This is a genomic window from Pantoea sp. BAV 3049, from assembly GCF_009765445.1.
Classification (GTDB): domain Bacteria; phylum Pseudomonadota; class Gammaproteobacteria; order Enterobacterales; family Enterobacteriaceae; genus Erwinia.
The window spans coordinates 5029231-5086901 of sequence record NZ_WHOY01000031.1 but is presented as its reverse complement, the minus strand read 5'-3'; the positions used below and the strand labels follow the sequence as shown (position 1 = coordinate 5086901).

General features: G+C 54.6%; 47 protein-coding genes and 3 pseudogenes. 19 read left to right on the top strand and 31 right to left on the bottom strand.

The features are described from left to right. Positions 1–184: 184 nt before the first annotated feature. Positions 185–1039 carry an SDR family oxidoreductase gene (locus GSQ70_RS25190; RefSeq protein ID WP_158785078.1) on the bottom strand — a complete coding sequence of 285 codons (855 nt, stop codon included), beginning with the start codon at positions 1037–1039 and terminating at the stop codon, positions 185–187. 117 nt (positions 1040–1156) lie between these two features. Between GSQ70_RS25190 and GSQ70_RS25185 the strand changes: the two genes are divergently transcribed. Next, positions 1157–1573: a helix-turn-helix domain-containing protein gene (locus GSQ70_RS25185; protein ID WP_158785077.1), complete on the top strand. Its 417-nt coding sequence runs from the start codon at positions 1157–1159 to the stop codon at positions 1571–1573. Positions 1574–1596: 23 nt separating this feature from the next. Here the strand turns inward: GSQ70_RS25185 and GSQ70_RS26215 are convergent. Continuing rightward, positions 1597–1737 (bottom strand): annotated as a pseudogene (locus GSQ70_RS26215) (sugar dehydrogenase complex small subunit); the annotation flags it as partial. A gap of 46 nt (positions 1738–1783) precedes the next feature. Here GSQ70_RS26215 and GSQ70_RS25175 point away from each other — a divergent pair. Next, entirely contained in the window at positions 1784–2221 is a 438-nt protein-coding gene (locus GSQ70_RS25175) for an NUDIX hydrolase (RefSeq protein ID WP_158785076.1), read from the top strand. Here GSQ70_RS25175 and GSQ70_RS25170 read toward each other — a convergent pair. Both GSQ70_RS25170 and GSQ70_RS25165 read right to left on the bottom strand, forming a co-directional pair. After that, positions 2184–2465 carry a Gfo/Idh/MocA family oxidoreductase gene (locus tag GSQ70_RS25170; RefSeq protein ID WP_233268514.1) on the bottom strand — a complete coding sequence of 94 codons (282 nt, stop codon included), beginning with the start codon at positions 2463–2465 and terminating at the stop codon, positions 2184–2186. The genes GSQ70_RS25175 and GSQ70_RS25170 overlap by 38 nt on opposite strands. Before the next feature lie 154 nt (positions 2466–2619). Further along, entirely contained in the window at positions 2620–4266 is a 1647-nt protein-coding gene (locus GSQ70_RS25165) for an alpha,alpha-trehalase (RefSeq protein WP_158785462.1), read from the bottom strand. A gap of 534 nt (positions 4267–4800) precedes the next feature. Between GSQ70_RS25165 and GSQ70_RS25160 the strand changes: the two genes are divergently transcribed. Continuing rightward, positions 4801–6099: an MFS transporter gene (locus tag GSQ70_RS25160; protein WP_158785075.1), complete on the top strand. Its 1299-nt coding sequence runs from the start codon at positions 4801–4803 to the stop codon at positions 6097–6099. Positions 6100–6272: 173 nt separating this feature from the next. Continuing rightward, a complete protein-coding gene (locus GSQ70_RS25155) occupies positions 6273–7169 on the top strand; it encodes a LysR family transcriptional regulator (RefSeq protein ID WP_158785074.1) in 897 nt (298 codons plus the stop codon). A gap of 32 nt (positions 7170–7201) precedes the next feature. Here the strand turns inward: GSQ70_RS25155 and GSQ70_RS25150 are convergent, their stop codons facing one another. Next, positions 7202–7981, bottom strand: coding sequence for an L-threonylcarbamoyladenylate synthase (locus GSQ70_RS25150; protein ID WP_158785073.1), 780 nt, complete (start codon positions 7979–7981; stop codon positions 7202–7204). A 257-nt stretch (positions 7982–8238) separates the two neighbouring features. Between GSQ70_RS25150 and GSQ70_RS25145 the strand changes: the two genes are divergently transcribed. Beyond that, positions 8239–8760: a GNAT family N-acetyltransferase gene (locus tag GSQ70_RS25145; protein ID WP_158785072.1), complete on the top strand. Its 522-nt coding sequence runs from the start codon at positions 8239–8241 to the stop codon at positions 8758–8760. Between the two features lie 79 nt (positions 8761–8839). Here GSQ70_RS25145 and GSQ70_RS25140 read toward each other — a convergent pair whose 3' ends face one another. Next, the gene (locus GSQ70_RS25140; protein ID WP_158785071.1) at positions 8840–9907 is read right to left on the bottom strand and encodes an SDR family oxidoreductase; all 1068 of its coding nucleotides are present in this window, start codon (positions 9905–9907) and stop codon (positions 8840–8842) included. A gap of 97 nt (positions 9908–10004) precedes the next feature. Here GSQ70_RS25140 and GSQ70_RS25135 point away from each other — a divergent pair, with 97 nt between their 5' ends. Continuing rightward, complete coding sequence (locus tag GSQ70_RS25135; RefSeq protein ID WP_158785070.1) at positions 10005–10913, top strand: LysR family transcriptional regulator; 909 nt, start codon at positions 10005–10007, stop codon at positions 10911–10913. A 198-nt stretch (positions 10914–11111) separates the two neighbouring features. Here GSQ70_RS25135 and GSQ70_RS25130 read toward each other — a convergent pair whose 3' ends face one another. The 4 genes from GSQ70_RS25130 to GSQ70_RS25115 form a co-directional block, all read right to left on the bottom strand. Beyond that, positions 11112–11303, bottom strand: a complete 192-nt coding sequence (locus GSQ70_RS25130) for a hypothetical protein (RefSeq protein WP_158785069.1) — start codon at positions 11301–11303, stop codon at positions 11112–11114. 169 nt (positions 11304–11472) lie between these two features. Next, the gene (locus GSQ70_RS25125; protein WP_370521099.1) at positions 11473–12786 is read right to left on the bottom strand and encodes a cytochrome c; all 1314 of its coding nucleotides are present in this window, start codon (positions 12784–12786) and stop codon (positions 11473–11475) included. Positions 12787–12797: 11 nt separating this feature from the next. Beyond that, complete coding sequence (locus GSQ70_RS25120; RefSeq protein ID WP_158785067.1) at positions 12798–14579, bottom strand: GMC family oxidoreductase; 1782 nt, start codon at positions 14577–14579, stop codon at positions 12798–12800. 2 nt (positions 14580–14581) lie between these two features. Then, entirely contained in the window at positions 14582–15319 is a 738-nt protein-coding gene (locus tag GSQ70_RS25115) for a gluconate 2-dehydrogenase subunit 3 family protein (protein WP_158785066.1), read from the bottom strand. 374 nt (positions 15320–15693) lie between these two features. On the opposite strand from GSQ70_RS25115, the gene GSQ70_RS25110 reads away from it, so the two are divergent. Then, positions 15694–17085 carry an MFS transporter gene (locus GSQ70_RS25110; protein ID WP_233268621.1) on the top strand — a complete coding sequence of 464 codons (1392 nt, stop codon included), beginning with the start codon at positions 15694–15696 and terminating at the stop codon, positions 17083–17085. A gap of 41 nt (positions 17086–17126) precedes the next feature. Here the strand turns inward: GSQ70_RS25110 and GSQ70_RS25105 are convergent, their stop codons facing one another. After that, a complete protein-coding gene (locus tag GSQ70_RS25105) occupies positions 17127–20084 on the bottom strand; it encodes a bifunctional diguanylate cyclase/phosphodiesterase (RefSeq protein WP_158785064.1) in 2958 nt (985 codons plus the stop codon). A 344-nt stretch (positions 20085–20428) separates the two neighbouring features. Here GSQ70_RS25105 and sbmA point away from each other — a divergent pair, with 344 nt between their 5' ends. Then, the gene (sbmA, locus tag GSQ70_RS25100) at positions 20429–21655 is read left to right on the top strand and encodes a peptide antibiotic transporter SbmA (RefSeq protein ID WP_158785063.1); all 1227 of its coding nucleotides are present in this window, start codon (positions 20429–20431) and stop codon (positions 21653–21655) included. Positions 21656–21890: 235 nt separating this feature from the next. Here sbmA and GSQ70_RS25095 read toward each other — a convergent pair whose 3' ends face one another. Further along, positions 21891–23534 (bottom strand): dihydroxyacetone kinase subunit DhaK, encoded by a 1644-nt coding sequence (locus tag GSQ70_RS25095; RefSeq protein WP_158785062.1) that lies wholly within the window; start codon positions 23532–23534, stop codon positions 21891–21893. A 683-nt stretch (positions 23535–24217) separates the two neighbouring features. On the opposite strand from GSQ70_RS25095, the pseudogene GSQ70_RS25090 reads away from it, so the two are divergent. Continuing rightward, positions 24218–24817: pseudogene (locus GSQ70_RS25090) on the top strand (2-isopropylmalate synthase); the annotation flags it as partial. Here GSQ70_RS25090 and GSQ70_RS25085 read toward each other — a convergent pair. The 3 genes from GSQ70_RS25085 to gltP all read right to left on the bottom strand — a co-directional run bounded on the left by GSQ70_RS25085 (position 24740) and on the right by gltP (position 28838). Then, positions 24740–25453: a cupin domain-containing protein gene (locus GSQ70_RS25085; protein WP_158785061.1), complete on the bottom strand. Its 714-nt coding sequence runs from the start codon at positions 25451–25453 to the stop codon at positions 24740–24742. The pseudogene GSQ70_RS25090 and the gene GSQ70_RS25085 overlap by 78 nt on opposite strands. A 98-nt stretch (positions 25454–25551) precedes the next feature. Then, positions 25552–27096: a PAS domain-containing methyl-accepting chemotaxis protein gene (locus GSQ70_RS25080; protein ID WP_158785060.1), complete on the bottom strand. Its 1545-nt coding sequence runs from the start codon at positions 27094–27096 to the stop codon at positions 25552–25554. 437 nt (positions 27097–27533) lie between these two features. Further along, positions 27534–28838: a glutamate/aspartate:proton symporter GltP gene (gene gltP, locus GSQ70_RS25075; RefSeq protein ID WP_158785059.1), complete on the bottom strand. Its 1305-nt coding sequence runs from the start codon at positions 28836–28838 to the stop codon at positions 27534–27536. Positions 28839–29367: 529 nt separating this feature from the next. Here gltP and acs point away from each other — a divergent pair. The 3 genes from acs to GSQ70_RS25060 all read left to right on the top strand — a co-directional run bounded on the left by acs (position 29368) and on the right by GSQ70_RS25060 (position 33570). Beyond that, entirely contained in the window at positions 29368–31323 is a 1956-nt protein-coding gene (gene acs, locus GSQ70_RS25070) for an acetate--CoA ligase (RefSeq protein WP_158785058.1), read from the top strand. Positions 31324–31603: 280 nt separating this feature from the next. Then, on the top strand, positions 31604–31915 hold the full coding sequence (locus GSQ70_RS25065) for a DUF485 domain-containing protein (protein ID WP_158785057.1): 312 nt from the start codon (positions 31604–31606) through the stop codon (positions 31913–31915). Further along, positions 31912–33570 (top strand): cation acetate symporter, encoded by a 1659-nt coding sequence (locus GSQ70_RS25060; protein WP_158785056.1) that lies wholly within the window; start codon positions 31912–31914, stop codon positions 33568–33570. The genes GSQ70_RS25065 and GSQ70_RS25060 overlap by 4 nt, the downstream gene beginning before the upstream one ends. A 54-nt stretch (positions 33571–33624) precedes the next feature. Here GSQ70_RS25060 and GSQ70_RS25055 read toward each other — a convergent pair whose 3' ends face one another. The 3 genes from GSQ70_RS25055 to GSQ70_RS25045 form a co-directional block, all read right to left on the bottom strand. After that, the gene (locus GSQ70_RS25055) at positions 33625–34170 is read right to left on the bottom strand and encodes a YfaZ family outer membrane protein (RefSeq protein WP_158785055.1); all 546 of its coding nucleotides are present in this window, start codon (positions 34168–34170) and stop codon (positions 33625–33627) included. A 142-nt stretch (positions 34171–34312) separates the two neighbouring features. Continuing rightward, positions 34313–35011, bottom strand: coding sequence for an LrgB family protein (locus tag GSQ70_RS25050; RefSeq protein ID WP_158785054.1), 699 nt, complete (start codon positions 35009–35011; stop codon positions 34313–34315). Beyond that, positions 35004–35432 carry a CidA/LrgA family protein gene (locus tag GSQ70_RS25045; protein WP_158785053.1) on the bottom strand — a complete coding sequence of 143 codons (429 nt, stop codon included), beginning with the start codon at positions 35430–35432 and terminating at the stop codon, positions 35004–35006. The genes GSQ70_RS25050 and GSQ70_RS25045 overlap by 8 nt, the downstream gene beginning before the upstream one ends. A 103-nt stretch (positions 35433–35535) precedes the next feature. Between GSQ70_RS25045 and GSQ70_RS25040 the strand changes: the two genes are divergently transcribed. After that, positions 35536–36438, top strand: coding sequence for a LysR family transcriptional regulator (locus GSQ70_RS25040; protein WP_158785052.1), 903 nt, complete (start codon positions 35536–35538; stop codon positions 36436–36438). Between the two features lie 317 nt (positions 36439–36755). Here the strand turns inward: GSQ70_RS25040 and GSQ70_RS25035 are convergent, their stop codons facing one another. From GSQ70_RS25035 to soxR, 4 genes are all read right to left on the bottom strand, one after another. Then, on the bottom strand, positions 36756–38405 hold the full coding sequence (locus tag GSQ70_RS25035) for a Na+/H+ antiporter (RefSeq protein WP_158785051.1): 1650 nt from the start codon (positions 38403–38405) through the stop codon (positions 36756–36758). Between the two features lie 172 nt (positions 38406–38577). Then, entirely contained in the window at positions 38578–39927 is a 1350-nt protein-coding gene (locus tag GSQ70_RS25030) for an NCS2 family permease (RefSeq protein WP_158785050.1), read from the bottom strand. 252 nt (positions 39928–40179) lie between these two features. Further along, complete coding sequence (locus tag GSQ70_RS25025) at positions 40180–40842, bottom strand: glutathione S-transferase family protein (RefSeq protein ID WP_158785049.1); 663 nt, start codon at positions 40840–40842, stop codon at positions 40180–40182. 44 nt (positions 40843–40886) lie between these two features. Then, a complete protein-coding gene (gene soxR / locus GSQ70_RS25020) occupies positions 40887–41354 on the bottom strand; it encodes a redox-sensitive transcriptional activator SoxR (protein ID WP_158785048.1) in 468 nt (155 codons plus the stop codon). Between the two features lie 121 nt (positions 41355–41475). Between soxR and soxS the strand changes: the two genes are divergently transcribed. Further along, on the top strand, positions 41476–41904 hold the full coding sequence (gene soxS / locus GSQ70_RS25015; protein WP_158785047.1) for a superoxide response transcriptional regulator SoxS: 429 nt from the start codon (positions 41476–41478) through the stop codon (positions 41902–41904). A 48-nt stretch (positions 41905–41952) separates the two neighbouring features. On the opposite strand, the gene GSQ70_RS25010 is transcribed toward soxS, so the two are convergent. From GSQ70_RS25010 to GSQ70_RS26210, 3 genes are read right to left on the bottom strand one after another with little or no spacing between them, the layout of a single operon-like run. Then, a complete protein-coding gene (locus tag GSQ70_RS25010) occupies positions 41953–43239 on the bottom strand; it encodes a diguanylate cyclase domain-containing protein (protein ID WP_233268512.1) in 1287 nt (428 codons plus the stop codon). Next, positions 43226–43648: a poly-beta-1,6-N-acetyl-D-glucosamine biosynthesis protein PgaD gene (pgaD, locus tag GSQ70_RS25005; protein ID WP_158785045.1), complete on the bottom strand. Its 423-nt coding sequence runs from the start codon at positions 43646–43648 to the stop codon at positions 43226–43228. Before pgaD ends, GSQ70_RS25010 begins: the two co-directional genes overlap by 14 nt. 4 nt (positions 43649–43652) lie before the next feature. After that, positions 43653–44759, bottom strand: coding sequence for a hypothetical protein (locus GSQ70_RS26210; RefSeq protein ID WP_158785044.1), 1107 nt, complete (start codon positions 44757–44759; stop codon positions 43653–43655). A 766-nt stretch (positions 44760–45525) separates the two neighbouring features. Here GSQ70_RS26210 and GSQ70_RS24995 point away from each other — a divergent pair. Then, positions 45526–45807, top strand: coding sequence for a YjcB family protein (locus GSQ70_RS24995; protein ID WP_158785043.1), 282 nt, complete (start codon positions 45526–45528; stop codon positions 45805–45807). 56 nt (positions 45808–45863) lie between these two features. Here GSQ70_RS24995 and GSQ70_RS24990 read toward each other — a convergent pair whose 3' ends face one another. Both GSQ70_RS24990 and GSQ70_RS24985 read right to left on the bottom strand, forming a co-directional pair. Continuing rightward, positions 45864–46817, bottom strand: a complete 954-nt coding sequence (locus tag GSQ70_RS24990; protein ID WP_158785042.1) for an ATP-grasp fold amidoligase family protein — start codon at positions 46815–46817, stop codon at positions 45864–45866. Positions 46818–46825: 8 nt separating this feature from the next. Continuing rightward, positions 46826–48082 (bottom strand): polysaccharide biosynthesis C-terminal domain-containing protein, encoded by a 1257-nt coding sequence (locus tag GSQ70_RS24985; protein ID WP_158785041.1) that lies wholly within the window; start codon positions 48080–48082, stop codon positions 46826–46828. A 541-nt stretch (positions 48083–48623) separates the two neighbouring features. Here GSQ70_RS24985 and GSQ70_RS24980 point away from each other — a divergent pair. Then, positions 48624–49019: a transposase gene (locus GSQ70_RS24980; RefSeq protein WP_158785040.1), complete on the top strand. Its 396-nt coding sequence runs from the start codon at positions 48624–48626 to the stop codon at positions 49017–49019. A gap of 843 nt (positions 49020–49862) precedes the next feature. On the opposite strand, the gene GSQ70_RS24975 is transcribed toward GSQ70_RS24980, so the two are convergent. Together GSQ70_RS24975 and GSQ70_RS24970 are read right to left on the bottom strand one after the other, a co-directional pair. After that, complete coding sequence (locus GSQ70_RS24975; RefSeq protein ID WP_158785039.1) at positions 49863–50828, bottom strand: DMT family transporter; 966 nt, start codon at positions 50826–50828, stop codon at positions 49863–49865. Between the two features lie 75 nt (positions 50829–50903). Then, positions 50904–51734, bottom strand: coding sequence for an AraC family transcriptional regulator (locus tag GSQ70_RS24970; RefSeq protein WP_158785461.1), 831 nt, complete (start codon positions 51732–51734; stop codon positions 50904–50906). 260 nt (positions 51735–51994) lie between these two features. On the opposite strand from GSQ70_RS24970, the gene GSQ70_RS24965 reads away from it, so the two are divergent. Then, positions 51995–52927, top strand: coding sequence for a VirK/YbjX family protein (locus GSQ70_RS24965; RefSeq protein ID WP_158785038.1), 933 nt, complete (start codon positions 51995–51997; stop codon positions 52925–52927). 31 nt (positions 52928–52958) lie between these two features. Here GSQ70_RS24965 and GSQ70_RS24960 read toward each other — a convergent pair whose 3' ends face one another. Beyond that, the gene (locus tag GSQ70_RS24960; protein WP_158785037.1) at positions 52959–53396 is read right to left on the bottom strand and encodes a DUF3828 domain-containing protein; all 438 of its coding nucleotides are present in this window, start codon (positions 53394–53396) and stop codon (positions 52959–52961) included. A gap of 135 nt (positions 53397–53531) precedes the next feature. Next, positions 53532–54233, bottom strand: a complete 702-nt coding sequence (locus tag GSQ70_RS24955) for an alpha/beta fold hydrolase (protein ID WP_158785036.1) — start codon at positions 54231–54233, stop codon at positions 53532–53534. Between the two features lie 319 nt (positions 54234–54552). On the opposite strand from GSQ70_RS24955, the pseudogene GSQ70_RS24950 reads away from it, so the two are divergent. Both GSQ70_RS24950 and GSQ70_RS24945 read left to right on the top strand, forming a co-directional pair. Further along, positions 54553–56630: pseudogene (locus GSQ70_RS24950) on the top strand (TonB-dependent receptor). A gap of 42 nt (positions 56631–56672) precedes the next feature. After that, positions 56673–57665, top strand: coding sequence for an ABC transporter substrate-binding protein (locus GSQ70_RS24945; RefSeq protein ID WP_158785035.1), 993 nt, complete (start codon positions 56673–56675; stop codon positions 57663–57665). The last annotated feature ends 6 nt before the right edge of the window (positions 57666–57671 follow it).

Below are 57671 nucleotides of genomic sequence, written 5' to 3'. Positions count from 1 at the left end.
GCGGGCGTTGCCCGTCGCCATATATGTTATGTTATAACATAACATCGCACCCAGCCAGCCCTGCTTTTTTTCCGGGATGTCGGGAAGGAGAAGCCGGGCGGTATTGGCCCTGGCGATAGCACTCATTTTGTGGGGATGGCAGAGAGGGACCAAAAAACGGGAGAGCCAGACTCTCCCGTAACGCTTATGCTTTCGCCACAAAGGCTTTGACCACATCCTGCCACGGCGTGGTCGGGCGGCCGGTCAGCTTGCTCAGCGTATGGCTGTCATCAAACAGCGAGCCCTGCGCCGCATTGGCATCCGAGTCGGCCAGCATCTCTGCCAGGCCATCCGGCAGACCGGCACCTTTCAGCGCTCCGGCGAATTCTGCCTGCGGCAGATTGATGTAGCCAATCTCTTTGCCACTCTGCTTTCCAATCTCCGCAGTGAATTGTGCCAGGGTATAGGCCGTATCACCCGCCAGCTCGTAAATTTTGTTTGACTCGCTGCCGGTCAGCACCGCAGCGGCGGCATCGGCATAGTCCTGACGGCTGGCAGAGGCAATTTTGCCCTCTCCTGCCGCGCCAATAAAGGCACCGTGAGTTACGGCAGGCGCAATGCTGGCCGCATAGTTTTCGGTATACCAGCCGTTGCGCAGGATGGCGTAAGGCACGCCGGAAGCAATCAGCGCCTGCTCGGTGCCACGATGCTCACCGCCCAGCCCCATTTTAGTGGTGTCTGCACGCAGCAGGCTGGTGTAAGCCAGCAGCTTCACGCCCGCTTGTTTTGCAGCAGCAATCACCGCTTTATGCTGCACTTCACGCTGACCAATTTCATTGGAGGAGATCAGCAGGACTTTATCCACCCCAGTAAAGGCACTGAGCAGGCTCTCAGGGCTGCTGTAATCTGCCTGCCTGAGCTGCACGCCCAGCACAGCCAGATCGGCCGCTTTCTCCGGTGAACGTACGGCAGCGACGATCTCAGCCGCAGGGACTTTTTTCAGTAAAGCGTTAATCACTAAGCGGCCAAGTTGGCCAGTTGCGCCGGTTACTGCAATCATAATGCTCTCCTTGAGTTTTAAGAGCGAGATACCAGCCTGCAGGCTGGCTAAATCGCTTTGACCCAATCAGCCTATGCCACATACTAATAAAAAGTAAGTACGCACAGGAATGTTAGTATGAAATTAACCACAGAAACTGCCTTTTCTCCCCTCAGCGAAAAGCTCCGTCGTGGGGAACTGCTGGACGCGAACTGCCCGTCACGCGAGGTTTTGAAACGCCTGACCAGCCGCTGGAGCCTGTTAGTGCTGGTGGCCCTTGAAGAAGAGACGCTACGCTTCGGCGAGCTTCGACGCAAAATCGGCGGCGTCAGTGAAAGAATGCTGGCGCAGACGCTGCGCTATATGGAAGAGGACGGCTTTGTGGAGCGAATCGCTTATGAAGTGGTCCCTCCGCACGTGGAGTATCGTTTGTCTCCGCTGGGTCAGCAGGTACGTGGTCAGGTGGCAGGCCTTGCTGACTGGATTGAAATGAACCTGCATCAGATTATGGACCACCGCCGGGATTTTGCTTCTGCGCCGGAAAGAGAAAACTAATCGTTTTTCAGGGTCGCTGGTGGCTACGTCCAGTAATTGGTATGGCCCCGGGAATAAGTTGGGACCACCGTGGCATCGAGGGTAGGTGCGTACATCAGCGCCTCGGTGTAGGTGACGAATCGGGTATTATCTACAGCGCGAAGCGAGACTGGCGTGCCGGTAAAACCGAGATAAAATCAGACCGGTGAACACCGGGTGAAGGAGAGAAAGATGCAAAGACCGTTGATCGGAGTCGGCGTGTTGATTGTGCGGGAAGGCAGGCTGCTACTGGGCCGCCGCAAAGGCAGCCATGGCGCTGGCTACTGGGCAACCCCTGGCGGACACCTGGAATTTGCTGAAACGCCAGAGGAGTGTGCCCGGCGGGAAGTGCTGGAAGAAACGGCACTGAAAGTAGGCGATCTGACTCAGTATGGCTTCACAAACGACTTTTTTAGCGCCGAACAGAAGCACTACGTTACCCTTTTTATGCTCACCAGTGACATCAGCGGCATGCCTGAAGTGCTGGAACCGGAGAAATGCGAGGGCTGGCAGTGGTTTTCTCCTGACCAACTACCAGCTCCCCTTTTCGCCCCGCTGGAGACGCTGCGCCAGCAAGGCGGGCTGGATTTACTCAGCCCAGCGTCACCCTTCGCCCCTCTTCAGCACTGAGCAGCGCGGCATCCAGCACTTCAAGCGTGCGAATAGCCTGCTCCGCTGTGACAGGAGGTTCGGTGCCATTCCTCACTGCGGCGGCAAAGGCTTCGTAATAAGCGTGATAGCTTTCCTGAGCCGAAGGGATGCGCTCCTCACCTTCCGCCGTGCGCAGCGTGCCCAACGGCTCGGGTTGCTCATAGCCCCAGCCTGACGGATCGTCGGCCGGGCGCTTACCGGCAAAAATCGCCTGCGCCTGCACGTCTGAGCCGCAACGATAAAAGGCGCGTGAAAATTTTTGCCGCCGGTACCGTATCCTACTAATCCAATACGCATTTATACTCCTGGCCGACGTTGATGGCAGATACATTCCATTTATAGCGTAGTTGATAGATTAATTTCACTCCGGCGGACAATTAACGCTGCGGTGCCACGTCAGGATACATCGCCAGCAACCGGCGCGTGACGCCATTGGTCCAGCCAAATCCATCCTGCAGCGGATACTCACCACCGCCTGCCAGCACGGGCGCACGTCCGGCAACGTTGTATTTCTCGACCATCTTGTGATGGCGATGGTAGGTCGCTCCCACAACCTGCAACCAGCGCGTGGCGATCTCTTTCGCCAGCAGCTCCTCACCGTAGTTGTTAAGGCCCTTTATTGCCATCCACTGCATAGGTGCCCAGCCGTTCGGCTTGTCCCATTGTTCACCTGTCTCTTCCACCGTGGAGAGCAGGCCGCCCGGAGCCAGCAGGTGCGAACGGATTGCCGCCGCGGTGTGGGTAGCCTGTTCAAGGCTGGACATGCCGACATACAGAGGTGTGACCGAAGCAGCCGAGAACGCGCCTTTCTCACGCTCACGCCAGTTGTAATCGCGATACAGACCGGCCTCGTTGTCCCACAAATATTTGTCGACAACTTCACGACGACGCACCGCTTTTTGCTGGAACAGATCGGCAGTAGCCGCATCATTCCTGCTGGCAGCCAGCCGCGCGATGGTCGTCTCCAGCTTGTAGAGGAAAGCATTCAGGTCAATCGGCACGATACTGGTGGTCTGAATACTCTCCAGACGACCCGGTTCGCTCAGCCAGCGGGAAGAGAAGTCCCAACCTGAAGCCGCACCGGCACGCAGATCGCGATATACCTCGCTGGAAGGTCGCGCAGAGTTCCTCGCGGTTTCCACATCCTCAATCCACGACTCATCGCGCGGCGTATCACGGTCATCCCAGTAACGGTTCAGCACCGAACCATCCGACAGCATCACCACATGGCGATAAGCCTCGTTCGGCGTCAGTGATTCCGCGCCGTCCATCCAGAACTCATACTCACGCTTCAGCTGCTTCAGGTAACGATGCGCCTCGTTCACACCATCTTTCTCAAACAGCTCAACCATCAGGGCAAACACCGGCGGCTGCGAACGGCTCAGGTAGTAGGTCCGGTTACCGTTTGGGATGTGCCCATAGGTATCGATCATCCAGGCGAAGTTATCCGCCATGCTCTTCAGCAGATCTGTCTGCCCACCAGCCGCAAAACCAAGCATGCTGAAATAGGAATCCCAGTAGTAGGTTTCCCCAAAGCGACCGCCCGGCACCACATAAGGTTCCGGCAGCGGCAGTAATGATGAGAATTCCGAATGCTTTTCCGGCTTACGGGTTAATACCGGCCACAGCGAATCAATATGTTCACCCATATTTTTATTTGGATCAGAAACATAGCGGCTGTCATGCACTCTTGGCAGGTCGAAATTCTCCAGCACAAACGTCAGCAGATTAAAATCCTGCCGTTCACGCTGCATGAAATAGCGATAGAGAATTCTTTCGGGTTCAATTTTGGGAGCGCAATCGGCGAACGTTTTACTGTCAGTAAATATCCGCGAAGATTGTACCGCCTCGAACAGCTCCTGATAGCGATCGGACGGCGTCAGGATATCCGATGCAGGCAGGCCGCGGATCGTCTCCGGTTGCGGCTCCACCACGGCGTCAAGACCAGCCTCATAATCGTGATAGTAGGCTTCATAATCCGTCTGGTTATTGTCTGTGATTAGGTCATTTTGATTAAAAGTGATAAGAACCTCCTGATGCCAATGACGCTCGACAATGATGCTTAGGTGAATTTCGAAAGAAGCGATCAGTATAGTACTCTCGTCTCACAGCGCAACCTGATGATTTTATTACTGCCAATGAGATAATATTTCAGGAAATGACTGTGAGCGGAATTTTTCCCTGACAGTCATAATATTAAGTCTCTGCCGACATAAATTGACGTTGATAATCAATTACTGAAAAAAATAGCAATAACGAAACGATAAAAAGGCGAAATATCCGGCGATCTTCTCCGTCTTCGCCCTACCAGCCGGTGGATAAATCACCACCTCAGACAATTAAGCCAAATTGAGAAACGACTTAACTTTGTTCAGGAACAAAATTAATCGCAAACGGCAGAAGTCTCTGTAAAAAAATAATTGGCTTTACCATTTACATTATATTTAAACAGTCCAATACTGACGCAGCCAGAACGTCGCGCAGCCCTTGCCATGCCTGGCATCAATAAGTTTATCTGATAGCAAACCAGACCGTTTAATGACAACCAAGGAACTCTTGTGGCACCCGTAGTAAATAAATCCGCAGCGTTGCACTCGGAAAGTCTCTCTGATGAAGACGACAGTTTAATTTCCCCCGTTGATAATACCTCCATAAACAAAACCTATATTACCCGTGGCACCCGCAGGTTTACCCATGCCACGCTGGCGCTGTTTTGTGCCGGGCTCTCCACCTTCGCCGTCCTCTATTGTGTTCAGCCGATCCTGCCGGTGTTTTCGGAAAGTTTCCATCTCACCCCGGCGCAGAGCAGTTTGTCCCTCTCGGTGACCACAGCCATGATGGCGCTCGGATTGCTGATCACCGGGCCGCTGTCGGATGCGATTGGTCGTAAGTCGGTGATGTCCATTTCGCTACTGCTGGCGGCCTTCTTCACGCTGGTGTGTGCCACCATGAGCAGTTGGGAAGGCGTGCTGGCGATGCGTGCCCTGACCGGACTGGCTTTGAGCGGCGTGGCAGCGGTGGCGATGACCTGGCTGAGTGAAGAGCTCCACCCCGTGTTCCTCTCCTTCTCAATGGGGCTGTATATCAGCGGCAACTCGATTGGTGGGCTGGTCGGACGGCTCTCCACCGGGATGCTGGCGGATCACTTCTCCTGGCACATTTCGCTGTTTGTAGTCGGTTTGTTTGCGCTGGCCGCCGCCGGGCTGTTTTTCCGGCTGCTGCCCCCTTCCCAACATTTCCGTCCCAGCTCCCTGCGCCCGCGCAAGCTGCTGGTGAACTTTATGTTCCAGTGGCGGGATATCGGGCTGCCGATGCTGTTCGTGGTTGGTTTTATCCTGATGGGCAGCTTTGTCACTCTGTTTAACTATGTCAGCTATCGCTTCCTGTCAGCGCCCTTTTCGCTCAGCCAGACGGTGGTTGGCCTGCTATCAGTGGTCTATCTGACCGGCACTTACAGCTCGCCGCGCGCCGGGATGATGACCGCACGCCATGGCCGTGGCGTGGTACTGATGGGATCGTTGGGGCTGATGCTGACCGGACTGATTGCCACCCAGTTTGCCACGCTGTTTCTGGTGCTGCCGGGACTGATGCTTTTTGCCGCCGGTTTCTTTGCCGCGCATTCGGTTGCCAGCAGCTGGGTTGGTCATCGCGCAAGGCGGGCCAGAGGCCAGGCTTCCTCCCTGTATCTGTTCTTCTACTATCTGGGATCGAGCGTGGCGGGCACGCTGGGTGGCGTGTTCTGGAATGGCTACGGCTGGATGGGCGTTTCAGGCTTTATCGCCGTAATGCTGATCGGCGGTCTGATCCTCGCCAACAAGCTGCGTAAAATTCCCGTACTGGTGAAAAAAGTCCGTTGACCGGACAGCTGAACTGCCTGCAAAAAGCCGGACGCTTCCTGGCTTTTTGTGGTGCAGTTCAGCCGCATCCGTGCTGAGTAAAGCCTGTCTCAAGATTTACTTCCCCCTGCTCAGCCATTACTCTGTCGCCACATTAGTCACCTGACCGCAAACTCCCCCGGCCTGGAGCCACCATGAGCGATGTTGAAAACCTGCAGGGGATGATTATCTTCGCTAAAGTCGTCGAGACGCTGAGCTATACCGAGGCGGCGAAACTGCTGGGGCTGTCGAAATCGTCAGTGAGCAAAGAGATCTCCGCTCTGGAAGTCCGCCTCGGCACTAAGCTGCTGCAGCGCACCACCCGCAAGATTGCCGTAACCGATGTCGGCATGACCTGGTATCACTACTGCGCCCGCATCCTCAGCGAGGTGAAAAGCGCCGATCTGTTTATCCGCCAGTTTCACGAAGAGCCGACCGGCAGCCTGCGCGTGGTGGCCCCGGTCACCTTCGGCTGCCAGTGTATCGTGCCGGTGCTGAACCAGTTTGTTGCCAGTAATTTGCACGTCAGCGTCGATCTGGATCTGACTGACCGCCCGGTGAACCTGGTGGATGACAATATCGACCTGGCGATTGTGGTCCGTCGCGACCGGCCGGAGCATGCTCATTGCCAGCCGCTGATCGATATCAGCTGGGGGCTGTATGCTTCGCCGGACTATCTGCGGCGCTTCCCGGCGATCGGCAAACCCGACGATCTGCCGCGTCACGATTTCATTCTGTTTCGTGGTCCGGCGCACACCATTTCGCTGCCGTTCCGTAAAGAAAAGCAAAAGCTGGATATCGAAGTCCGCAGCCGCTTTCGTGCCAACAACAGTACCGCGCTGGTGAATTCCGCCATCGCCTGCACCGGCATCGCTTATCTGCCAGACTACAGTGCACAGGAAGCCGTCAAAGCCGGCAAGCTGATCAGGGTGCTGCCAGAGTGGGAAATGGACGTGTATACATCGTGGATCCTGAGCAAAGGTGACAGTTTTGTTTCACCGCGCGTCAGGCTGTTTATTGAAGAGTTGCAGAAGGCATTGCAGCAGAAATAATAAGGGCGGAAACCGGTTCCGCCCTTCAAATCTTAGTAGTAGTTACCGTGACGGTAATCCCACGTGGTGAAGATATCAGACATCATCGACATGATTTTATCCACGTCCAACCCCTTACGGATCAGGATTGGGCAAGGTGTGATGCTGCGCTCGCCTTTCTGCTCAGGGACCAGCTTGCCACTCTCGTCCACCATCGCCACCATCACACCCTGCTCGTAGCGGGTCTTCTCGGACTCATTCGGCTGGATAGATTTCACATAGGCGTTCGCTTCAATAATCAGGTCAGCCTGCGATTCAATACGCTCGCCGATCCCTTCGACCAGGCCACGGTTGCCCTTGCCTGACGGGTTAGCGGAGCTGGCGAAGGAGAATTTACCGTGGTTTTCCCACAGCTCTTTCGCCAGTTTTTCGCCAGGAATACCGAATTTGATCACGAAGCAACTGGTCTGACGGCGGTCCATCATCAGCTCTTTCGAGCCATCTTCCGGAATACGTGCCACGGCTTCTTCTTTCCACGGCAGGATGCAGCCCAGCAGAATGTCTTTGTCCCAGTGCTGCTGATACAGCTCTTCGATTTCCGGGTTCAGCTGCGCCAGTTCTTTCAACTGCTCCAGGGAACCACACAACACCACACCCGGCTTGTTGCGGTTGCGCTGCTTGGCATCAAATTTACGCTCCAGGCCTTTGGCATCGGAGGTCATAATGATGTAGCCCACTTTGGTCGGGCAAACGATCATGCCGCCATCGGCAGACAGGATTTTTACCGCTTCCGGCTGTAAGCCGCCGTTCCACTGGATAGTCTTATTGCTCATGGTCACACCTGCATATCATAGAGGGTTAAATTCGTTGGTGAGCGTTTCATCCTGGCGCAGCATCGTCAATTTCGCTGGCGGCGGAAGCCACTAATAACCTGTTGAAACCATCCTAACCTGGCCACTCTTTTACGCAACAATAAATGCATTCAATCGCTCATTGTTTCCCTCAGGAAACAAATGTTGCGTTTGCTGACCGGAGCGAACTTTCCTCAGCCTGAAGCCACTTAATCCTTTAGCTGACAGCGAGCAATGCAATGCAGATAACCTTTTTCCGGGCGGAAGATCAGGCCACGTTGGGCAGTTGGTTTACTTCCCAACTGGCGGTGACACAGTGGGCCGGTCCGGGCGTGAGCTGGCCGCTGAGCGCGGAGTTCCTTACAACCCTGCTGAATTCAGACCAGCAGCAACCGGCCTCACTGCTGACTTTTTCCGGATGCGTGGAGGGCGAACTGGCCGTAGTGGCACAGTTGGGTTTCGACTGGGATAACCATCTGGCCTGCCTGTGCAGGGTGGTGGTTAATCCACAGATGCGGGGACAGAAACTGGCTGAAAAGATGCTGCAAACCTTGATCGTTAATGCCTTCAGGCAGGAAGCCATCGAACGTGTGGAACTGCACGTTTACCCGTTCAATATTGCTGCGGTGCGGACATATGAAAAGCTGGGTTTTGTGCGGGAAGGCGTGCGCAGACATTGCGTGGTGGTGGGGGAAGAACGCTGGGACTGCGCCCTGTATGGCATGCTGCGCACGGAATATACCGCGCACAGCACCGGCTGACTGGACCGGCAAGGAATGCTCAGACTTGATCCTGAGGTCGGCCTGTGATCATCTGCCCGGTCCGAAACCTGCCCTGAGATCAGCCGGGGATCAGCCGTTCAGCCTTCAGCTTATCGAACAGCGCCACAAACGCATCGCGGGTGCACTGGTAGCCGGTAAAGCCCGCCTTACGGCTCTTGCTGATGTCGGTGAAGACTTCCATCGGGCGGCCGAGATCGGCATCGGTATGCCACCAGGAAACCAGTTTGCCGATGTCGGCTTCTTTCAGGCCGTACTTCTGCGCCATCGCCTGCCATTCGGCCGGAGCAGCGTCCATGCGGCCTTCCAGCGGCTTGATCGCGCCCGGATAAGGCGCGGCTTCAATAGCAAAGTAATCGGCAATCTGGCCCCACATCCATTTCCAGCGGAACACGTCGCCGTTGACCACGTTGTAGTCCTGGTCCTGCGCGGATGGCGTGGTGGCGGCCCATTCCAGCTGCTGTGCCAGCACGTGCACATCGGTCATGTCGGTAACGCCTTCCCACTGCGCTTCAGAACCGGGGAAGATAAATGGCTGGCCGGTTTCTTTGCACAGACTGGCATACACCGCCAGAGTCTGGCCCATGTTCATCGCATTGCCCAGCGCAAAGCCGATGATGGTGTGCGGGCGGTGAACGCTCCAGCTGAAGCCGTATTTCTCCGCTCCGGCAAAGACTTCATCTTCCTGAGCGTAATAGAAGTTATCGACCGGCTGACGGCCCTGCTCTTCACGGAACGGCGTCACCGGCACTTCGCCTTTACCGTAGGCATCAAACGGACCGAGGTAATGCTTCAGTCCGGTGACCAGCGCCACGTGGCCGCCTTTCAGGCTGTCACCCAGCGCTTCAATTACGTTACGCACCATCGCGCCATTAACGCGGATGTTCTCTTTTTCGTTGGCCTGACGGGCCCAGGCGCTGAAGAAGACTTTATCCACCTTCACGTCTTTCAGAGACTGGCGAACAGAGTCGCTGTCGGTCAAATCCGCCGTCAGCGCCGTACAGCCGGCAGGCACCGCAGTGCGGCCACGGGACAATCCCCATACCTGCCAGCCGTCACCGGTCAGCTGTTGGGCCAGTGCGGTACCAATGACTCCGCTGATACCGACGATCAATGCGCGTTGTTGCATAGCTTGTCTCCTTAATGAGTGCAGAAGAAAAGCTTAATAGAGAATTAAAGTCTTATCTCAGGTATAAATTCATATCATTCGGGAATCAGAGTCACAAATGATGATCAACCAGGATCGTTTGAAAGGCATCACACCTTTTGTTGCCAGCGTTGAGCACGGCAGTTTTACCGCCGCTGCTGAAAATCTGCATCTGACCAGCTCGGCAGTCAGCAAGAGTGTCGCGCGGCTGGAAGCGCGGCTTGGTTCGCGGCTGTTTGAACGCACCACCCGCCGCCTGGCGCTGACCGATGCCGGGCAGGCATTTTATGAAACCTGCACCCGCGTGCTGGGAGAGCTGGCCGAGGCAGAATCGGTGCTGGCGGCACAACGCAGCATCCCGGTCGGCAGGCTGCGCATTGCGGTGCCCAATACTTTTGGCCGGATGCATGTGATGCCGCTGCTGAACCAGTTCTGCCAGCAGAATCCGGAAATGCAGATCAACCTGGCGTTCTCGGATCGCTTTGTCGATCTGTTCGAAGAAGGGGTGGATATCGCCATCAGGATCGGCGGCCCTGCCGAATATCCACCTTCGCTGGGCTTCCGTTTTCTGGGGAATGAAAAGCTGATCTTCTGTGCCTCACCGGAGTATCTTGCCCGTCAGGGAATGCCGGGATCGCTGCAGGATCTGGCCAACCACCGGGCGATCGTTTATGACCGGGTGGATGGCAGCACCAGCCCGTGGCACCTGGCCTCGCCGGATGGCCGCACGGCAATGCGAACGGTGCCGCACCGGATGGCGCTGGGAGATGGCGAAGCGCAGGTCGCAGCAGTCGTGGCCGGGCTGGGCGTCGCGCAGATGGCAACCTGGCTGATGGAAAAAGAGCTGGCGAGCGGCGAGCTGGTGCAGATCCTGCCAGGACTGGCGGTTGAGGGCCTGCCGTTGTATATCGTCTGGCCGCGCAAAAAACAGCTGACGCCAAAAGTAGCTGCACTGCTGAGTGCGCTGGAGCGGCTGAAGATTGATTGAGAGTGAGGTGATCAGGGAGATGCAACCCAATGAGCAATCAATGCTGAATATCCTGACAACATGCTAAGGAGTGGCAGAACACTTCCCTGTATGCCGGATTGAAGGAATCAGCGGATAAATTTTGGTACAACGGTAACAAGTAGTCTCGCCAGACGCCCATTCATAGATATTACCCAACCAACGACGATGCCCACTTTTCTACAGTGAGACTGAAATTTGCTGAAGAGGGAACGGCTCTTCAAAAATGTCCTGATAGAGTTGTTCTAACAGGAGAAGCTCAGCACCCTCTCTCTCATCAGAATTAACGATTCCCAATTTGCTGGCCAGAACTTGCTCACCAGAACCTTTTTCATACTGGCCTTCACTTCCGCAAACATAATCTCGACTCATGCAAGCACCCTGCTTTAGTGAAGACGTTGTCAGGACCGATCACCGGGAGAGTGCAGATTTTTGACGCCGGGAGGGTAAATGAGGAATGAACAAAAAATGAGAGGTTTTTAAACTTAAATGCATGAAAATCAGGACACGACCAGCGCTGAACCAGCCGTATCCCGCAGTCTTACTTCACAACGTTCAGCTTTTCAACGCCGACATCACCCTGCGGTTCAGCCATCGTCTTACGCACTTTCGCCACGTCGCTGGCGCTGATCTGCGTTTTGGCTGTGTTGCCCCAGCTGGTGCGGATAAAGTTCACCACGTCCGCCACTTGCTGATCCTTCAGCCGCCAGCCAAAGGCCGGCATGGTGATGCTGGATGGCGCATCCTTCACGCCTGGCAGCGTTGCGCCGCTCAGCACAATATGGATCAGCGAAGTTGGGTCTTCCTCCAGCACCACCGGGTTGCCGCGCAGCTCCGGGAAGAAGCGATGGTAGCCGCTGCCATCGGTTTTATGGCAGGCCGCACAGCTGTCGACATAGACTGAGGCTCCCGGCTTACTGTCGTCGCCTTTCCACAACGCTTTCGCTACCGCAGCATCTTCACTGAACCCGACCTGGTTTGGGTCGCGCGCGCCCAGCGACTTCAGATAACGGGCAATCGCCGTGGCATCTTCTGCACTCAGGTGCTGCAGGCTGTGCTGGATAACATCGGTCATGCCGCCAAACACGGCGGTCCGATCGTTGCGACCCATTCGCAGGAACTGCACCAGGTCATCTTCGCTCCAGCGACCCAGCCCGTCACGGTTGTCGCCGCGCAGATTGCTGGCGGTCCAGCCGTCAATCGGCGAACTGCTGCCGGACAGGTAGTCGCTGCCTTCGCTGTCGTTCAGCGCTTTTTCCTGCATAGTCAGGCTGCGCGGCGTATGGCAGGCCCCGCAGTGGCCCAGCCCTTCCACCAGATACTGGCCGCGAGCCAGCACCGGATCCTGGCCTTTGATCGGCTGAAAGGCCTTCACATCCGGCGCAAACATGCCGCGCCAGATCGCCAGCGGCCAGCGCATGGAGAGCGGCCACGGAATGTCGCTCTCCTTGTTTGCCTGCTCAACCGGTTTCACGCCGTGCATAAACCAGGCATAAAGCGCCTGCATATCTTCATCACTGACGACCGCATAGGACGGATAAGGCATCGCCGGATAGAGCGTGTCGCCGTTCTTCGCCACGCCGTGACGGACTGCCTTCTGGAAGTCGTCATAGCTGTAGTCACCAATACCGGTTTTCTTGTCCGGTGTGATATTAGTGGAGTAAATATCCCCAATTGGCGTTGCCATCGACAGTCCGCCAGCAAACGGCTCACCGCCCTTTTTGGTATGGCAGGCCACGCAGTCTCCGGCGCGCGCCAGGTACTCACCGCGTTTGATCTGATCGGCACCGCTGTCGTTCGCCAGGGCGGCAAAGGTGGTCATGCCCAGCATCAGGGCAGGGATTAGCATTTTCATCATGATTATCCTTACGCCTGCACCAACGGACCCGGGTTTTTCAGGTACTGTTCACGGATCGCTTTTGCTGACCAGTAAGTCAGCGCTGCCACCATACCGGTAGGGTTGTAGCCCAGCCCCTGCGGGAACGCGGACGCGCCCGGCACAAACACGTTAGGCACATCCCAACTCTGCAGGTAACGGTTCACCGCACTGGTTTTCGGATCTTCACCCATGATTGCCCCGCCATTCATGTGCGTGGTCTGATAAACCGTGGTATCGAAATGCGTTCCCGCCTGCTTCGGCGACCCACTGATCAGCTTTGGATTCATCGCTTCGGCGATTTTATGCATCCGGCCGTGCATAAACTGCGACATTTTGATGTCGTTGTCCTGCCAGTCGAAGGTCATACGCAGCAGCGGCTGGCCAAAGGCATCCTTGTAGTTCGGATCGAGGTCCAGGTAGTTATTGCGATACGACTGGTGCGCACCGTGGGCATCCATCGATACATGGTGCGTGTAGTGGTCGGCAACCGCTGCCTTCCACTTGCTGCCCCAGTTCGGCGTACCCGGCGGCGTCGGCAGGCCAGAGATCGGCTTCACGCCAGCCTGGTTGACCCAGAATGGTGAGCCGCCGACAAAGCCATATTTGCCGTGGTCAAAGTTGTCAGCGTTAAAGTCGTCCACGCCTACGCCTGCGCCACCAGCACCGATAAAGTTGTTGGTGAAAACGTCCTTATCGAAGAAGGCTTTAATCGTGGAGATATTCTGATAAGCGAAGTTACGGCCTACCGTGCCCTCGTTAGTCACCGGATCGTACGGCTTACCGATGCCGGAAAGCAGCATCAGGTGCACGTTGTGGAACTGAAAGGCGGAAAGGATCACCAGGTCAGCAGGCTGCTCAATCTGACGCCCCAGCGCGTCGACATAGGTCACGCCGGTCGCGCGCTTTTTATCAGCCGTCAGGTTAACGCGCAACACGTTGGCATTTTCACGCAGCTCGAACTTCGACTCCTGACGCAGTGCAGGCAGTACGTTAACGTTCGGCGATGCTTTGGAATACATGTAGCAGGCATAGCCGCTGCAGTAGCCGCAGAAGTTGCACGGCCCCATCTGTGCGCCGTAGGTGTTGGTGTACGGGCCTGAAGTGTTGGCAGAAGGCAGATCGTAAGGGTGATAGCCCACTGACTCTGCCGCCTGAGCAAACATCTGGGCAGAGAAGGTGCGCTTCTGCGCGGGCAGCGGGAACTTGTCGGAACGGTCCGGTGCAAAGGGGTTACCCTTGCCCTGGCCGATCACTTTCCCTTTCACGCTCCACTCCGAACCGGAGGTGCCAAACACCTTCTCGGCCTGATCAAAGAACGGTTCCAGCTCATCATAGGTGACGCCAAAATCCTGGATTGTCATCCCTTCAGGAATGAACTTCTTGCCGTAGCGCTCTTCGTAGTGGCTGCGCATCCGCAGTTCGATCGGGTCCACGCGGAAGTGAACGCCGGACCAGTGCAGACCCGCTCCACCGGTGCCGGTGCCCGGTAAGAAGGCGGCCAGCTGGCGATAAGGCTGCGCGGTCTGCGCGGCGTCATGACGGATAGTAACGGTGCTTTTTGACAGATCCTGGAACAGCTTTTTACGGATGTTATAGGTCAGCTCGTCAATCACCTGCGGATAAGCGCCGTCAGGCCAGGTATCACGGTGCGGACCGCGCTCCAGCGCCACCACATTCAGCCCCGCTTCGGTAAGCTCTTTGGCCATGATCGATCCGGCCCAGCCGAAGCCGACAATCACCGCATCCACTTTTTTCATTTCGTTTGCCATGGTTACGCTCTTTCCCCACGAATCGATACCGGTGGGAACGGATAGCGCTCTCCACGTTCAACCCAGTCCATAAAGTCCGCACGGGCACCCGGGAAGTTAATCAGCGTCCAGCCGACCATACCCTGATTGCCACCGTGGATTGGATCGCTGAAGAAGCCTTCGCGGGTGTTCTGCAGCAGAAAGGAGAAAAAGACTTTGGCCGGAACCTGTCTGAACTCAACGCTGCCCGCTTCGAAAGCCTGCAACAGTGAGTCCTGCTGGTCGCCACTGAGCTGAGCAAAGACGTTACCGTGCTGCGCTTTCGCCACGGCATCCGCATCGGCCAGTCCCAGACGGTAAATCTGGCGCGGCACCAGCGGATACTGGTAGCCCAGTTCTTTGTCGGCATCCGGGTGGAAAGGCCCCTGCATATACCAGTTGGAACCAATGGCGTAAGGGGTGTTCATCTGGCGGTCGATATACTCCGGCACGCCAGCTTCCAGCGCGCCCGGACCACGATCGTCAGCAGGGATCAGGCGGGCGGCTGCCGCCTGCAAAAAAGCATACTCTTCAGGGGTAAACCAGGTTGGCTGGTAATCGCGAGCTTTCTGCGGACCGGCAGGAGCGGTCTCTTTTGCCGCTGCTGGAGTGGAGGCGGTTAGTGCGCCCAGCCCGGTGCCGCCCAGTGCCATGGCTGGGGCCAGGGTAATGGTTTTCAGCAGAAAGTCCCGGCGGGAACTTCTGGTTTTTTCGTTCGACATGACATTGCCTTTTCAAGCTTAGCCCTGGTGAGGAAGGCTAAGAGTTCACGGTTGCTTGCGGTATTTTTTTAATGGAGTTCAGGCGTACAAATTGGTTAGCGGCACAATGTTACCGGTAACAATGAAACTTATTGTATCCGATCTTTTTGCAAACATTTAGCCTAACGAAACAAAATGGCACAAATTCATTAACAACTTTCGCCGTGATGAGCGGGAAATGTCACAATTGCGCTCAGGGCAGCTTTTTATGCTTAATTTTCTTATTAAAAGCAGCAATTCAAAATTTAACGCCTGTCCGAACCCCTTAGGATTGAGGGTTCCCTATAAAAATAAAGTGGTTGCAAAACAACATGAGTGAAATCAGTTCGGCAGGGATGACATCGCCATCCGCAGAGAAAGTGAACACCAAACGCCTGTCCGCCAGAATCGATGCCCTGCCCGCTTCCGCCGGGCTGTGGCGCTTTATCGCGCTTCTCTCGTTAGGCGGATTTTTTGAGCTTTATGACCTGTTTCAGACCGGCTATATCAGTGCGGGCCTGCTGGCCGAAAACATCTTTCATGTCGGCAGCCAGGGCGTGTTTGGTCTGTCCGATCAGGCGGCATTTGCCTCTTCGACCTTCCTTGGTCTGTTTACCGGAGCCAGTCTGCTGGCTCCCTATGCCGATCGTTTTGGCCGCCGTCTGACTTTTATGTGCGCGCTGGCGTGGTACGGCTGCTTCTCGCTGATCATGGCCTTCCAGAATCAGGCCGAATGGATCATCTTCTTCCGCTTTCTGGTCGGGGTTGGGCTGGGGATTGAGCTGGTCACCATCGATACTTATCTGACCGAATGCGTGCCAGGCTATCTGCGCAGCAAAGCCTTCGCGTTTGCCTTCTTTGTGCAGTTCCTGTCGGTGCCTGCCGTGGCACTGATGTCCTGGTGGCTGGTGCCGCAGACCCTCTTCGGCTTAACCGGCTGGCGCTATGTGGTAATTGCCGGGGCGCTCTGTTCGTTGGTGATCTGGCTGATCCGCAAGAATTTGCCGGAATCGCCGCGCTGGCTGGCGCAGCAGGGCAGGCACAGTGAAGCGCATCAGGTGGTGAGCCTGATGGAAGCGCGCTGCGGTGTCCCTTGCACAGCCCCCCGGGACAATGAGATTGAAACGGGTGAAATCATCGAGAAGAAAGGGACCTTCCGCGATATCTGGCGGCCGGAATACCGTCAGCGTACGCTGATGCTGGTGGTGATGAACTTCTTCCAGTCCATCGGCTTCTTCGGCTTCGGCAACTGGCTGCCCGCGCTGCTCTCCGGCAAGGGAGCCAGCATCACCCACAGCCTGCTGTATGCCTTCTTTATCACCCTTGCCTATCCACTCGGCTCGCTGATTTGCAGCCGCTACGCCGACCGGATCGAGAACAAGTGGCAGATCGTTCTCTCCTCGCTGATGACGGTGATTTTCGGCACGCTGTTCGCCCTGCAAAGTAACCCGGTGCTGCTGATTATCTGCGGCTTCTGCATCACCTGGTCCAACGCCTGGCTGACCTACAGCTACCACGCCTATCAGACCGAGGTGTTCCCCACCTTTATCCGCGCCCGTGCGGTGGGCTTCTGCTACTCGTTCAGCCGGCTTTCAACCGTGTTCAGCAGCATTCTGATCGGCATGATTTTGCAGGTGGCAGGCTCGCAGGGGGTGATCGCCTTTATCGTGATCAGCATGTTAATTGTAATGCTGGTGATTGGCGTGTTTGGTCCGAAAACTCGGGGACTGAATCTGGAGAATATCTGAGGCGAAAGCGGGAGGACATTGCAGTCCTCCCGTCGGAGGTACTATGTGGCTGTCGGTAAGCCGGGATCGTTAAGCGCCTCCCCGTTCAGTAGCACTCCGGTACCAGGCGGAGCCTCTTCGGCAGGCGGCGTGAAGGCAAATCGCTCAGGCGGGTTAAACAGTTTAAGCCGGGTCTCCGACGGCTGCGGGCGACCAAAATAGTACCCCTGGAACAGCGTACAGCCTTCGTTTTTCAACTGCTCGTACTGCTCACTGCTCTCCACCCCTTCTGCGGTGATCTGAATATCCAGACTGCGGCTCATCCCGGTAATGGCGCGGATAATCGCCAGCGCTTCACGGCTGTCCTTCATATCATTGATAAACGACTTGTCGATCTTGATCTTGTCGAACGGGAACGAGCGTAGATAGCTCAGCGACGAATACCCGGTGCCGAAGTCATCCAGCGCAATTCTCACCCCCAACGCCTTCAGCTTTTGCAGAGTGCGGATATTCACCAGGGTATTATCCAGCAGGACCGATTCGGTAATTTCGACCTCCAGCCGGTGCGGAGCCAGTCCGGAATCTTTCAGTGCGGCTTCCACTACCGAGACCAGCGAACTGTTTTTGAACTGCAGCGGCGAGAGGTTGACCGCCACGCTCTGATGCTCAGGCCAGCCAGCGGCTTCCCGGCACGCTTCGAACAGCGCATAGGCCCCCAGCGAGTGGATCAGCCCGGTCTCTTCGGCGATGGGGATAAAGTCCATCGGCATGATCAGCCCTTTTTCCGGGTGATGCCAGCGCATCAGCGCCTCGTAGCCGATGATATCCAGCCCCTGCCCATTGGTGATTGGCTGGTAATAAAGCTTCAGATGGCGACCGGTCATAGCCTCGCGCAGGTCGGTTTCAATCATCCGGCGCTTGCTGGCAGCTTCACCCATTTCCGCCGAGAAGTGTTCAAAGCGGCTGCGTCCGTTGCGTTTGGCTTCGTACAGAGCCATATCCGCACAGCGCAGCAGTTCATCCTTGGTGGTCATGCCCCTGTCAGCAATGGCAATGCCCACGCTCAGGCCGACCGACAGATTATGGCCATCCACGTTGAACGGCGGCCTGATCACGTCGATCAGCCGCTGGGCAACCGTTTCAGCCTCATCAACGTGGGTCAGTCCCGGCAGTACGACAGAGAATTCATCCCCACCATTTCGCGCCAGCGTATCCTGGTCACGCAATACGCCGCGTAACCGGCTGGCAACGGCTCTCAGCAAGTCGTCACCGACCTGATGACCCAGCGCATCGTTAACATTCTTGAAGTTGTCCAGGTCCAGGCAGAGCGCGGCGGTATGCTTATCCGTGTCGCGATCGGCCCGCAACGCTTCATTCAGGCGCTGGCTGAACAGCACGCGGTTAGGCAGGCTGGTCAGGTTATCGTGGTGCGCCATGTGGTGAATGCGCGCATCCGCGGCGCGCTGGTCCGTGACGTCATCGGCAATCAGCAAAACATAATTGGTACGCGCATCGCTGCCCCGAATAATCGAAGCGGAAGCGTTGATGATCCTTTCCCCACCACGGGTGTTAAGCAACTGCTCGTTTTTATGTACCCCTTCGCTGCGCTGAGCGGCATTCGCCAACTGGGCGAAATAGCTGCTCACTTCCTGTGTGGTGCATTCAGACAGTTTTTTGCCCGACATCTCGTTCTGACGGATACCCAGCAGTTGCTCTGCTTTGCTGTTCAGCAACAGAATTTCCTGCGAGACCACATCTTCAACAATCACGCAGGATGGGATATTGGCAATAATGGTATCCAGGAACTTCGACAGGGAGGCGGTGCGGGCACTGTTTTGCTCGGCCAGATCTTTCGCCCGCAGGATCTGCTGCTCGTACTCCCGCACTTCAGTACAGTCACGGGTGATTTTCGAATAGCCCAGCAGCCCCCCATCTTCGTTGCGGATCCCTTCTATCACCACGTGCGCCCAGAAAGCACTGCCATCTTTGCGATAGCGCCAGCCCTGGTCTTCAAACCGGCCTTTGGTCTGGGCCACTTTCAGGTTGATATCCGGCAGGCCGGAGAGGCGGTCCTGTGCACTGTAGAAACAGGAGAAGTGTTTGCCGACAATTTCGTCGGCGGTGTAGCCTTTGGCACGGCGGGCACCGGCGTTCCAGTTCACCACATGCCCGGTGGGATCGAGCATATAAATGGCGTAGTCGGACACCCCTTCCACCAGACGGCGGAATACCTGCTCGCGTTCGCGCTGCTCTTTTAACTGGCGCTGCTGCTCGGTGCAGTCACGGGTGATTTTGGCATAGCCAATCAGCTTGCCATCATCATCGTGGATGGCATCAATCACCACGTGGGCCCAGAACGAACTACCATCTTTGCGATAGCGCCAGCCCTGCTCTTCAAAGCGCCCGGTCCGATAGGCGGTTTTCAGGTTAGTTTCGGGCAGCTTTGCCAGGCGGTCTTCGGCACTGTAGAACACGGAGAAGTGTTTGCCGACAATCTCCTCAGCGTTATAGCCCTTGGAGCGTCTGGCTCCTTCGTTCCAGTTCATCACATGCCCGTCCGGATCGAGCATATAGATGGCGTAATCCGTCACGCCTTCCACCAGCAGACGGAATTTTCGCTCGCTGGAACGCTGCTCTGCCAGCCTGGTCCGCTGTTCAGTGTAGTCACGGGTGATTTTGGCAAAACCAATCAGCCTGCCGTCTTCCGCCTTAACGGCGTCCAGTACCACGTGGGCCCAGAAGGAGCTGCCGTCTTTGCGATAGCGCCAGCCTTCCACCTCGTAACGGCCGGTATCTGCTGCAGTGCGCAACGCAAGCTGGGGCAGACCTTTAAGCCGATCTTCGGCGCTGTAGAAGCAGGCAAAGTTTTTGCCAACGATCTCTTCCGGCTTATAGCCTTTGGCCCGTTCGGCTCCCGCATTCCAGTTAGCCACAGTGCCATCCGGCTTCAGCATATAGATTGCGTAGTCGACTACACTCTGCACCAACAGCCGGTACATCACATCACTATTGTCATTCATGGTCTTTTCGCCTGATCACCAACTGCTGCCCGGATGTCACCCTTGTCAGTCCCGGCACTACAGGTACGCCATCACCTGGCGCAAATGGGGGGCGCTCCATACCGTTAAATCGGGCAGAGCGCTGCTTTTTTTAGGAAAATTCTGTACTAGCTATAAACTGAAAAGCGCCGCCAGTTCAAGAGATTTCCTCCTTTACTCAGAGGTTCTTTCCTGTTTATCGGCATTGATTAAAAATTATTCAGCATTTATTTCTTTAAAGAGGGACTGTAATCAATAGAAACAACCGCAATGAGATTGTTAACGGCAAAAAGCGTTATAAAAAGAGAACAATACCAGGAGTGCCTATGTTTAAATCTTTTTTCCCCAGGCCTGCGCTCTTTTTCAGCAGTGTCGTTCTCTGGTCTGCGATTGCCATTTTGCTGTGGTTCGGTGAAGCCCGTGAGTGGCTTCTGCATCTGGCGCTTTTCTCTCATGGAGCGACTCTTCCGCTGCCGAATAACGCCCTGCGCTTTATCGCGCCGTCAGGGCTGACCTTCTACCTTTACTATCTGCTGGTGGTGGTGCTGTTTGCCGGATTCTGGTCGCTGTTCAGCCCGCATCCGTGGCAGCGCTGGTCGGTGCTCGGTTCAGCGCTGATTATCTTTGTCACCTGGTTTTCCGTGCAGGTTGGCGTGGCGGTCAATGCCTGGTACGAACCGTTTTATGATTTGATCCAGCGCGCGATGGCTCACCCCAACACCGTGAAGATTGAAACCTTTTACAGCCAGCTTGAAGGGTTCCTCAGCATCGCACTGATTGCGGTGGTGATTGACGTGCTGAACATGTTCTTTATCAGCCATTACGTGTTCCGCTGGCGCACGGCAATGAACAATTACTATATGGATCACTGGGCTGAACTGCGGGGGATTGAAGGGGCTGCCCAGCGAGTACAGGAAGACACCATGCGCTTCTCATCCACGCTTGAGGATATGGGCGTCAGCTTTATCAATGCCATCATGACGCTGATTGCCTTCCTGCCTGTGCTGGTTGCCCTGTCAGTCCACGTGAAAACCGTGCCAATCCTCGGCAGTATCCCCTACGCGCTGGTGATTGCTGCCGTACTGTGGTCACTGCTGGGGACAGGGATGCTGGCGGTGATCGGTATCAAGCTGCCGGGTCTGTCGTTCCGTAACCAGCGGGTGGAAGCCGCCTACCGTAAGGAGCTGGTGTACGGCGAGGATGACCCGCATCGCGCCAGGCCGCCAACGGTAAGGGATCTGTTCCACAACGTGCGTAAGAACTACTTCCGCCTCTATTTCCATTATCTGTACTTCAACATTGCACGCATTCTCTACCTGCAGCTGGACGCAGTATTCAGCCTGTTTGTGCTGTTTCCGTCGATCATAACCGGCGCGATTACGCTTGGGCTGATGACGCAGATCACCAACGTGTTCGACCAGGTGCGCGGCTCGTTCCAGTATCTGATTAACTCGTGGACGACGCTGGTGGAACTGCTGTCGATCTACAAACGTCTGCGCAGCTTCGAACGCACGCTGAATGAGTTACCGGATCATGAGAATGTGGCGGCTTAATGGCGCGGAGAATTCAGACCAATTGAGAAGATCTTTGGACCAACCACTCTGAGGCTTGCAGCGCGGGGAACCCTGGCCGGGAATAAAGCGTCTCAGGCCAGGGACGGCCTGAGTCGAGCTGCCACGGACGGCGCTTTTGCGTCTTTATGAGCGGCCAGGGTTCCCCGCGCAGCCACTGTTTAGCTTTTAGCTTTTAGCTTTTAGCTTTTAGCTTTTAGCTTTTAGCTATTAGTTCTCAGTTTCCAGCCAACTTCGCAAACACCCTCTCCACCGCGAAAGCTCCCGGATCCTTCACCCCATTGAGGCTGTCCTCATTCAGATAGGAAGAGCGACCAGCCTTCGCCGAATTCATCTGCGCCGTAGCATCCGCACCTTTCTTCGCTGCGGCCGCCACTTTCTCCAGCCCTTCGCCCTTCACCAGCGCGGCAAACGCCGGATCCAGCGCATCAATCATCGTACGGTGTCCCGGACGTGCACCGCCGTAATGCTGCATGCGGTCCAGTCCCCAGCTCAGCGCCTCCGGCAGCGATTTACCCTCTTCCAGCTTCTGCCCCGCCGCGGTAAACATGATCGACATCAGCACCCCGCTGGAGCCACCCATCACCACCGCCAGCTCGTCACCGACCTGCGTCAGCAGGCTGTGCAGCTCGTTCAGCGGCAGCTGTTTCGCTTCCAGCTCCTTCAGCACCTTACCGGCACCGGCAGCAAAGGTGGAACCGGTATCGCCATCGCCCACTTTAGCATCCAGCTGATTCAGCTCGCTTTCCAGATCCATCAGCGTGTTGCAGATACTCTCAACAACGGCTGCAACCTCTGCATTATCTGACGGCTTAGCTTTCTCACCGCGGGCCACTTTTTCGCCTATGATCGGCGTAATATCCTGCACTTTCACCGCAGGTTTCCAGCCGTTTGCCTCAACCGGCGCGGTAAGCGCTTCAGCCAGGGAGGCGGAAAGGACCAGAGTGGAGAGCGAAAACCCTTTCATGTCCAGCGCGCTGACCAGCGTGGCCGGGCCAATGAGCAGCTCTACCTGCTTACCCAGTGGAGAATGCAGCACTTCACGGGTCAACACCGCCATTTCAAGCTCAGAAAAACCACCGAGGTTATTCACCAACAGCGCCACTTTCTTATTATCCGGATTCTTCGCTGTCAGTTTCTCTGCAAGCGTGGCGACAATTTCCTCACTGTTCTGCGTCTTCAGCGCTGAAGCACCAGGTTCCCCGTGGATCCCCATCCCCAGCTCGCTCTGCCCTTCCTTCACGCGGTCATCCCGCTTTTCACCCGGCACGTGGCAGGTGGAGAATGCCAGGCCGATACTGGCTGTGGCTTTAATGGCCTCACTGGCCAGCGTGGCAACCTCCTGCAGCGATCTCCCCTGAGCGGCAGCAAAACCGGCAACCTTATGCACCAGTGCCGTACCGGCGATACCGCGCGGCTGTGGATTGTCCGGCAGGGCAATGTCATCGGTTACCATCACCAGCTCCACCTTAAAGCCCAGTTTTTTCGCTTTTTCCGCCGCCAGACCAAAGTTAAGGCGATCGCCGGTATAGTTTTTCACGATCAGCAGGCAGCCTTTATCACCTGTGACATTGATGATGGCGCTGAGCACGGCATCCACGCTTGGCGAGGCAAAAATATCGCCGCAAACCGCCGCCGTCAGCATCCCTTTCCCGACAAAACCCACGTGGGCAGGCTCATGGCCCGAGCCACCGCCAGAAATCAGCGCCACTTCTTTTTTATCCCAGTCATTGCGCACCACCACCCGGATATCCGGCCCGGCATCCAGCAGGCTGATATTGTGGTAACGGCTGCTGAGCAGCGTCCCTTCGATAGCTTCACTGACCAGCTGATTTTTCTGATTCATAAAGAACTGACTCATCGCATTACTCTCTCTGATGTTAGAAAATAGTCGCTAAGTCACTAACTGTAGTTGAATTATTCCAACGGAATTGATGAAATATGCGAAGCGGATTAAAAAAACAAAGTGTGAAGCAGGTATAATTTCCGTTAAAATAAGATTTATCCTTAGTTATTCAGCTAATTCATTAACACCTGTTTTATTTTTAATCAACGTGTTAAATAATAATGTCATACTGGTGTGCTAACTTACCCGCCCACAGAGCCTCAGTTAAGAAAAATCTGCGAAGATGAAAAAACCCTCATGATAAATAAGGATTTTAATTTTAAAAATATCGCATTTATCTTATTTCCCTGCCAGGTGACAATTTAAAATTGCAGTCACCTGAACTTTTAATATAAAGTCCCTTTCATCGTCTGAAAAGCTTCGATGCAATAAAGGGTTTTTTTATTGAGAAAGCTGTGGCCTCTCGTATTAATGCCAAAAAGTCTGCTACTGCAAGCACATTATAATTAGATTGCCACCTGCAGCAGACCTCACCACCGTTTCATCACGTCAACACCAGGGCGTTATACAGGGCGGGCCGCAAGGCCTGCTTTTTTTTGCCACAGCCTGTCAGTTTCACGACACAAGCTGTCAGTTTTGCACCAGTGAACGCATAACCGGCTCGGCACAATAAAGGCTCATTCTTCAGGAGAGTCCAGATGCTGTTAACCCCGAGCGACAAATACGCCCCTTTTCCACCGCTGTCCTTACCCGACCGCCAGTGGCCCGGAAAAACCCTGCAGCAGGCCCCGCGCTGGTTATCAACAGACCTGCGCGATGGTAATCAGGCACTGGCCGAACCTATGGACAGTAACCGAAAAAAACTGTTCTGGCAGCTGTTGCTCCAGTGCGGATTTAAGGAAATTGAAGTGGCTTTCCCTTCCGCCTCGCTGACAGATTTCAACTTTGTGCGCGCGCTGATTGAGGAAAAGCTGATCCCCGATGGAGTCACAATCCAGGTCCTGACGCAGGCTCGCAGCGACTTAATCGACCGTACCTTTGTCGCGCTGGAGGGGGCCAGGCGTGCAACGCTGCATTTATACAACGCCACGGCGCCGGTTTTTCGCAAACTGGTCTTTCGTCAGAGCCGTGAAGAGATCGTTGCGCTGGCGGTCAGTGCCACCCGACAAATCAGATTGCGCTGCGCCAGCCTGCCGGAAACGCACTGGACCTTTGAATACTCACCAGAAACCTTCTGCTTCACCGAAACAGACTTTGCACTGGAAATTTGCGAAGCCGTTGCGCCGGTCTGGCAGCCGCGTCAGGGCCTCCATCAGCCTGGCGCGCCTGACCCAGTCACTGAATTGCAGCCCCGTTTCGTGATAAAAACGCCTGGCCAGTGTCCGGCTGCTGATGCTGAGCTGTTGCGCGGCATTTTCCATCGTCCAGCGCTCGCCTGGCTCATTCCGGATTTTCTGACATAGCGCTTTAAGTGGCGGTGTATTCGGCTCCGGCAGGGAAAACGGCAGCACGTCCATCACCCGAATTTCATCCAGCAACAGCTCATAAATCCGTTCGGTGCGGGTGTGTGGCTGGTATTGTTCTGGCAAAGCCAGCGCCGCAATAATCAGCTCCCTGAGCAACGGTGAAACCTGAACCACCTGGCAGGTGGCAGGCAGATCGGCCCTGGCCAGCGGATCGATAAATACAGTCCGGGCAGCCACCTGACCAGTAATGTGCAGCGCATGCCGGACGCCGGGAGGCATCCACACTCCTCGCCCCGGCGGCACAATCCAACTGCCTGCGTCAGTGATCACCCGCACGACCCCGGTCAGGCTATGGATCAGCTGGGCACATTCATGCTGATGCGCAGGCTCACTTTCGCCATGCTGATAGTTGTGGGCATAAGGAACCAGAGGCCGGGAGGTAAAACTGGGGCTGAGGGTGGTGGACATAGCGGCTTCCGTCATCAGAGTATCAGGAAAACTTATCATGCCCGGGGAGTGACTGACAGACTCAACTGAAGGGGCCAGCCCCTTCAGTTGCGACAGGATTAACGGAAGACGCTGATTGCCTCAACCAGCCGGGTGGCCTGATGCGCCATACGGCCAGAAGCCTGTGCCCCTTCTTCCACACGGGCAGCATTCTGATGGGTGATATTGTCCAGCTCTTCCACCGCAAGGCTGACTTCACTCAGGGCCGTAGCCTGTTCAGCAGTGGCCGAGCTGATCTGCGCGATCAGGGAAGTCACGTTCTGCACCTGGGCGACAATGTTTTCCATGGTTTTTCCGGCATCGTTAACATGGCAGCTGCCCGACTGCACCTTCAGGGCACTGGTTTCCACCAGATCTTTGATTTCACTGGCAGCTTTGGCGCTGCGCTGCGCCAGGCTGCGTACTTCACCTGCCACTACCGCAAAGCCTTTGCCCTGCTCGCCTGCCCGCGCGGCTTCAACCGCCGCATTCAGCGCCAGGATGTTGGTCTGGAAGGCAATACTGTCAATCACGCTGGTAATATTAGCAATTCTCTCCGAACTGTCGGCAATTTCGACCATCATGCTGACCATCTCATGCATTGCCTTGCCACCCTGAGTCGCCGCATCACGGGTACTGCCCGACAGGCTGTTCACCTGCTGCGCCGTTTCCGTATTGCTTTTCACCGTAGCGGTCAGCTCATTCATGGTGGCTGCCGTCTGCTGCACATTGGCGGCGGCCTGCTCAGTGCGGCGGCTGAGATCGTTATTGCCCTGGGCGATGGCGTCGCTGGCGCTGAGCACATTGATTGCCTGACCGCTGACATCATCCACCAGCCAGCGAAACATCAGGCCCAGCTGGCCGATAGCCCGCAGCGTAGTACCCACTTCATCCACCCGATCCATCTGCTCACCTTTATGGCTGGCTCCGGTTGCCACACGCAGCGCCTGCTGGCACATGCGCTCTACCGGACGGGATATTTGCTGCTCCATCAACGCGGAGGCCAGGAACAGCAATACGGCCATTGCAGCGGTGAAAATCCCCAGCGGCTGGCCGGGAAGCCCCAGTGCCCACACACCGGCGACGCTCAGCGGCAGTAGGGCCAGCAGCAGTGTTCGAATGCGCCAGCGCAGAGGGAGGGTTTTCCCGGCCGATAACCAGCGCAGCGGGCCGGTGCGCACCAGCAGCCCTTTATGGAAACGCCAGCTTCTCCGTTTGCCTTCCCGAAACTCACGGTATAGCTCTTCTGCCTGTTGGATCTCCTGCTTTGCAGGCCTGGTGCGCACCGACATATAGCCCTGCACTTTGCCCTCTCTCACCACCGGAATGGCGTTGGCACGCACCCAGTAATGATCGCCATTTTTACGGCGGTTCTTCACCAGTGCAGTCCAGGGTTCGCCCTGCTTCAGGGTGGCCCACATATCAGCAAAGGCCTCCGGCGGCATATCAGGATGGCGCACCATATTGTGAGGCTGTCCGTTAATCTCATCCGGCGTGAAGCCGCTGACCGCAACAAAAGCATCGTTCGCGTAAGTAATGTGGCTGCTGGTGTCGGTGGTCGACATCAGCGTCGCACTTTCATCAAACACATATTCCTGCTGTGTTACGGGTAAATTCGTGCGCATGGAGCGGATCCTTGATGCGAGCGCCAAAATTGGCCTAAGAGTTAATGATTTGTGATTTTTATATTTTCGGCGCTCAGGCGGGGATCTTTAGCGGTCGGAGTTAAATTTCGCCTTACCGTCATTACGCAACAAAAGCCCGCCAGCAAGGGAAGCCTGCAAAGTGAACCGGTTCCAGATAAGTAATGACCACAAAATCCCTAAGTCATTATTATAAAGAGGAGTTTTAGAGTATTGAGGATGTATCTTTCAGCGAAGAAAGGACGGGCTGAGGAAGAACCATCAATTAAAATCATTCATTATGATCTGTGGAAAAACGGGTGTAGCAGGTTAACGCTGAGAATAATAGTCGTTTTACAGCAGAACTGAGAGGTTATCAGGAGGAAGATGCGGGAATCACTCTGGTGGCACATTACTGTCCCACCAGAGCCAGACATTGATTAAGTCGGAGAAGCAATCCGCTTAATTTCAGACTCATAGGCCACTGCCTGCTGAGTATCGAACTGGTTTTCCCACTTGGCGATCACCAACACCGCCAGTGCGTTACCCACCACGTTCAGCGCGGTACGGGCCATATCCATAATACGGTCCACACCAGCAATAAACGCCAGGCCTTCCAGCGGAATGCCCACACTGCCCAGCGTCGCCAGCAGCACTACGAAAGAGACGCCAGGCACGCCAGCAATCCCTTTTGAAGTCACCATCAGCGTCAGCACCAGCACGATTTCCTGCCCGATGGACAGCTCAATACCGTAGAGCTGGGCAATAAAGATCGCCGCGATGCTCTGGTATAACGTGGAGCCGTCAAGGTTAAAGGAGTAACCGGTCGGCACCACAAAGCTGGTAATCGACTTGGGCGCACCGTAGGCTTCCATCTTCTCCATAATACGCGGCAACACGGTTTCCGAGCTGGAGGTGGAGTAAGCGAGGATCAGCTCATCCTTCAGGATACGCATCAAAGTGGTGATACGCAGCTTGCAGAGACGGGCCACCGCACCCAGCACCACAAAGGCGAAGAACAGGATGGCGGCGTAAACCAGGATCACCAGCTTGGCCAGCGGCCACAGCGAAGCGAAGCCGAAGTTGGCAATGGTCACAGAGATCAACGCAAACACGCCAATCGGCGCATAGCGCATGATCATATGCGTGACTTTGAACATCGTTTCCGAAGTGGAACGGAACACCTTCAGCAACGGCTCACGATGTTCTGACGGCAGCGAGGAAAGCCCCAGACCAAACAGCACCGAGAAGAAGATAATCGGCAGCATTTCACCTTTCGCAATCGCCGCAAAAATATTCTGCGGGATCAGCGACAGGATCGTGGTAACCAGGCTGTGCGCCCCACTCTCCACCTGCGCGGTGGTTGCTTCATACTTAGAGATGTCCACCGTTGCCAGCGTCGACATATCAATGCCGTAGCCAGGTTTAAACACGTTCGCCAGGGTAATCCCTACCACAATGGCAATGGTGGTAATCACTTCAAAATAGACGATGGTTTTCAGGCCAATGCGTCCGAGCTTCTTGGCATCACCCACACCGGCGATACCGACGATCAGCGTGGAGATAACAATCGGCACCACGATCATTTTGATCAGGTGGATAAAGATATCGCCAGCAGGGCTGAGAATGTTAGTGATTAACCATTCACGATCGGACGGTTGGTTATGCAGTATCGCACCAACGATGATCCCCAGCACCAGTGCCGTCACTATTTGCCAGGCAAGGCTGAATTTTGCAGCTTTCATAATTTTTTTCCTTAACAAAACCCGGTATCCGCTTCTGGCGTGCGGATTGAATCACTCTCAAGGGAGGTCAGGCCGAAGTCGGCTAATTCGCGGATGTTGGATGGTGATAACCTGATTTCCAGGCGCGTAATCAGTACCATTTTCACGGGTATAAATGCAACCCTATGTGATATACGGCTAATATTTCGGCAACAAACAGGATAAAATTCCAGAACCCCCTTCCAAAACTAACTCCTTGTTATAATTAGAAATATTTAAAACCGCCTGCGCATAGCTATGCAACAAATCACCAGAGCTGGCAACATTGACAAGGTTCAATCGTCTTCATTTTGACCAGCTTATTTTTGTACAGCGGCGCTTTGGTGGGGAAATGACAGCAGAAGTTCCACATCGGTTAGGTAATTTTTCAGCCGCTTTCATCACGTACAGTTATGACGTGATCTGTGGCGCAAAAAGCAAACAAAGCCCGTCGGCTCGCTTCACTTAACCTTTGATTGACATATTATTAACATCTTCAAGGAGATTCGCTATGAGCCAACAACACCGTCATCCCGTTCCCGCAAACATTGCGGAAAATACCCTGATCAACGCTCAACAGTACCAGTCGATGTACCAACAGTCCGTGCAGGATCCTGATGCATTCTGGGGCGAGCAGGGCAAAATCCTCGACTGGATCAAACCTTTTTCCATGGTGAAGAACACTTCGTTCGCACCGGGCAATATCAGCATCAGCTGGTTTGAGGACGGTACGCTGAACCTGGCGGCTAACTGCCTTGATCGCCATCTGCACACTCGCGGCGACCACCCGGCCATTATCTGGGAAGGCGATGACGCCAGCGAGAGCAAGACGCTGACCTTCCGGGAGCTGCACCGCGAGGTGTGCCGCTTCGCCAACTCACTGAAAGAGCTGGGGGTGAATAAAGGCGATGTGGTGGCTATCTATATGCCAATGGTACCGGAAGCCGCCGTTGCCATGCTGGCCTGCGCCCGCATCGGTGCCGTTCACTCGGTGATTTTTGGTGGCTTCTCGCCTGAAGCGGTAGCCGGGCGGATCGTTGACTCCAACGCGAAATTGGTGATCACCGCTGATGAAGGCGTGCGGGCAGGCCGCACCATCCCGCTGAAGAAGAATGTCGATGATGCGCTGGCTAACCCCAACGTCAAAACCATCACCAACGTGGTGGTGTTCAGACGTACCGGGAAAGAGACTGGCTGGCAGAATGGCCGGGATATCTGGTGGCACGAGCTGATGAACAAAGCCAGCGCACACCACCAGCCGGAAGAGATGAACGCGGAAGACCCGTTGTTTATCCTTTATACCTCTGGCTCAACCGGTAAACCGAAAGGGGTGCTGCATACCACCGGCGGCTACCTGGTCTACGCAGCCACCACTTTTAAATACGTCTTCGATTACCATCCTGAGGATGTTTACTGGTGTACTGCCGATGTTGGCTGGATCACCGGCCACAGCTATCTGCTGTACGGCCCGCTGGCCTGTGGTGCCACCACGCTGATGTTTGAAGGCGTGCCGAACTGGCCGCAGCCGAGCCGTATGGCTGAAGTCGTCGATAAACATAAAGTCACCCTGCTGTATACCGCCCCAACCGCGATCCGCGCGCTGATGGCTGAGGGCGATAAAGCCATCAAAGGTACCGATCGCTCCAGCCTGCGTATTATGGGCTCGGTCGGCGAACCGATTAACCCGGAAGCCTGGGAGTGGTACTACAACAAAATTGGCGACGGCCGCTGTCCGATAGTGGATACCTGGTGGCAGACCGAGACCGGGGGCTTCATGATCACTCCGCTGCCGGGTGCCACTGAGCTGAAAGCCGGATCGGCCACCAAACCGTTCTTCGGCGTGCAGCCCGCACTGGTGGATAACGAGGGGAACGCTCAGGAAGGAGCCTGTGAAGGTAACCTGGTGATTATCGACTCGTGGCCCGGCCAGGCCCGTACCCTGTTTGGCGATCACGATCGCTTTGAGCAGACCTATTTCTCCACCTTCAAAAATATGTATTTCAGCGGTGACGGCGCACGTCGTGATGAAGACGGTTATTACTGGATAACCGGCCGCGTTGACGATGTCCTGAACGTTTCCGGTCACCGTCTGGGCACAGCGGAAATAGAATCTGCGCTGGTTTCGCACCCTAAAATTGCCGAAGCCGCCGTGGTGGGTATTCCGCACAATATTAAAGGCCAGGCTATTTACGCCTATATCACGCTGAACAGCGGCGAAGATCCTTCACCGGAACTGTACAGCGAAGTCCGTAACTGGGTGCGTAAAGAGATCGGCCCGATTGCCACGCCGGACGTGCTGCACTGGACTGATTCATTACCGAAAACCCGCTCCGGAAAAATAATGCGCCGTATTCTGCGTAAAATTGCCGCGGGCGATACCAGTAATCTGGGTGATACCTCCACTCTTGCCGATCCTGGCGTGGTGGATAAACTCCTTGAAGAGAAACAGGCAATTAAAATGCCTTAATTAAACTATCAGAAAGCCCGGCAGATATATTTGATCTGCTGTGGCTTGCCTGGTTTTATCTGACCATAACCTGTTACCTGTCCTGTTATTAATGTAGTAAAAAATAATTAAATAATAAAAACACCCTACAGGCGTACGTTATCGGCGCAGGCAGTTTGCGTTCTGCCAGCGCGCAACCACCGCAGCGTACACAAAGTACGTGAGGATGGTGAGCACTGCCGGAACGCAAAATGGCAAGTAAAGATAGCACGCCCAAAATATCACCTCTGGAGACTCTGCGATGAATGATCTTATCTATCAACGGATAGAGAAGAGTGCCCGCTTTAAAGAACTGGTGAGAAAACGCCAGGCCTTTGCCACCCTACTCTCCGTTATTATGCTGATCCTCTACGTCGGCTTTATTTTGCTGATTGCTTTCGCCCCTGGCTGGCTGGGTACTCCGCTTAGCGCGGACACCAGCGTGACGCGCGGTATTCCCATCGGCGTAGGCCTGATTGTTATCTCCTTCCTGCTGACCGGCGTTTATGTCTGGCGGGCCAATGGCGAATTTGACCGCCTGACCCGAGAGCTGCTGAATGAGGTGAAGGGATGAAACTCCGTTATCTTACTGTCAGCCTGGCTGCCCTGCTGCCCGGCTCCGTGCTGGCCGCAGATGCCATTACCGGCGAAGTTCAGAAACAGGCTGTCAACGTTGAAGCCATCGTGCTGTTTATCATCTTCGTAGCGGCAACGCTGGGGATCACTTACTGGGCCTCAAAACGCACCCGCTCTCGCAGCGATTACTACACCGCCGGGGGCAATATCACCGGCTTTCAGAACGGTCTGGCGATGGCCGGTGACTTTATGTCTGCCGCCTCATTCCTCGGGATTTCGGCGCTGGTTTATACCTCTGGGTACGACGGGCTGATCTACTCGCTGGGCTTCCTGGTGGGCTGGCCGATTATCCTGTTTCTGATTGCGGAACGGCTGCGCAACCTGGGCCGCTATACCTTCGCTGACGTGGCCTCTTATCGCCTGAAGCAGATGCCGATCCGCACGCTCTCCGCCTGCGGCTCGCTGGTGGTGGTGGCGCTCTATCTGATTGCGCAGATGGTGGGAGCAGGCAAGCTGATCCAGTTATTGTTCGGGCTGGATTACCACGTCGCGGTGATCCTGGTCGGCATTCTGATGGTGCTCTACGTGCTGTTCGGCGGCATGCTGGCCACTACCTGGGTACAGATTATCAAAGCGGTATTGCTGCTGTTCGGCGCCAGCTTTATGGCGATTATGGTGATGAAAACCGTTGGCTTCAGCTTCAATAACCTGTTCACTCAGGCGATGGCGGTGCACCCGAAAGGAGTTGAAATTATGCGGCCTGGCGGGCTGGTACATGACCCGATTTCGGCGCTGTCACTCGGGCTGGGCCTGATGTTTGGCACTGCGGGTCTGCCGCATATTCTGATGCGCTTCTTCACGGTCAGCGATGCACGTGAGGCCCGCAAAAGCGTGTTCTATGCCACTGGTTTTATGGGATATTTCTACTTCCTGACCTTTATAATCGGTTTTGGTGCCATCCTGCTGGTCGGGGCCAATCCGGCCTTTAAAGATGCCAGCGGCGCGCTGATTGGCGGCAATAATATGGCGGCGGTGCATCTGGCCGATGCGGTGGGTGGCAGCCTGTTCCTCGGATTTATTTCTGCTGTCGCCTTCGCCACGATCCTTGCGGTGGTGGCCGGACTGACGCTGGCTGGTGCTTCAGCGGTATCTCACGATCTCTACGCCAGCGTGATACGTAAAGGCCAGGCGACGGAGCTGGAGGAGTTGAGGATCTCTAAAATTACCGTGGTGCTGCTGGGCTTTGTGGCTATCGCGCTGGGGATCATGTTTGAGAAGCAGAACATCGCCTTTATGGTCGGGCTGGCCTTCTCGATTGCCGCCAGCTGTAACTTTCCGATTATCCTGCTGTCGATGTACTGGTCGAAGCTGACCACCCGCGGGGCCATGATCGGCGGCTGGCTGGGGCTGTTGACGGCGGTGGTGCTGATGATCCTTGGGCCGACTATCTGGGTACAGGTGCTGGGCAACGCGAAACCCGTGTTCCCGTATGAGTATCCGGCGTTATTCTCGATGCTGGTGGCCTTTATTGGCACCTGGCTGTTTTCCATTACCGATAACTCGGCTGAAGGTGCGCTGGAGCGGCAGCGTTTTCAGGCGCAGTTTGTTCGTTCACAGACGGGAGTGGGTATAGACAGCGGAAAGGCGCACTAAGAAAAGGCAGATGAGATCGGAAAAAAGGAGCGGATCGCTGATCCGCCCTTTGCATCAGAAATGCAGGGATGCACCCACGTAAGGGCCATCGGCAATCACGTTGTCTTTACGGCCGTCTTTGCCGTTCATCGCCATGTACTGGTAACCAACGTGCACGTCAACCAGCGAAATTGGCTGGAAGCTGACGCCTGCAGAGGCTTCCTGGTAGTTATCGATATGGCTGGAGAAGGCGTCCGGCGAGTAGTAGTACTGGCCGTAAACGTTGAACATTTTGGTCACAGGAACGCTGACGCCCGCGCCCACAGCAACCGCATAGCCGTCTTTGCTGTCGCGAGGATTGGTGGAAATAGCCTTAACGCCTGGCGTCAGGAACACATCCCCTACTGCCACATTGTAGCCCAGACCGACGCTGCCCATGCTGCCGTCATGGTCGCTGCGCAACCAGTTACCTGACAGAGCGAAGCCCGGGGTGTTGGTGCCCAGGCCCGCGTGCAGGTTAGTGTACTCACGCCCCACATCAACGCCGCCATCAATTGCCTGCGCCGATCCTGCCAGAGCCAGAAGCGCCAGCGCGCCTGCGGTAGTTGCCACTGCTTTCATTTTATTCTCCTGATGAATTTACTCACGCCTTTGTCGGGCGGCTTCGCAGAGTAAACCATCATCAGCGCGATTCATATGAGACAGCGGTGAATCAGTACCGTATTTACTTAACATTAAACTTCAGCGTGTAACAGAATATGTCTCAGACGGCGGCCCACATCAGATGGCCGATAGCCGGAGCGATAATCACCGTAACGATGCCGGAAAGCATCATCACCAGGCTGGAGACCACGCCCTCTCCCTGGCCGATCTCGTAGGCTCTGGCCGTTCCCGCCCCGTGAGAAGCCGCGCCAAAGCCCGCCCCCTTCGCCATTCCCTGTTTCACCGCCAGGCGCAGAAACAGCACATCGCCAACCGCCATGCCAAACACACCGGTGATCACCACAAACAGCGCCACCAGGTCAGGCTGGCCGCCGAGCTGTTTGGCAGCGGCGAGCGCAAAAGGCGTGGTGATGGAACGAACCGCCAGGCTGCGCTGGACCTCTTCGGGCAGCGTCATCAGTCTCGCCAGCCAGACCGAACTGAATACGGCGACCAGCGTGGCAGTGACCACTCCGGCGGTCAGTGACATCCAGTGACGCCGGATTATCGCCATGTTTTCATAGACCGGCACCGCAAAGGCCAGCGTCGCCGGGCCAAGCAGCCACAGCAGCCAGTGGCTCTCGCCAATGTAGTTCTGCCAGCTGATATGGGTCACCAGCAGCAGCGCCACCAGCACCATCGGTGTCATCACCAGCGGCATCATTACCAGCTTGTGCCAGCGACGATACAGGCGTTTATTGAGGTAATAGATCAGCAGCGTGGCGATCAGGCAAAGAATGCTGACGATCAGGTTATTCATCACGCTTCCCCTGTTTGCGCTCAGCCAGCCAGATTTCCAGGCGATAAACGCGGTCCACCACCAGCGCCGTGGCGGAGAGCACCAGCAACGTGCTGATACCTATCACCAGCATGATGCGCCAGCCCTCGACCCGCAGCAGCTGCGAGTAGTTAACCACCGCCACCACTGCCGGAACGAAAAACAGCAGCATCTCGGCCAGCAGCCATTTTGACCCGGCCTTCACCCAGCCAAGCGGCAGCACGCGCAGCATGATCAGCGCCAGTAATAGCAGCATGCCCACGATATTGGCGGGAAGCGGCAGATGCAGCCAGTCCACCAGTTGCTGAGCAACAATAAAGAAAACGATATACAGAACAACCTGTAGCGGAACCTGAACACGTTGCAGCCAGCCCGTTCTCTGCGGACGTATTGCTAACGCCATGATGACTTCTCCCCTGAGTATTGCGTGGAAATATTATAAAGCGGTAACAAAGGGTGAAAAAAATGACTTAATATTATTCAAACTATGCCTTACAGGAATATTTATGGACGTCCGGGCCCTGCGTTATTTTGTCGAAGTGGTGCGCCAGCAAAGCTTTACCCGTGCGGCAGAACAGCTTTATGTCACCCAGCCCACCATCAGTAAGATGCTGCGTCAGCTCGAAGACGAGCTTGGCTGCACGCTACTGATCCGCGAAGGGCGCAAGCTGCATCTGACCGATACCGGACAGGCGGTCTATCAGCGCGGGATGACCATCCTGCAGGAGTTCAAGCAGCTTGAGGCGGAAATCAGCGACATTAACGATCTGAAGACCGGCGAGCTGCGGCTGGGCATTCCACCGATGGTGGGAATGCAGATCGCCGGATCGATTTCCGCGTTCCGCCACCGCTACCCGGGAGTGGAACTAAAAATCTCAGAATTCGGCGGGCTGACAGTCCAGCAGGCGGTCCTGTCGGGCAGCCTCGATATTGCCATGACCGCTCTGCCGGTGGCCGACGATTTACCGCTCAACGCGCTGCCGCTGATGAGCCACCCACTCTGCGTTCTGGTGCCCCGCACCACCGAATGGCTGCGCCGCAGCCACATCCCGATTGCCGAACTGGCCGGGCATCCGATCCTGATTTACAACGAGGAGTTTTCGCTGAACCGCCAGCTGATGCGCGCTTTTCAGGCCAGCGGCTTTGCGCCACACATTGCGGTACGCAGCGGGCAGTGGGATTTTCTGGCGGCGATGGTGCAGGCAGGAATGGGGGTGGCGATCCTGCCGGAGCCAATCTGTCAGCGCCTGGACAAGAGCCAGCTGCTGTGGCTGCCGCTGGAGTCGGACCTGGTGTGGAAACTGGGGCTGATCTGGCGGGAAGGCAGCTACCTGTCGAAAAGCGCCCAGGCATGGATCGCCTGTTGCCGGGAGTTCTGGCCTGGTGAGACACCGACGCTTTCGCTTTAGGGGCGAAAAAAAACCGACCTGGTAAGTCGGTTTTTTTCTGTTCCGGTTAAGGCTGGTGACCTGCTCCCTAACTGTGCCGCCTGATCGGCTGATACACGCCGCAAGGGGGAACCCAAAAGCACTTGCGGCGGGTGGCACTCTTCAAAAGTGGAGACTGCCAGGTGATAAGTCTGACCTCGATCCCTGTGACGCTGGAGATTATCCACATCACATTGCAGATTATTGTTGCCATCAAGCAGCTGACCGGACGCCCGTAAGGGCCGACGGAACCTGAACAAAGGCAGGGCTGACCACCCTGCCTTTGTTCATTTTAAGAACTACTCTTCTTTCTCTATCAGCAGCGTTTCCAGCAGGTCGAGATCGTGCAGCATCTTCTGCATCGTCTCGTTGCTGATCTTTTGCGTGGCACGCAGGTGATACAGTTCGCCGCGCTCGGCTCGTAATGCCGTCAGGCGGAAGCGACGTTCCAGATTTTCGGCGTACAGCGAACGCTCCAGATCGTCCTTGCCATCCACCCGGCGACGCATATTGCCAATCACCCTTGAACTGATCTCTTTCACCAGCTCAGGATCGATGTTCTCCTCGGTATCCGCTGTCAGACGCTCTTCCATCTTATGCAGACTCTCGATTGCTGTTCCGGCCATCACCGCACGGGCCATCTGCATCTCATGGCGATGGGCGGTTTTGTCCATCCCTTCCACTCCCCGCAGCAGCAACGGCAGCAACAGCACCCCCACCAGCAGGGAAAACAGAATAACCCCTGTCGCAATGAACACCAGCTCATATCGGGCCGGGAACGCATCCCCGTTGGTCAGGAACAGAGGAATAGAGAGCACACCGGCAAGCGTGATCGCTCCGCGTACACCGGCAAAAGAGGCAATCAGCAGCTCACGCAGTGAATAGCTGGTGAACTCCATCGGGTTGTTGCGCAGCAGACGTTTGCTGATCAGACGCATGGTCCAAAGCCACGCAAAGCGCACCACCATCAGCGCGGCATACACCAGCACCACCGACAGCACCAGCATCCACAGATCCACATTCGGATCGGCATCCGCCTGGGTAACGGAAATCTGCAGGATATCCGGCAGCTGCAGGCCCAGCATCAGGAATACCATACCGTTAAACACAAACTCCAGCATCTGCCAGACGCTGTTGGCACGCAACCGCATCGCCAGCGGAGCCTGACGGATAATGCCGGAACGGGTGATGGTCATCCCCGCCGCCACGGCCGCCAGGATGCCGGAAACGCCGATATGTTCAGCGATCAGGTAGGAAGCAAACGGCAGCAGCAGCAGCAGCACCGTCTGCGTGGCCGGATCGTCACCGCTCCAGCGGCTGAACAGGCGCAGCGATTTACCGTACAGCCAGCAGATAGCGATACCCGCCAGCAGGCCACCGACCGCCACTTTAACGAACTCAATCGACGCACCGGAAACGGTAAACACCATTGTTCCCATCGCCACCGCGACGGCAAACTTCAGCGATACCAGGCCAGACGCATCGTTCATCAGCGCCTCGCCCTGCAGAATCGACATAATTTTCTTCGGAATGCGCCCTTCTCCGACGATCCCGGAGAGTGCCACGGCATCGGTTGGCGACAGCACCGCCGCCAGAGCAAAGGCTGGCAGTAGCGGAATGCCCGGTACCAGCCAGTAAATCAGATAACCAATCCCGACCACGGTAATCAGCACCAGCACCAGCGCAAGGCCGATAATCTCCCGTCCGTGGTGCAGAAACTCGCTGGTTGGCGTTTTCCAGCCGTCAGCGAACAGCAGCGGCGGGATAAACAGCACGAGGAACAGCTCGGGGTCGAAATCGACGTGCAGGCCAAAGGTCGGCCAGGCGAGCAGTGCGCCCAAAACGATCTGCACTAACGGCAGGGGGATTTGAAAAGGAATAATACGGGCTGCAACGCCAGATAGCGACACCATCAGCGTCAGTATCAAAATAGTAAAAAAGATTTCCATGTTGTCCTTACATAGCTTCCAGGTTTTTGTCACAAACCTGCTCCGGGCAGGCCTTAACTGATAGTAAAACAAAAATGGGAACCGTTTAAAAACAGGAAATGCGCTAAAAGTAAGAAAAGTGCGGTAATTTCAGACAAAAGAGGCCGGGCTACCGGCCTCTCAGAGAGAAGGGTTAAATCGCCCAGCCGCCAGCGTAGAAAGCCACCAGCGCGACAGCAATCACCACCGTTCCGACGTTCAGCTTGCGCCACTCACCGGCAAAGATACGGCCAATCACCAGTGAGCCAAAGCCCAGCATGATGCCGGTCACAATGTTGCAGGTCAGTACGATAAACACCGCAGCCAGCAGGCCAGACATGGCGTCCACAAAATCACTGAAGTCGATTTTGGAGACGTTGCTCAGCATCAGCAAACCAACGTACATCAGCGCAGGTGCAGTGGCATAACCCGGCACCAGGTAAGCCAGCGGCGACAGGAACAGGATCAGCAGGAACAGCACGCCAACCACAATCGCCGTCAGACCGGTTTTACCACCCGCCGCCGTACCCGCCGCAGACTCGATATACACAGCCGCAGGTGCGCCACCCACCAGACCAGAGAACACGCTGCTCAGGGAATCCGTGGTCAGTGCTTTGCCGCCATTGATAATCTGGTTGTCTTTATCCAGCAGGTTAGCCTGTCCCGCTACCGCGCGAATGGTACCGGTGGCATCAAACACGGCGGTCATCACCAGCGCCAGAACGCTTGGCAGCACGGCAGGTTTCAACGCTCCCAGGATATCCAGACTGAACACCAGCGAATTGCCCTGCGCATCAGACAGCGAAGGCATGGCAAACAGCCCCTGATACTTCACCGTCGGATCGAAGATCAGGCCCAGCACTGAAATGGCGATCATGGTCAGCAGAATGCCACCCGGCACGCGCAGTTTTTCCAGGCCGAAAATCACCGCCAGACCCAGCAACGACATCATTACCGGAAAGGACGCGAAATCACCCAGCGCCACGGGCAGGCCAGGTGCCGGGTTTTTAACCACCAGGCCCACACCATCAGCAGCGATCAGCAGCAGGAACAGACCGATCCCCACGCCGGTACCGTGCGCCACGCCCATTGGCAGGTTACGCAGGATCCAGGCACGAATGCCGGTAGCCGAAATAACGGTAAACAGTACGCCCATCAGGAACACGGCACCCAGCGCAACAGGCACGCTGATATGCTGGCCCAGCACCAGACTGAACGCGGTAAACGCGGTCAGGGAGATCGCGCAGCCGATCGCCATTGGCAGATTGGCCCACAAACCCATAACTAACGAACCAAAGCCCGCCACCAGACAAGTAGAAACGAAAACGGCAGTCGGCGGAAATCCTGCTTTGCCCAGCATAGACGGCACGACAATGACCGAATAGACCATAGCAAGGAAGGTGGTAAGGCCGGCTATTACCTCCTGACGAACGGAACTGCCGCGCGCAGAGATTTTAAACCAGGCGTCTAAAGATCCGCCGGCCTGATGAGAAGGAGTCGACATTGAGAAAAATCCCCTGAGATTTCTTATGATTTATGGAAAGGCAAACGATTATCCTGCCTTTATCGGTGCACTTTCAACTCCCGAACGTGCATAAATTTGCAGAATGCAGCCATCCAGGCTCAGGCGTGGCAATGACGCCACGCAATTGTGACTCTACTCATCCGTCCGTTGCGGTCGTAATAGCTCTTTCTTATGACCGCTGGCCCTGGTGCGGCGGGATGAAACGATTGAGTAAAACCGGCAAAAAACCATTCAGCCGGGGTTTACATCGCCTCCCTTTTGCAGGGCGCGCTGCCAGGCGGCACGGTTTTGCACTTTATTAAGCCAGGTCTGAATCGCCGGGCTGCTGTCTGCGCCACCACGGGCGCTCAGAGCCTGAATGGGGAAGCTCATCTGCACATCAGCAATGCTGAACTGGGTGCCTGCAAACCACTCGTTTTTTGCCAGATGCTGTTCAATAAATTCCCGGTGGGTGGCAAGCTGCTTGTCGAGATAGCCCTTCTGTACGCCTTTACCAAACGCACTGCCAATCGGGCGCAGCAGCCACGGCACCGGCGGCTTGCCCATCCGGCTGAAGATCAGTTTCATCACCAGCAGCGGCATCAGCGACCCTTCGGCATAGTGCAGCCAGTATCGAGACTGCAGGCGTTCATCTTCATTAAGAAGTTTCAGGCGATATTCTGCGTCATACCGCTCAACCAGATATTCAAGGATCGCGCCGGACTCGGCAATCACCCGATTTTCGTCGGTGATCACCGGGGATTTTCCGAGAGGATGAACTTTTTTCAGGGATTCGGGGGCCAGCATGGTCGATTCCCGCTGATACTGTTTAATCTGATAGGGGACTTCAAGCTCTTCCAGCATCCAGAGAACCCGCTGTGAGCGGGAGTTATTCAGGTGGTGAACGGTGATCATGACCAGTCCTTGTAGTAATCGAAGAACTCTCAGTATAGACGCCCTCAGTTCCGGGCTGGCTCCAGCAGGATGGCACCGGTACCGCGCTCGCTGAGCTGGTCATCCGGGTTACGCAGCGGGCAATCTTCCATCGACAGGCAGCCACAGCCGATGCAGCCATCCAGATCGTCGCGCAGACGGGTCAGCGTACTGATGCGGCTGTCCAGCTCTTCACGCCACTTCTTCGTCAGCACCGCCCACTCTTTCGGCGTCATTCTTTTCCCGGCCGGGAACTGCATCAGGTGTTCGCCGATAGTGGCGAGAGGGATGCCAATACGCTGGGCGATTTTAATAATAGCCACGCGCCTGAGCACGTCACGGTGATAGCGCCGTTGATTGCCGCCATTGCGGAAACTGCTGATTAATCCTTTACTTTCATAGAAATGCAGCGCCGAAACGGCGACGCCGCAGCGCAGCGCCACGTCCCCCGGCGTCAGCTCGCGCTTGTTCGGGTAGTTGCGACTTTTTTTCATTTAGCTCTTTACCTCAAGTTAACTTGAGGAATTATACTCAGCCCCCATTAAGAAGGCGAAATGAAAATTGTCCGCCAGTCTGTTATTCCACGACCGCCAGGCACCAGGGAGAAGACAAAGTATGCATGACGATATCATCCACACTCTTACCGACTGGATCGAAAGTAACCTTGATAAAACACTCTCTATTGATGAAGTCGCCGCCAAATCTGGCTATTCGAAATGGCACCTGCAAAGGATGTTCCGCACGGTGACCCGACAGACGCTGGGAGGCTATATCCGCGAACGCCGCCTGACGCTGGCAGCAGAGGCTTTACGCCAGACCCAGCGCCCGGTATTCGATATTGCCATGCAGTATGGTTACGATTCGCAGCAGACGTTTTCTCGCGTGTTCCGCCGGCAGTTTTCTCAGACGCCTACTGCGTATCGTCACACCATGCGCCGCCAGTCGCTGAGCCGCCCGGCGAGCTACCACTTCGACTGCAGCGATTTTCCGACTCAGGCCTATCCCAAAGCCGCCGAAAAAAACGGCTGCACTGTCTGCAATTAAGCCGGGCGAATCAGTTCTTACGGGCGGGATTTATTCCGCCCGTGCTGATTAAGCCCTGCCCCGCTGCTTAAGAGCCTCCTCAGGAGGCTGGCCCCAGAACGAGGGTGAAAAATACCAGCCGCCGCCCAGCTCTTTAATGTGGTACATCGCCGCATCGGCCTGAGCAATCATCGCTTCCCCGGAGCTGTGGTTCTTCGCCAGCGCCACACCGACGCTAAGCGACTGAGCTATCAGCGTGCCATCTTCCAGCTTGATCGGCTCCCGCATCGCCTCTATCACATTCTCAGCCACTCTTCCGGCCTGTTCGCCGTTCTCAATTGATGACAGCAGCACGGCAAACTCATCGCCACCCAGCCGGGCTACCAGATCGTCCTTACGCAGTCGGTTCCGCAGGCGATGAGCCATGGCGGCAAGCACGCAGTCACCAGCGGCATGGCCATAGTGGTCATTCACTTCCTTGAAGCGGTCACCATCGATAAACAGCACGGCGACCTGGCTGGCTGTCTGCGGATTGCCCAGTTGCTTTTGCAGCTCCTGTTCAAACGCGGTGCGGTTTGGCAGGCCGGTCAGGGCATCGTGCCGCACCTGATGAGCGAGAGTGTCATTTTCCTGCTGCAGTTTATTTTGCCAGTCGGAAAGCTCGTCAAGCAGGCTGTTGAAATCCCCGCTCAGCTTGTTGAGTTCTGCAATAGAGGAAGACGGCACGCGCTGAGAGAAGGCCCGTCGCCGCCGGACATCATGTGCCACCGAAGCGATATTCTGCAACCCGGCGAGGATACCAGCATGCATCCGGTGCGACAGCCAGAACGCCAGCATTGCCGTCACCAGCAGACTGCCACCCAGCCACTTCATCGCCTGACTGAGATAGTGCAACACCCGGCTGGCACTGCCGGTAAGCCACACCTGCCCGACCTGCTGCTGACCCACCATGATCGGTACATTGACCGGTACAGGAAACAGCCACTGCGACACCAGCTGACTGGCTGCATGATGCTTATCATCATCAGGCGGCGGCCAGCGGGTCAGCAGATGCCCCTGCGGATCAAGAATACGTGCATGGCCGAACTCCGCCTTGCTGCCGATTTCCTGCAGGATGGCCGTGACCGAATCCGCATCGCCCGTCGCCACCGCCTGCGGCACGCTGTAGCTGATAGTGGTCGCCACCAGCTGCAGATTGTTTTCGGCGTAGCTGCGCAGCGCAAACATCGACAGCACCGACAGCGAGATACCACTGAACAACAGCGACACCACGATGATTACCAGATAAATTCGCTGCAGTGATTTGCGCAGAGTAGGCAGCGGCTTTTGTTCTGACTTCTGGTTAACGTGGTTCACGCAGCGCCTCCACTTCGGTGATGTGGCCGTGCTCATCGTGATGCACCCGCAGCAGGTCGTGACGGCTCAGCAGCGCCACTTCCGATGGGGCGATCGCAAAACTCTGCACCACTTCCTGAGGACGCAAACCGGGACGGCGGCTGCGCCGTTCTACCCGGAAGCGCAGCTGGTTGTACTTGGCCCAGCCGATCAGTACCAGCGCGTTAAACACCGCGATGGCGGCATACAGCGTGACGGTATTCAGTTCAGAGACCAGCGGGCGCGGGCCAAGCCATGGCGTATTTTTCAGCATTGCCAGCAGGCCAGTGCAGAACAACCAGACGAAGCCGCACCAGCCAATCAGGGTCAGAACGATATCGAACAACCGTGGAAACCAGCCGCGCTCGGTAATGATCAAGGGTGTTTTCATCTCACTATCCTTTTTCTATGCCACGATCAGGACTTTCCCAGCGGGCGCGACGCGGCTTCGAACGCAGCATCACCTTCGGGAAGGCCACCAGGGTGGTGAACAGGCTCAGCATCCAGTACACCAGCGGATACCAGATCACCCAGAACAGCGCGCTGCCCAGCTTGTGCTCGTAGCGCCGCTCAATCAGCAGGCTGATGGTGAACTGCAGCAGGCAGGTTACCGCCAGCACCATGCCGGTAAATTCCGGCGGGAACAGGTCGTAAAACGGCACAAACAGTCCCAGCAGGCGGTCGTAGTCGGCAAGCGCGCGGTCGGCCACACGAAAACGCTCAGCCTCCGAACGGCTGGCAGTCACGGCGATACGAACTTCTTGTGCGGCTGCATCAGCCTGAAGCTTGCGCTGTTTTGCAGCAGGAAGTTGGGCAGTGGCCGCATTCCGCAGCGCCGGGCCACTGACCCGGTTCAGCGAAAGGGTGGCAACATAGTCGCGGCGCAGGGTAACGTCATCAGGAAAATGGCGTTTCGCTTCGCTGGCCGTTTGCAGAGCGTCCCAGTCCCTGCCTGCCGCTCGCTGAGCGTAGGTCAGATCCAGATAACGTTGAGGAGTCTGCCTGACAACGAGACGCTGGCGGGCAAGCTGCTGAGCTGAAGTGGTGTCACCGCTGTCCGCCAGCGTCATAATCAGCCCGCTGTTCAGATCGTCATTGTCAGGCTCAGCCCGTAGAGCCTCATGCCATAACAGCAAAGAGGTATTCCACTCTTTCAGATTACGGTAAGCCCGGGCAACAGCCACCCTGGCCCGCACAGGCAGAGGCCCACTGGCCTGATAACGCTGCCAGATGTCGACAACCTGGCGGTCCTGGTTTGCCCAACCAGCAATCTGCAACCCGTCAGCCAATTCTCCACGGGTCAGCGGACGGCGGTCAGCCTCCTTCGCCAGCCAGTCCAGCACCGGTGAGCTGTTGCCCGACCGGGCCTGAACAATCATCTGGTCATAGGTTTCCGAGGCCTGGCTGCTCTGTGGTAATGAACCCAGTAGCAGACACAGAGCCAGGGAAGTTCTCTGGTGATAAAACAGGCCTTTCAGCCGCAAACAGCCATTGAAAAACACAAAGGCTCCTTATTTAATTTTTATTGCTCCATAAAGACATTTCACGATGACGATTATTGAGCGAGCTTATTTGAGGGACAGGAATTCTCACCCCGCGCAATGGAAGGGAATGAGTTATAAGACTTTTTGTTTTAAAAAATCCTACAACCCAATGTCGGCTTGTACAACTTTCGACAGGTCAGATTCCTCTTAAAGAGGTTAATTTGACTTAAGTCAGAATGAAAAATGCCTAAACGGAAATTAAGTGATTATCTATCCTGAAAATTGCTAGCAATATTAAAGAGTTGTTTTTGGGGAGGTTACTGGCAGCAGAAACAGCGGTAAATAGCGGTAATACCAAGAAAAATTAAACTTTATAAATGATAACAATTATCATCGGCCGTCTCAAAATAGTGCTAACTTACTTAAATTAAATATAAAATTCTTAAGATGATAAAAATAATTGCTTAATTGGCAGAATTCGCGGTGAGAGAAACGACCGACTTTTTGACTAAGTTAAATTAATCTGGCCTGTTATACCATCAGGCCCAATCACGTAAAAATGATAACCCACGGGAAATTAAGGTGTATTTTATCAGGTGCAAAAAAACTACCATACCAGGCCTAAAAATTGTTCAATTTTTAAAATCGAGTGATATAATGTGACCGTCGTCACACTTCTATGGCTCCTGAGCCAGCTCAGATAAAAAGCAATCCTGGCAACTTTTTGTCCTGCATGTGGCGCAGATCAATGTCAGGCATGATTTGTCGCGGAGTTTAAAAAGATATGGGTACCTTAACCGCCAGCCTGGTGTTGATGAGATGGGAACTGGTTAGCGCAGTGATGATGTTTATGGCCAGCACGTTGAAAGTGAAGTGCCGCCAGACCAGCCATAACGGCATGGCATTCATCTTTACCGGCATCGGGATTGGCATGTCATGCTGGTTCGTGACCGGCCTGCTGGGTATCACTCTGAGCATGGATAACCTGCTCAACTTCTGGCATATCACCAAAGATGTGTTTGTCGACGTGATGAGCCATACGCCGGCTGACTACCCAATGCCTTAAAATGCAAACGAGCCGCGTTCTGAGAGAAAGCGGCTCGTCGTGTCGTCAGGCGCAGTTCAGATTTTCTTCAACACCACAGGCAATGCTGCCACTTCACCTGCCGGTCTTGGCAAAACCTCAGATTTATGGTCCTGCACCCACATGTTGCCCATGATCTCATTGAGACCGTGATCCAGTCCGGTCACCAGCCCCGCGCCCGGCGTGAAGGTCAGCTCACCAAAGTAAATCTGCCCGTCATTGATGTACCAGTCCACCCGCACGTAGTCGAAATCATTCGCCAGTTTCTTGCTCAGCTCCAGCGCTTTGTACAGCGTCGGCAAATCGTTGCTGATGTCCAACCCGGTATCGCGGATTTTATAGAAGCACGACGTCAGGCTGTTAACGTAGAAGTTCATCGACAGCGGTGAGTTTCCACAACGGTTGTAGATGATCTGCAGCACGTACTCAAAGTTGCCGTCTTTCTTGTTAAACATATGAAACTTATAGTCGACAGCAGCAAACTTGCCGTCACCTACGTACTGCTCAACCAAAATCCGCGGTTTGATATAGCGATAATGGATTTCACGCGCTTCCAGTGAGAAGTCACGGGTTAGCCACTCTTCGCACCGCTTGATCAGCAACTGCTTCTGAATACAATCCGGTTCTTCCAGCAGGATTTCCACCATTCCTGAGCCGTGGTTGGATTTTATAACCGTATCTTTTAACGACTTAAGTCCTAACAGCGTAACGGGCTTATCCGTTTCGTGCAGCAAGGGAATTAAATACTCGTCACCAATGGTTTTTGCTATGTAGTCTCTCACCAATACTTTGTCCGAAAGGATCCCATAACGAACATAGTCGCCGGTGACAAATTTACGATACAGAATTTTCTCATTAAACAATTTCGGCTGGCGAATATTGGGTAACTTTTTAAATTTACGATAATAATGAAATCTGTCCTGGTAAGACCACGGCATTTTCCTGAGAAGGTATAAGACGCTGTTTCTCAATTGTGCTTTGAGTTTTAACATTTTTTACCTCATTTGTAGGTTTTGTAGTTAAGTGAGGAAAGCTGTATTTTAAGAATGACGCCATTCTTAAAGAAATAGTTCATTACCGTGAGGGACAACAGCTCGGTAACCAGTACGCTCCATGCAGCGCCTGTCAGTCCCCAGGAACGAATGAAAAACCAGTTGGTTGCTACGCTAATCACCACCAGTAAAACGATCTTTACCAGCAGATAATTAAACCCACCTTCTTTCACCATGTAACGATAAGCTACTGTTCCCATTGCCGAAAAGCATGTTGCTAACGACAATAACGTAACGAGATTTCCCGATTGTGTGTAGTCATGCCCATAAAGGGAACGGACGATCTGCTCGCCAAACAGCGCGACGATTAAGAGCATCAAAAATGAGACTGCCATAACATAGCCATACAGCTTCGCAGCTAACTTCGCTGCCACATCCGCCCGCTCCCTGAAGATCTCAGAGAAGCTGGATGTAATGATTGCCACAGGGATAAAAATCCACGAGGCAGAGATCGTATTCGCAGCGGTAAACAGCCCCAGTTCATGCGCTGAACCCACACCAACCAGGAAAAACTGTGCGAGCTTTACCTGAATTGAGATAAACACGCTGGAAATCGCCAGCGGCAACCCGGCATGAAACAGATAGCGCAGGTAGCTACGGTGCTTCCGCTTCGGTGGCGGACTGATGCTGTTGGCCTGAAAGAAGATATTTCGCTTGATCAGGTAAGGCACCAGTGTCACCGACACGATTGATAACGAGAGCCACACGGGGTTCAGCTTCAGCCAGGCCACGGTAAAACTGATCCCAAAACTGAGCGCCATCCCTGTTGCATTGGCAATGGTGTTCATGCGCGATTCCAGCCTGGCGTTGTTATAAACGCTGAAGATATCCTGCGTCACGAACAGCGATGACAGAAATGCAGCAATGGCGAAAACCAGAAAGTTTTCCCGCATCATTAACCAGACATAAATCAAAACCGGTACGGACAGTAATAATAACAACGCCATACGCAATTGTTTTGCCACCGCCATCAGGCGTATGCCCTTGGTCGCACTTTTGCTGATACTTTTAAACAGAATGGTTTCAGTCCCGAATATAGCAATGGTCTGAACAATTGAAAAAAGTGAGGCAGAAAATGCTATTTGACCAAAAACGGATGGGCCAAAAGATTTTGCAACATAGGATGTGACAAATATCACACCGAATACAGAGACCACCTTCTCTGACATCATCCAGGCTGCATTTGATACGACACTGTGTTTCATCCAAGCATCCTTTGTAGTGCTTTAACGTATTGCCAATACTCGGTACGTCCTTGTCTACAAGGGAGAAAGTCACGCCAAGCTAACCCTGAACTCAAGTGAGCTCTGAAAATTTTTTTATTATGCGGACGAAACGAACCCGCTCTTATTCAAAAGATTTATTTTAAACTTACCATCCTTCAGGAATATTCTGATTATGTCTGGACTTGAATTCCTGTGAACCAAATCAGCAAATCACTAAATCGGTATTTTATTTTGGCACAGATTTTTTTTCTGTAAGCTGGATTAATCTGAATCACACACCAGCCCTCGCTGCCGACACGAACGAATTTATAACAAAAAACTGAATATCGAAAGCTAACTGGCCTCTAATAAAATAAAATCGGAGAAATCCCATGATGATATTTCTTCATAATACCTTAACTTAATGTGTGCCATTCAAATCGCGAACTTAACAACATTCAGCTAATTCCTGGAACATTTAGATCCATAAATTAGTGAAGTTGTTCTCATCACATTTTAGTTAAGAAAGGTAATAGCATTTATGAGAAAGTCACGATATACAGAAGAGCAAATCACCAATGCTATTAAAGCATCGGAGTGCGGGGTTAAAGTAAAGGAGATCTGTGAAGATCTGGGGATTTCCGAGGCCACTTTCTATAGCTGGAAAAAGAAATATGCCGGTCTTTTCTCTGAGGAGGGTAGAAAAATCAAAGAGTTGGAAGAGAAAGTGCACACTATGGAGCGCGAACTGTTAACGCTCTCTTCTGATAAGGCAATGTTACAGAGCGTCCTGAAAAACTTCTTTACTACCAATGACAAGCGTCAGGCAGTTAATTTTTTACAGGACACTTACGAAATCGGTACCCGCCGCAGCTGCCGGCTGCTGGATATTAGCCGCAGCGTGTATCATTATCCGTACAACCTGGAAAATCATTAATTGAGACGGGCGACACATTTTTTCTTCGCCCAGCTAAAAATTACAATATTCTCACTGTTAATTGAAAAAGATACTTTCATTTTCAGGCGACATATTTTCCTGATGAGTTAATCATCACGGCTGTCACCTGCCAGGTCGTCAGATTACCTTCGCAAGAAAATTTTTTTGCATTAAAGTCATATGGTTAATGGTGCATTTATCTCAAATCTAAGAGATAAATGCACCCCATTATGACATTAGCACTACTTACTTAAAGCGCTCTAACCCCCCCTTTTGGTTCAAAAATAGTGATGTATTCTATTTTAACATTGATTCATAATGCTCACTCATCTTCCAAAAAATGATTTCATATTCCACTTACAAAATTGACGATACAGCCCATCAAACGGACAATTCTTTAACATCCCCACCCATGACACCGCCTTTAATTAAGTAGTAAAGCTTAACATCAGGCTGCATTTCGCCTGAAAAGCAACCATAAGACAAGATCTTAACTCAGTATTTCTAATGTTTCCAAAGCCGTTTCAGACCTGTCATTCAAAGAGAATGGGCGGAAAATTTGAGTTAATGGTGGTTTGATAAATTAAAAACCGTCTCAAAAATTTCCATCCGGCTAATGAACAGGGAAAATTGACTGTCCCAAAATAGGAAGGAATCGCATTAGCGATTAATCTTATAGAGGAACAATTGCTTCCTGTGCCAGGGGATTGGCGAAAAAAAAACGGCATTTCAGGAAAAAAATTAGAGATAAAAATGCGGGTGATATCACAATATTGGTTAAAGAAGGAGCCACCCGGTAGCAGGACCGGGATTTAAAAACCGGCCCTGACCGTTATTATCACCTCATTTTGAGACAGTTAATTGCTGGACTACCGGCTCAGGCTTTATCCTGGTTGCCAGAACCACTCCAGCCACGAGACAGACGATTCCACAGGCGGTCAGTAATGGTGGCCAGCTGCTTCGCAGCAGAAAAGTATAGGCCAGCCCTGCAAGGGTTTCGAAAACGATCAAAGGGCCAACCAGTACCGTAGGCAAGCGCTGGCTCGCCTCATTCCAGCACAGCGCTCCCAGCCAGGAGCAGAGAAGGCCAATCAGGATCATCAGCGGAATAAACACTTCCGGTCGCGGCCCCAGCGGCAGCGAAAAATCGGGGCGGGTGAAGTGCAATTGCAGGCTGACCAGCAGATATCCCACCACCGCCAGCGGTAAAGTGGCGATGCCCTGAGCCGTCGCCCAGGTCGTGGCTTTGCGGTCCGGATGCTCACGCAGCCAGCGTGCGTTGCGCAGCGGATACCATGTCCAGCAAACCATTGCGACCACTGCCAGCAGGATGCCACTCAGATAACGCAGCAGATCGTCCTGCTGGCTGCCTCCCTGCCATTCCGCCACGTTGACAAAAACCAGCCCTCCGGCAATCAGCACCAGGGCCGGGGCAAGCTTTCGCCATGCCAGCCGCCCATCATGACGGCCATAAAGCAGATTGGCACTGACCGAAATGACCACTGGCAACGTCCCGATAATCATGGTGGAAACCGGAGCGCCGGTACGCTGGATGGCGCTGGCCAGACAGGTGTAATAAAGAAGGTTACCGACCAGCGCCAGCTTGAGGGCTTCAACCCAGTCGCTGCGTGTCAGCAGGCTTAACCGCTGCCTGTCACGCCAGGCAAGCGGCAGCGCGATCAGCCCGAAGGCCACATAACGCCCAACGGATTGCAGAGCACCGGGATACTCCGGCACCAGCAGCGGGCCGACAAAGATCAGGCCCCACATCAGCCCTGCGGTGAGGGCAAAGAGAACACCAGCAAACATTTTTATCCTGAGTATCAGAAAGAGAAAACGCCATTGTCTGCTGTGCACAGGCAAAAAGATTGTAGCAAATTGCGCTTAACGGCTTGCTACAACCTGTTTCTGATAGCGCACTGGCGTAATGCCATAACGTCCGGAAAAAGTTTTGGTCAGGTGCGCCTGGTCGGTCAACCCAACGGCAAGGGCAACTTCGGCGGCGGGCAGCCCCAGGGTCAGGAGTTCTTTGGCGCGGAACAGACGGAAGGCCATCAGCATCTGATGGGGAGTGACATGGAACTGCGCCTTAAACTGACGCTGGAAATGATACGGACTGAGCGAGACCAGCCCGGCAAGATCGGCCAGGGTCAGGGAACAGGAAAGATTATCGCGCAGGAAGCTTTTAACAATGTCGAAGCGATGCGCGGGTTCATCGGGGAATTTGTCACCGATTCTGGCATGGGGACGCAACAGGTCAATCAGGGACTGCATCATCCCGTCTCTTTCCAGCGGCTCCCTGACGTGCCATAAAGCAGCCAGCAGGCGGGAAATTTGTACGGCACGCTGCGGATCGAAACGTACCGCATCCGAGAACCACCAACCGCGTTCACCCGTTATGGCTTCCAGCTGCTGTGGATCGATATAGATCATCCGGTATTGCCAGCCATTTTCACTGGCAGATTCGCCGGTATGAAGTTCATCGGGATTCATCAGCACCAGCGACCGGGCAGGTGCAATGTGCTGTGCGCCGCGATAACGAAAGCGCTCCGCTCCCGTATCGATGGTGCCGATACCAAAAGCTTCATGAGTGTGCGGTTCAAAGGCATAGCGTGAGATATGGGCGTGATAAAGCTCCACGCCTGGTAACCCGGCAAGGTGCCGGAACTGGGCGCGGTCTTTGTCAAAGCTGAACTGTGCCGGTACGCCCTGCAAAGTTGCCTCCATCTACAACCGTAATGGCATTAAGACTACGATCTTTGGCAACAGCAATCCATTCTGCAGCCGTAAAATGGTCACCATTTAATAACACGAGCACATAATAACTAGCGGTTATTATAAATAATTTGACTTAAAATCTTCACATTTTAAACATTCACTCAACCACATTAAGATAACCTCAACCTCTGTGGTCAGTTTAAACGGCGTTGAGTTTGGCGGTGCTTCACTGTGGTTTTCCCACAGGAATGCACATCATGTCTGATACCACACTCGCTCCCCGTCAGGAGACCAGCCTGACCTTTTTCCTGTCTCTGGTGAACGGCAAGCTGAAGCCTGGCAAGCTTTGGTATGACCGTGAGTATCGGGTCAAATATCTGATGCGTTCTCTGGTTTACCCGGCCCCCACGCACCGGCTGGTGAACGCCATTTCAGCAGAGCCGGTGATGCGCGATATTTTGTCGATCCAGCACACGCTACCGAGCAAGATTCACCGCCCTTACCTTTATGGCGGCATGCCGGTGATGAGGCGCGTGCAGGCGGTGATCGATCACTATGACTTCACTAAAAATCTGGCCTCCCCGCGTCTGCGCCAGGCAATGCTGACTGAGCAGGGAGTCGAATTAATTCGTTTCAGCGGGAAAAATGGCGAGCAGTTCGGGATCACTCTGGCCTGTACCGGCCGCTGCGAGCGCGAAGGAGAAGTGAACCTGTTTATCACCTTTAATGAAGTGAAACTGGCCATGCTGACCTTTGCCGTGACCCGGCAGAATGAGGATAAAGTGGTGGTGATTGGCGGCATTCAGGGTGCCCACCGGGACACGCCGCATGAGATGATCCGGGAGGCGACCAAAGCCTGTTATGGCTTGTTCCCGAAACGTCTGCTGATGGAGACGCTGGTGTTGTTCTGCGGAGCGACGGGCGTTGCACAAATTCAGGCCGTCAGCGATACCGGTCATATCTTCCGGAGCCTCCGCTATCGCCTGAAGAAGAAAAGCCTGTTTCATGCCAGCTATAACGAGTTCTGGGAAACGCTGAACGCTAAACCGCTGTCGTCAAAACTCTATGAGATCCCACTCGCCTTCCCGCGTAAACCGCTTGAAGAGATCGTCAGCAAGAAGCGCTCAGAATACCGCAAGCGTTACGAACTGCTGGATACGCTCAGCCAGCAGTTTGCCGATCATATCTGATCGCCCCGCCTTCAGCCCTGCCTGTGCGGGGCTATTTATTCTCTTTTCCTACGTCATCAATTTTCCAGCCTTTACGATCCCGGTGCATGGTAATCAGTAGTTGCTGCTGATCGTCAGGATCGTTACCCAGCGTCACGTCACCAGAGGCGGTATCGCCATTGATAGTGAAGCGGCTGACGCTGACGTGATCCACCCAGGCATCGCTGTAGTCCTGATCCTGCAGAAAGTAGTCGTCATCCATGCCGTCCGGGCTTTTAATCAGCACGTAAATTTTTTGCAGCAGCTGCGGCGTTACATACTCGTTCAGCAGCGGATCGTGCTCATCGATTGGGCTTTCATCCTTGCTCAATGCGCTGAGATACCAACTGTAGAAGTTTTTGCTGGCAGTCTGAGGGTCGTTAATTTGTTCCGCCGCTCCGGCGTGCAAAGCAAACAGCGCCATGCCCAGCGCCAGTAACCATTTTTTCATTAATGCCATCTCTGCCTGATTATCTTTCCTGTTAAGGCCCGTATGCATCCGTGCACTATGTTGCCAAAAAACTCAGCTAATTTACCCTTTCACATCATTTTTTGAGCGTGTTTCTGCATTATTTTTAGTAAATGTTTATACCGGCGTAGCTGCCAGCCAGCGCTGCATCACCTGCATCAGCGCGGCAGGCTGCTCCAGCGGCAACATATGTCCCGAATCATCAATGATTTCAAGCCGGGCATGAGGAATATGCTCATGCAGCGTCCGGGATTCCTGCACGCTGCGCATCCGATCCTGCCGGGCAGCAATCACTAACGTCGGGCAGGAAATCTGGCTCAGCAGGTGCGTGTCGCTGTTGCGCGCCATCAGCAACTGGCGACAATACGCCTCTTTTCCCATTCGCAGGCTCATCTGATGAATTTGAGACTGCAGGCGTTCGTTGTCAGCATGTTTTTCACTGAGCGAAAGCGCGATGGCTTTATGGCCCAGGCCCCGAAAAGCCCCGTGGGAAGCAGACAGTGATTTTGCGGTGGACGCTTTGAAAGACTGTGCCTGCTGGCTATCCTGCTGGCTGGAGGTGGCAATCAGAATCAGCCTTTCCACCCGGTCGGGTGCCTGGCGGATCATTTCCCGGGCGACAAACCCCCCCATTGAAAACCCCACCAACGTAAACCGTGCCGGAGCTTCTGAAAGCACGCTTGTCGCCATCTCTTCCAGTGAAGCATCACGGGATAAATCGCCATAAACCAGCGGTCCGAATGCTGCCAGATCCTCTGCCATTTCCTGCCACAGCCCGGCGTCACACATCACGCCCGGCAGTAAAACCATTCCCGCCATTTCACCCTGCTCCGTTGCCTGAACTGTCCTGATGATAACAGTTTTGCAACATTGCTTTTAATCAATGAGCAGATTAATAAGAAACCAGCTCTACCGCACGTTATTGGTACGCCAAATGTTGAACGCAGGCTGGCCTGACTGAGATCAAAATATCCCACTCTTGCGATCGTAATATAACGCTCTACACAACGGAGCAAAACTTATGGATAAGATCTTGCTGGTCACGGTGCTGACCACTCTGCCCGGGATGGTAACTGCAGCCTCTGCGGATACACCCTCTTCTTCAATTAATCAAACTCAGCCGCAGAAAGAGACAACGATGGTGGTGACCGCCCGGAAATCTTCCGGTCAGGTGGCCGCCAATCAGGCCGGTGCCGGATTTGTCACTCCTGACATTGAACTCGGCCCTCTCGGTAACAGAGCCTGGGCTGATCTGCCCTATTCCACCAATACCGTCAGCAAAGAGATGATTGCCAACCAGCAGGCGCAGAGCGTCAGCGAACTGCTGAAATATACTTCGGGCAGCCAGATGCAGGCCCGTGGTGGCATGGATGTGGGTCGCCCGCAAAGCCGCGGAATGCAAGGAAGCGTGGCCGCAAACAGTCGCCTCGACGGGCTGAATATCGTCTCCACTACCGCCTTCCCGGTGGAGATGCTGGAGCGGCTGGATGTGATTAACAGCCTGACCGGCGCACTGTACGGCCCGGCCAGCCCGGCAGGACAGTTTAATTTCGTGGCTAAACGTCCGACGGCTGAACCGCTTCGCCGCGTGAGCGTGGGCTATCAGAATCGCAATGCCTTCAGCGGCTCTGCGGATTTGGGAGGGCATTTTGACCATCGGCAGCGCTTCGGCTACAGGTTGAACCTGGTGGATCAGGAAGGCGAAGGTAACGTTGATGACAGCACGCTCCGCCGCAAGCTGGTTTCGCTGGATCTGGACTGGAATATCCAGTCGGGCACCCAGCTGCAGCTGGATGCCAGCCACTATGAGTTTCTGCAAAAAGGTTATGTCGGCGGGTTCAGCTACGGTAAAGGGATCGACCTGCCTTCGGCTCCCGATCCGAAAAATAAGAACTATACCCTGCCAACCACCGGGAACGATCTGACCACGGATACTCTCAGCAGCCGTCTGATCCACTATTTCAACGAAGAGTGGTGGCTGACTGCGGGAGTGGGGTTCCAGCAGGCAGATCGCGCTATGCGTACAGTCTCCAGTACCCTCAAAGATAATGACGGCACTGTTGCACGATCAATCAGTGATTCCGCCGCAGCCGGACGTTTTCGGGTTCTGAGCAACACGGTGACGCTTAACGGTCACGCAAATACCGGCGATATCGGACACGATCTGGCGTTCTCCACCAACGGCTATGTCTGGTCAATTTATGGTGCGAAAGGGACCAGCAAGCGTTATGACCTGGGCACTTCCAACTTTTACCACCCCGCCCCGATGGAAGAACCGGGCAATGGACGCATTCGTAAAAACGGTGACCGTTACAGGTCCAGCGTGAATACCCAGCAAAGCATCACCGTCGGCGACAGCGTGACGTTCTCCCCGCAATGGTCCACGATGTTTTACCTGAGCCAGAGCTGGCTGGAAACCCGCAGCTACAGCAAGCAGGGAAGTAAAACCGGCGAGACTACCGCCAAAGGTTTAAGCCCGAATGCGGCCGTCATGTACAAAATCACCCCGTCGCTGATGGCCTGGATCAGTTACGCAGATTCACTGGAACAGGGAGGCACTGCGCCGCTCGGGGTGGGCGTAAAAAATGAGGGTCAATCGTTGGATCCGTATCGCAGCCAGCAATATGAAATCGGTCTGAAGAAAGAGTTCAGTGGTATAAACCTTGGTGCGGCGCTGTTCCGCCTGGAGCCCCTTTTGCCTATGTCGATCCTTCTGACATGACCTACAAAAAACAGGGTAACCAGGTGAATAAGGGGCTGGACCTGACCGCCAGTGGCAGCATCTGGCAAGATCTGAATATCTACAGCGGCGTCACCTTCCTCGATCCAAAGTTAAAAAACACGGTCTCAGACAGCACCAGCAATAAACAGGTGGTGGGTGTACCAAAAGTTCAGGCAAATATGCTGATGGAATACAGCCTGCCATTCATGCAGGCGCTGGTTTACAGCGCGAATATTCACTACACCAGCAAACGCGCCGCCAGCGATACCAATTCCAACTGGGCCAAAAGCTTTACCACGCTGGATCTCGGCACCCGCTACACCACCAGACTGAATAAAGTGCCGACCACTCTGCGCCTGACGGTGAATAACATCACCAATGAGCACTACTGGGCTTCGATCTTCCCTTCAGATACTGACGGCGGCGGCGGTTCAGCCAGCGCATTTCCCGGTGCGGGTCGTGAAGTCCGGGCCTCAGTGACGTTCGATTTCTGATAACCGGAGCGGTGCCCTCCAGATGGGAGGCACCGGATTACCATGAATATTCAACAACGCCTTGTAGCCCTGCTGCTTTCTGTATTGTTACTCCCCGCCACGGGCATGGCAGCAGTTGAAGGGCATAGTGACATCCGCGTAGCCACGCCATGGCCCGCGCAAAATACCATTATTGCCATGCTGGGATACGGTGAGAATATTGTCGGCACTTCTGCGGTGGCACAGCGTATACCGCTGTTCCGCCAGATCTATCCCGGAATCGAACGGGTACCGGCGATCGGCGTCACCACCGCTCATGAGATCAACCCTGAGCAGGTGATTGCCCTGAAGGCCCAGTTGCTGATTATTCCGCAGAATATGCATCTCAGTCAGCCGGAGATTCTGGCTCAGGCAGGGGTGAAAACCCTGGCGCTGCAGGCCAACTCGATTGCGGCATTACGCGAGCGGGTGACACTGACTGCGAAAGCATTAGGTCCGGATGCCGAAGCCACAGCTCAGCGCTATCAGCGCTATTTTGATCATAATATCGCCCTGATCCAGCAGCGGCTGGAAGATCTGCCTCCGGCAGGACGCGCCAGGGTTTATCACAGTATGGGCAGCCCGCTCAAAACCAGCGGCCGCCCATCGCTGAATCAGGACTGGATGGATCTTTCCGGTGCGGTCAATGTTGCGGAACAGTGGTTCCCCGCCGGGAAAAGGGGAGCAGCAGAAGTTCCATTGGAGAAAGTGGTGACCGCTGACCCTGAAGTGATCGTTGCCATGAACCGCAGAGATGCTGAGATCATCCGCGAGTCGGCAGCCTGGCAGTCAACTTCTGCGGTACGGCATCATCGGGTGTATGTGAATCCGCAGGGGCTGTTCTGGTGGTGCCGGGAAACCAGCGAAGAAGCGATACAGATCCTCTGGCTGGCGAAAACCCTCTATCCCCAGCGCTTTGCCGATATCGATATGGTGGAAGAGACCCACGATTTCTATCAAAATTTTTTTGGTATTTCGCTCAGCGCTCAGCAGATTGCCGGGATTCTGGAACCCTGAGGAGCC

What these genes read in the sequence shown, in the direction of transcription:
- GSQ70_RS25190 (WP_158785078.1), bottom strand. Translation starts at nt 1,039, where the DNA reads ATGATTGCAGTAACCGGCGCAACTGGCCAACTTGGCCGCTTAGTGATT.
- GSQ70_RS25185 (WP_158785077.1), top strand. Translation starts at nt 1,157, where the DNA reads ATGAAATTAACCACAGAAACTGCCTTTTCTCCCCTCAGCGAAAAGCTC.
- GSQ70_RS25175 (WP_158785076.1), top strand. Translation starts at nt 1,784, where the DNA reads ATGCAAAGACCGTTGATCGGAGTCGGCGTGTTGATTGTGCGGGAAGGC.
- GSQ70_RS25155 (WP_158785074.1), top strand. Translation starts at nt 6,273, where the DNA reads ATGAGCGATGTTGAAAACCTGCAGGGGATGATTATCTTCGCTAAAGTC.
- GSQ70_RS25150 (WP_158785073.1), bottom strand. Translation starts at nt 7,981, where the DNA reads ATGAGCAATAAGACTATCCAGTGGAACGGCGGCTTACAGCCGGAAGCG.
- GSQ70_RS25145 (WP_158785072.1), top strand. Translation starts at nt 8,239, where the DNA reads ATGCAGATAACCTTTTTCCGGGCGGAAGATCAGGCCACGTTGGGCAGT.
- GSQ70_RS25140 (WP_158785071.1), bottom strand. Translation starts at nt 9,907, where the DNA reads ATGCAACAACGCGCATTGATCGTCGGTATCAGCGGAGTCATTGGTACC.
- GSQ70_RS25135 (WP_158785070.1), top strand. Translation starts at nt 10,005, where the DNA reads ATGATGATCAACCAGGATCGTTTGAAAGGCATCACACCTTTTGTTGCC.
- GSQ70_RS25130 (WP_158785069.1), bottom strand. Translation starts at nt 11,303, where the DNA reads ATGAGTCGAGATTATGTTTGCGGAAGTGAAGGCCAGTATGAAAAAGGT.
- GSQ70_RS25125 (WP_370521099.1), bottom strand. Translation starts at nt 12,786, where the DNA reads ATGAAAATGCTAATCCCTGCCCTGATGCTGGGCATGACCACCTTTGCC.
- GSQ70_RS25120 (WP_158785067.1), bottom strand. Translation starts at nt 14,579, where the DNA reads ATGGCAAACGAAATGAAAAAAGTGGATGCGGTGATTGTCGGCTTCGGC.
- GSQ70_RS25115 (WP_158785066.1), bottom strand. Translation starts at nt 15,319, where the DNA reads ATGTCGAACGAAAAAACCAGAAGTTCCCGCCGGGACTTTCTGCTGAAA.
- GSQ70_RS25110 (WP_233268621.1), top strand. Translation starts at nt 15,694, where the DNA reads ATGACATCGCCATCCGCAGAGAAAGTGAACACCAAACGCCTGTCCGCC.
- GSQ70_RS25105 (WP_158785064.1), bottom strand. Translation starts at nt 20,084, where the DNA reads ATGAATGACAATAGTGATGTGATGTACCGGCTGTTGGTGCAGAGTGTA.
- sbmA (WP_158785063.1), top strand. Translation starts at nt 20,429, where the DNA reads ATGTTTAAATCTTTTTTCCCCAGGCCTGCGCTCTTTTTCAGCAGTGTC.
- GSQ70_RS25095 (WP_158785062.1), bottom strand. Translation starts at nt 23,534, where the DNA reads ATGAGTCAGTTCTTTATGAATCAGAAAAATCAGCTGGTCAGTGAAGCT.
- GSQ70_RS25085 (WP_158785061.1), bottom strand. Translation starts at nt 25,453, where the DNA reads ATGTCCACCACCCTCAGCCCCAGTTTTACCTCCCGGCCTCTGGTTCCT.
- GSQ70_RS25080 (WP_158785060.1), bottom strand. Translation starts at nt 27,096, where the DNA reads ATGCGCACGAATTTACCCGTAACACAGCAGGAATATGTGTTTGATGAA.
- gltP (WP_158785059.1), bottom strand. Translation starts at nt 28,838, where the DNA reads ATGAAAGCTGCAAAATTCAGCCTTGCCTGGCAAATAGTGACGGCACTG.
- acs (WP_158785058.1), top strand. Translation starts at nt 29,368, where the DNA reads ATGAGCCAACAACACCGTCATCCCGTTCCCGCAAACATTGCGGAAAAT.
- GSQ70_RS25065 (WP_158785057.1), top strand. Translation starts at nt 31,604, where the DNA reads ATGAATGATCTTATCTATCAACGGATAGAGAAGAGTGCCCGCTTTAAA.
- GSQ70_RS25060 (WP_158785056.1), top strand. Translation starts at nt 31,912, where the DNA reads ATGAAACTCCGTTATCTTACTGTCAGCCTGGCTGCCCTGCTGCCCGGC.
- GSQ70_RS25055 (WP_158785055.1), bottom strand. Translation starts at nt 34,170, where the DNA reads ATGAAAGCAGTGGCAACTACCGCAGGCGCGCTGGCGCTTCTGGCTCTG.
- GSQ70_RS25050 (WP_158785054.1), bottom strand. Translation starts at nt 35,011, where the DNA reads ATGAATAACCTGATCGTCAGCATTCTTTGCCTGATCGCCACGCTGCTG.
- GSQ70_RS25045 (WP_158785053.1), bottom strand. Translation starts at nt 35,432, where the DNA reads ATGGCGTTAGCAATACGTCCGCAGAGAACGGGCTGGCTGCAACGTGTT.
- GSQ70_RS25040 (WP_158785052.1), top strand. Translation starts at nt 35,536, where the DNA reads ATGGACGTCCGGGCCCTGCGTTATTTTGTCGAAGTGGTGCGCCAGCAA.
- GSQ70_RS25035 (WP_158785051.1), bottom strand. Translation starts at nt 38,405, where the DNA reads ATGGAAATCTTTTTTACTATTTTGATACTGACGCTGATGGTGTCGCTA.
- GSQ70_RS25030 (WP_158785050.1), bottom strand. Translation starts at nt 39,927, where the DNA reads ATGTCGACTCCTTCTCATCAGGCCGGCGGATCTTTAGACGCCTGGTTT.
- GSQ70_RS25025 (WP_158785049.1), bottom strand. Translation starts at nt 40,842, where the DNA reads ATGATCACCGTTCACCACCTGAATAACTCCCGCTCACAGCGGGTTCTC.
- soxR (WP_158785048.1), bottom strand. Translation starts at nt 41,354, where the DNA reads ATGAAAAAAAGTCGCAACTACCCGAACAAGCGCGAGCTGACGCCGGGG.
- soxS (WP_158785047.1), top strand. Translation starts at nt 41,476, where the DNA reads ATGCATGACGATATCATCCACACTCTTACCGACTGGATCGAAAGTAAC.
- pgaD (WP_158785045.1), bottom strand. Translation starts at nt 43,648, where the DNA reads ATGAAAACACCCTTGATCATTACCGAGCGCGGCTGGTTTCCACGGTTG.
- GSQ70_RS24995 (WP_158785043.1), top strand. Translation starts at nt 45,526, where the DNA reads ATGGGTACCTTAACCGCCAGCCTGGTGTTGATGAGATGGGAACTGGTT.
- GSQ70_RS24990 (WP_158785042.1), bottom strand. Translation starts at nt 46,817, where the DNA reads ATGTTAAAACTCAAAGCACAATTGAGAAACAGCGTCTTATACCTTCTC.
- GSQ70_RS24985 (WP_158785041.1), bottom strand. Translation starts at nt 48,082, where the DNA reads ATGAAACACAGTGTCGTATCAAATGCAGCCTGGATGATGTCAGAGAAG.
- GSQ70_RS24980 (WP_158785040.1), top strand. Translation starts at nt 48,624, where the DNA reads ATGAGAAAGTCACGATATACAGAAGAGCAAATCACCAATGCTATTAAA.
- GSQ70_RS24975 (WP_158785039.1), bottom strand. Translation starts at nt 50,828, where the DNA reads ATGTTTGCTGGTGTTCTCTTTGCCCTCACCGCAGGGCTGATGTGGGGC.
- GSQ70_RS24965 (WP_158785038.1), top strand. Translation starts at nt 51,995, where the DNA reads ATGTCTGATACCACACTCGCTCCCCGTCAGGAGACCAGCCTGACCTTT.
- GSQ70_RS24960 (WP_158785037.1), bottom strand. Translation starts at nt 53,396, where the DNA reads ATGAAAAAATGGTTACTGGCGCTGGGCATGGCGCTGTTTGCTTTGCAC.
- GSQ70_RS24955 (WP_158785036.1), bottom strand. Translation starts at nt 54,233, where the DNA reads ATGGCGGGAATGGTTTTACTGCCGGGCGTGATGTGTGACGCCGGGCTG.
- GSQ70_RS24945 (WP_158785035.1), top strand. Translation starts at nt 56,673, where the DNA reads ATGAATATTCAACAACGCCTTGTAGCCCTGCTGCTTTCTGTATTGTTA.